Raw genomic sequence first — 57,671 nt, 5'->3', positions numbered from 1 at the left:
AACTGCTGAAAGTACATTGAGTTACCACTGGCATTAAATAGCCCATCATAATTGAAATTAACTTGTGCAAGTTTCGGTACCGGCAAACCAATACTTGTTGCCATTGTGGTACGATATTGAGTGTTTAATGAGGCTATTAAACCTGAATAATCCATTATAGAATAGAGGCCAGCACTATAGTATAAAGCATTATAATAGAGCATCGGCGTTGGTTGACGACCCGCTAACACATCAGCTTCAAAATTAGGTGGAATATACAAAATAGCGTAGATTTTTGCTTTTTCTAAATCGCGTTCTGCGCTCTCAAGCTGATTATCATAATTGAATAAATTTGCATGCGCACCCGCATTAAGATCGCGAACAATTTCACGAGATAAAGTACTTTTATCTTGATCGACATAGCCTACTGGCAGATCAAATAACACACCTCGGTAAAAGATACTACTGATGATCACAAAGATAATCAGCGGTAAAATCCACATTAACCAGTGGAAAGTAAAGCGCTTAAATATATCTGGGATTTCATCGTTAAATGCGTCTTTAAAGCGATGCCAGAAGTCTAAAATTAGTCGTCGATTTTCCATAATGTACTCATACCTGCACGTAAGCCTTCTACAGGTTTAGTTGGATAAAGTCTAATTTCAAACGTTTTTAAATCAAAATCACCCGTCGCTCGCGTTGCCCGTTTAGTCGCATAATCTCCCATTGGTGCAATAAAACGAATTTCAGCTTCAATTTCTTTATTACCAAGCGCAGGAACTTCCAGCTTAACATGATCACCTTTGTGAATATTAGGCATAATATTTTCACGCAGATTAAACACAAAATAAGCTTGTGGTAAGCGAATAACCGTTAATAGTGGACTATTAGGATTAAATAGCTCGCCAACTTCAGCAGGAATTGAACCTACTTCCCCATCTACTGGCGCTTTAACTTGCAAATCATCATATTGGATCTGTAGTTGTTTAAGCTGCTCTTCAGCTTCTTTTAATTTAGCATTATAGATTTCACGTTGTTCAACCCGATCGCCATTTTTGGCTTGATCTAAATTAGCTTGAGCTGACAACACTTGTTGATAAGCCGCATCGCGAGTTTTTAGCGCACTATCTAATATTGATTGCGAGACAAAGCCTTTGGCCGAAATCGCTTTGTTACGATTGTATTCTTTAGAAGCATTATCGTAAGCAACTTTAGCTTGTTCAAGTAATGCTTCATAATAACGAATACTCTCTTCACGAGTACCATTTTGAGAAAGTTGCACTTGTGCTTGCGCTTGCTCTCTAGCTGCTTCAGCGGCTTTAACTTGCGCTAACAATTCAGGACTATCGAGTGTAATTAAGATGTCATTTTGCTTAACATCATCACCTCGATTGACATGAATAGTCTGCACTCGCCCCTTTGCTTTTGAGGAAATGCTAACATTAGGTGCATCCACTTCACCTTGCAAAATTAGCTGGCTACTATGAGCACGAATTAAAATCGTCATTGAAATTAAAATAACAATCAATGCAACTACAATAAAAATTTTTTTATTCATATATTTTTTAGATTAATAAGTATCAGATAAGACCTAAACAACTAGGATAATTGTATGTAATAAAGAATTAGCATACTTCAATTACAAATATTATATCATGGGATATCGTGCTGAATTTAAACAATCAAAGCTATATTTTATGCTCAAATAACAATTAGAAGGAATTATTTACAACTATATTACAGATTATTCTATTTTAGCCTTAGATAAATTTCAATAATTGTAAACCATCATTTTAATAGATTTTATTTATAAATGTTATCAGTCAAAAGAAATAGATAAAAACCTACTTATTTAGTATGATATTTTTTAATTGAAATAATAAGGCTTAAAATATGCAAAAAATAATTATTATTGGCGGTGGTGCTGGCGGTTTAGAGCTTGCTACCGACCTAGGCGATAAATTAGGCAAAACGGATAAAGCTCAAATTACCTTAATTGATAAAAACAGTTATCATTTATGGAAACCACTATTACATGAAGTAGCAACTGGTGTACTTGATGAGCAAGTTGATAATATTTATTATGCATCGCAAGGACAACAGCATAATTTCGAATTTACTCAAGGTACCTTCACCAACCTTGATCGCAACCAAAAGCAAATTAGCATTATCAATCATAACGATGAAACTGTTCTTGTTGATTATGATATTTTAGTTATTGCTATTGGTAGCACCTCCAATGACTTTGGTACCCCTGGAGTGAAAGAACATTGTATCTTCTTAGATGACCAAAATGCTGCTATTCGCCTACGTGAAACCTTAATTAATAAATTTACTGGTTTTTGTTCGATCATTGATGACGATCAAACCACAAAAGAAGATAAAATTCATATTGCTATCGTTGGCGGTGGGGCGACTGGAGTCGAATTAGCTTCTGAACTACCTCATATGGTGGAAACATTTGGTGCTTGCGGTCGTAATAAAATGTGTTCCGATCTATTAGATGTTTCAGTCATTGAAGCAACCGATCGTATTTTACCGGCTTTACCAGAAAAAACCGCAGCTAGTATTACTAAAACACTTAAAAAACAAGGGATTCATGTATTAACCAATACTATGATTACTAAAGCGGAAAGCGATGGATTTTATCCGAAAGAAGGTGAAACCATTAAAGCCGATATGATGATTTGGACTGCTGGCGTTAAAGCTCCTGATTATTTAAAAGAGATCGCAGGTCTAGAATCAAGCCGATCAAATCAATTAGTGGTAAAACCAACATTACAAACATCTCGTGATGACAGTATTTTTGTTATTGGTGATTGCGCATACGCAATGCAAGACAATGGTCATGCTTCACCACCTACCGCTCAAGCAGCTCATCAAATGGCAAAAGTTTGCTATGAAAATATCGTTAGATTATTAAACAACCAATCATTAAAAACATTTAAATATACTGATAAAGGTACTGTGATTTCATTACATGATACCGCTGAAGGTGTAGTCAAATTAATTGGTAATAGTGAAATGGGAGTGAAAGGATTTTTCGCTTTAATGATCCACAAACTACTCTATCGTATGCATCAAGCAAGCTTACTTGGTATTTTTAAAACTATTCGTTTTGCCAGTGCCAGCAAATTTATGTATAAAACCAAATCAACTTCGATTTTTAGTAATCGTGATTAATTGCTAAAAAATATTTAACAGCTACTGAAAAATTTTGTTAAGTAGCTGTTTTCGCTTATACTATTATCTTAATTACAACTATTTAGATAATAGATGATGCGTTTTATTTTCATTTTTAGTTTACTTTTCGCTAGTTACACAGCTATAGCAAATTATCAGCCACACGATGGCGATATTATTTTCCAATCTTCTCAATCAAACCAAAGTAAAGCCATTGAGCAAGCAACAAATTCACCTTATAGTCATGTAGGAATAATTTTTATTAAAAATGGCAAACCTTATGTTTTTGAAGCCGCAAGTAAAGTTATTTATACCCCGTTAGATAAATGGATAAATCGTGGCAAAAATAAAACATATGTGATTAAACGATTAAAAAATCATCCATTATCTCAGCAAGAAATTACCAGTTTAAAACAAGTCGCCCATAAATTTGAAAATAAACCTTACGATATTTGGTTTGGTTGGGATGACAAATATATTTATTGTTCAGAATTAGTGTGGAAAATTTATAATCGAGCGCTTAAATTAAAAATTGGTCAATTACAAACAATTAAAGATTTTAATTTATCATCGCCGGCGGTTAAACAAAAACTAAAAGAACGTTATGGTAATAACATTCCATATCAAGAAACAGTGATATCACCGGTTGCGATATTTAATTCACCACTACTTAGCACAGTTGATAAGCGCGATTAAATTAGTAATAATCTTTTTATTGGTGCAAAGCTTTTACGATATAGATGATTCACGCCATGTTGTTCAATGGCGTTTAAATGATCTTTGGTTGGATAGCCTTTATGTTTGGCTAAACCATATTGAGGGTATAACTTATCAAGCTCAACCATTTCACGATCACGCGTCACTTTGGCTAAAATCGATGCAGCACTAATTTCAGCCACTAACAGATCGCCTTTAACCACTGCTTGGGTTCGAATACCAAAATTAGGGCAACGATTACCATCAACTAATACATAATTTGGTTTAATGTTTAAGCCTGACACCGCTCGTTGCATCGCCAGCATAGTAGCATGTAGGATATTGAGTTCATCAATCTCATCTACAGATGCCCTAGCCACACACCATGCTAATGCATTTTTTTTAATAACATCAAAGAGCGCTTCACGTTTTTTTTCTGACAATTTTTTCGAATCAGTTAATCCAACAATGGGGTTATTTGGATCTAAAATAACAGCAGCAGTAACAACATCACCACAAAGTGGACCACGACCGACTTCATCAACACCAGCAATTAACGTTGCATCTGGATAAGTAAATTTTAACAATTAGAGGGATCCTTTAATACATCTAACACCGCTTGCGCAGCTTGTTCATCAGCATTACAACGAATTTGTTTATGCAAAGCCAAAAATGTTGCTTTTAATTCGCTATTATCACTTTTTAACAAGGGAACAATATGGTTAGCAATATTTTCTGGCGTACAATCATGCTGTAGTAATTCCGGAACAATTTCCTTGCCAGCAAGAATATTCGGTAATGAAACATAAGGTGTTTTAATTAGTTTTTTCGCCAACCAAAAGGTGAAAGCCTTCATTTTATAGCCAACAACCATTGGGCATTTAGCCAGCATACACTCAAGTGCCACTGTTCCCGAAGCTAAAATTGCAGCATTACTGGCAATCATCGCTTCCCGAGCATGACCATCTAATAATTGCAGATTAAGTTTTGGTGCAATCTCTGCCTTTATTTGTTCAAATTCCGCTCTTCTTTTACCATTTACTAACGGAACTACAATATGCAGATCAGGAAATTTATCACGTAACAATTGCGCTGCTTTTAAAAAAGGTTCAGATAATAACGTTACTTCGGCATGACGACTACCGGGCAATAAGGCTAAGCATTGGCAATCAACAGGAATACCTAACTGTTGACGCATAGCTGTTTGATCGGGTTCGAGAGGAATATCATCGGCCATTTTATGACCAATAAATCGACAAGGTACATCAAATTTATCATAAAAGGCTTTTTCGAAAGGAAGAAAAGCTAAAATCAAATTAGTATTGCGTTTAATCTTAAATACCCGCTTTTGCTTCCACGCCCAAACAGAAGGACTGACATAATGGATCGTTTTAATACTAGCTTGTTTAAGCTTACCTTCTAAAGAGAGATTAAAATCCGGTGCATCAATACCAATAAAGACATCGGGTTTGAGATCAATCAAACGTTTAGTAATATCACGACGAATAGCTAAAATACGCCGTAGCCGACCTAATACCTCGACAATCCCCATCACTGATAGCTCTTCCATTTCATACCAAGCTTGGCAACCTTCAGCTTGCATTCGTGGACCAGCAATACCGACAAATTTAATATTAGGATGATGTTTTTTAAGAGTACGAATTAAACCAGCACCGAGAATATCGCCAGATGTTTCACCGGCGACCAGAGCAATTGTTAACTGCTTATCTGTCATTAACGGATAATGCCTCGGGTTGAACGATCAAAAAAGTCAATAAACAGCTGCACTTCTGGGTGCTGTTTAGCAAGCGTTGCAATTTCAACTTTAGCATCGTCAAGCGTTAACCCATTTCGATATAGAATTTTGTATGTGTTGCGGATGGCTTGTAGTGCTTCTTTACTAAAGCCTCGACGTTTCAAGCCTTCATAATTGACGCCATGTGGTGTTGCGTGATTTCCTTGAGCAATAACATAAGGAGGTACATCTTGAGCAACGCCAGAACAACCGCCAACCATAACGTGAGAACCGATTACACAAAATTGGTGTACTGCTGTCATACCGCCAATAATCACATGATTATCTAACTGAACATGACCACCAAGTGTGGCATTATTAGCTAAAATACAACGATCACCAATAATACAGTCATGCGCAACATGGGCATTAATCATCAATAAATTATCACTGCCTATACGGGTTAATTCACCGCCTTGAACGGTACCACGATGAATCGTCACACTTTCACGAATCATATTGCGATCACCTATTTCGGTGCGAGTTGGTTCACCACGATATTTCAGATCTTGGTTAACTTCACCAATTGAAGCAAATTGATAGATTTGATTATTTTGACCAATTTTGGTGTGTCCGTTAACCACTACATGTGATTTTAAAAAGGTACCATCACCTATTTCAACATTTTCACCAATATAACAAAAAGGCCCAATTTTGACATTATCACCAATCTTTGCCCCCTTTTCTACTACTGAACTTGGGTGTATTTCCGTTGCCATAGCAATTCCTTAATACGTTTGGGATATTTCAAAATCAAAATTATTTACGAGCACACATCATCTCTGCTTCGCAAACTAATTTGCCATCGACGGTTGCAACACCATGGAACAATGCAATGCCTCGACGCTCTTTAATATATTCAACATCAAGCATAATTTGATCACCTGGTACCACCGGTCGTTTAAAGCGAGCTTTATCAATTGAAGCAAAATAATAAAGTTGACCTGGTGACAATTCTTCAATACTTTTAAACGCTAAAATTCCAGTTGCTTGTGCCATCGCTTCTAAAATCAATACGCCAGGAAAAATAGGTTTATTCGGGAAGTGACCTTGGAAGAATGGTTCATTTACAGTTACATTTTTAATGGCTTTTAATGTTTTACCTTTCTCATAACTAATTACGCGATCAACCATCAAAAACGGATAACGGTGTGGAAGTAAACTGATAATTTCTTCAATATCAAGGGTATTAAGTTCGGTAGTCAAAATAGCTATCCTTATACATTATTTTCTATAAATTTTTTCTATTATAACTGAGGATACCACTTTCACTCAAGGAGTGATTTAAACTGCAGATTTTAAAATTTGTGCTGACTAAAAAATCAAATAAATGCAATAAATTATCTAAATGATATGTAAATACTATTTTATACTATATTAGATCATATATAATAAGTTTAATATTTAGCTAAAAAGATGTTTAACCTGGAGAGTAGAATGAAATCATTTATAAAAATGACATTAGTAAGTAGTGCTATCGTATTAGCATTAGCTGGCTGTGATGACAAAAAGACCACCGAAGAAAACAAAGCACCAGCAACAACCACTGCAACGGCAAATAGTGCTGAAAATACCAATGCGACAGAAAGCAAAACTGAAGCAGCTACTGCACAAAACTCAGCAGATAAAGCGACAATTTCAACTGATGCGCAAAAAGAAGCTTATGCATTAGGTTCTTCATTTGCTAACTATATGAAATCAAATTTAGAACAAAATGAAGTAACTGCTGATCAAGAATACCTAATCAGTGGCTTTAATGAAACCATGCGTGGTGCCTCACAACTTAACCAAGATGAAGTTAAAAATGTATTAGATGCATTTGGTAAACGAATTCAAGAAGAAAGCCAAGCTCGTTTTGAAAAACAAAAAACTGAAAATACTGCTGCTGGTGAAAAATACCGTGAGGATTTTGCTAAGCAAGAAGGTGTAATTAAAACTAAATCTGGTTTAATGTATAAAGTTCTTAATGAAGGAACTGGTCGTCATCCGACAGCAGAAGATACTGTTATTGTCCATTATGTTGGTACATTAACAGATGGTCGTACATTTGACAGTTCTTATGATCATAATGAACCAGCAACTTTCCCACTTAATGGGGTAATTAAAGGTTGGACAGAAGGTATCCAATTAGTTGGTGTCGGTGGTAAAATTAAACTAGTTGTGCCACCTGAATTAGCATATGGTGACCAAAGTTTCCCAGCTCAAGGTGATAAAGCGAGAATTACACCTTCATCAACTTTAGTTTTTGAAGTTGAGCTACTTGGTATTGATAACGATAAAGAAGATATTCCAGCATCAGCTCCTGCTGAAGCAGAACAAGCTAAATAAAATAACTAGCAGAAAACTAATTTGATGAAACCATTAAATTATACACTGGTTATTATGGGTCCCGCTTATGGGACCCAATCTGCTTATTGTGCCTATCAATTTGCTCAAACATTACTTTCAAATAGCAACCATTCGATTGCTAACATATTTTTCTATGCTGATGGCGTTTATAATGCTAACTGTTATAGTGATCCAGCCAATGATGAATTTGATTTAGTCAAAGCTTGGCAAAACTTAGCAAAACAATATTCGTTAAAACTAACTGTTTGTGTCGCTGCCGCGCAAAGACGTGGTATCGGTGTAAATAATCTTGCCGAACATTTTGAATTAACCGGCCTTGGCGAGTTGAGTGAAGCTGTAGCAAGTTCAGATCGAGTTCTACAATTTTAAATAATAGGCAAATAACATGAAAAAAGTAGCAATCATTATTAGCTCAGCACCACATGGCAGCGCCAAAGGTCGAGAAGCGTTAGATACTGCTTTAGCCCTTTCAACATTCAATCATATATCTGTCTTTTTTATCGGCGATGGTGTATTTCATCTATTAGCTAATCAACATCCAGAGTTGATATTGATGCGTGATTACATTGCTACTTTCAATATGTTGGAACTTTATGACATTGAAGATGTTTATGTCTGTAAAGCATCATTAGATGAACGAAACTTAAAGCAAACTCCTCTCAATATTGCAAACCAATTAATTGATGATAAACAGTTAACTCAACTATTAGCCAATCAAGACGCTGTTTTACGCTTCTAAAACCTGCTAAAAACCCCTCTCCTCAAAATTTTTATATAATCTTATCGATAATTTAGTGACCAGAAAATAGATTAATCACTTTTAAAACGATATAAAAATCCCCATGACTTTTATCATTACTGATTAAGCCACGGGGATAATTTTACTAAACCTTGCTAGATAAAATTTCGATTAAACGAGTTTTTTCATTTGATCTGCAATCTTTTCAGCTTGTTGACCAACCACGATTTGCACGCCTGTTTTACCTAATTTTATAACTGCCATTGCACCTAGCGCTTTAGCTGCTTGTTCATCAATTAGATCGGTATCATGAACATTCAAACGTAAACGAGTAATACATGAATCAATATTAGTTAAGTTATCTTTACCACCAATAACTACTAAATATTGTTCAGCAAGTTTAGATAAATCAACACCAGCTGGTGCATTTTCTTGTGCTAATGTTTCTTCAGTAACTACAGTTGCATTAGCAATATCATCTTCACGACCTGGCGTTTTAAGATTGAATTTCACAATTACAAAGCGGAATACGATATAGTAAACAAAGAAGAATACGATACCTTGTAGAATTAACATATACCAATGTACTGCTAATGGGTTACGAGATTGTAACAACATATCGATTAGACCTGCACTGAATGCAAATCCAGATATCCATTGCATTGTTGCAGCAATAAATAGTGAGATACCGGTTAAAACAGCATGTATTACATATAACACAGGCGCAACAAACATAAACGCAAACTCTAATGGTTCAGTAATACCAGTAAAGAAAGCCGCAAAAGACGCCGCTAACATGATTGAAGCTGTTTTATCTTTATTACCTTTTTTAGCAGTATGATAAATTGCCAATGCCGCACCAGGTAAACCAAACATCATAATAGGGAAGAAACCTGCTTGATAACGACCAGTTATACCTGCAATCGCTTTACCAGAATCAATAGAACCTTGTCCGCCTAAGAAGTTAGGAATATCATTAACACCAGCAACGTCAAACCAAAATACTGAGTTTAAAGCGTGGTGTAGACCAACAGGAATTAATAACCGGTTAAAGAAACCATAAATACCTGCACCTATTGAACCTAAATTTTTAATCCATTCACCAAAAGAAACTAATGCGCTAAATACCATAGGCCAAATAAAATATAGCACTACTGAAACAAGTAACATAACAATAGAAACAATGATAGGAACTAGACGTTTACCACTGAAAAAAGCTAAGGTTTTATGTAGTTCAACAGAACTAAAGCGGTTATATAGTTCAGCAGAAATAATTCCAACTAAAATACCGATAAATTGGTTATTTATCTTACTAAAAGCTGGTGATATTTGTGCATTCCAACCGTCCACACTGGTATCAACCCCTTCAAATAGAGCAATAGTATTTGGTGATAATAGTGTAGTAATGATTAAAAAGCCTACCAATCCAGATAATGCTGCTGCACCATCTTTATCTTTAGACATACCATACGCAACACCAATTGCGAAAAGGATTGGCATATTATCGATGATAGCACCACCGGATTTAATCAAAAATGCCGCAGCAATATTGTTGGTTCCCCAACCATTTGGATCAATCCAATAACCAATACCTAAAAGTATTGCAGCAGCAGGTAATACTGCCACGGGCACCATTAGCGAGCGCCCAATTCGTTGTAAATAAGCTAAAATTCCCATAGTTTTGCCTCATATTATCATTCGGGAGTTACTTAAAAATAATAAAATCTCACATCGTTAAGTAAAAGAAGTAAGTCAAATATATTTGACATTATATTATTTTACTTCGCAAATTAAATGTTTGCCTTTTGTGATTTATATCACGCTTTTTTTTTGCTTAATTAGTTTAATATAGTAAAATAACCACAACATATTTTACTTTAAAAAAAAAGATTTATTCAATTATATCAGAAGAGATTATATTTTATGAGACTTATTCCTTTAAAAAATGCGCAAGAAGTTGGCGCGTGGGTTGCTCAGCGCATCGTAAACAAAATTAATCAATTTAATCCAACTGCAGATCGTCCTTTTTTACTAGGTTTACCAACGGGAAGTTCACCATTAGTGATGTATCAACAACTAATTAAACAGTACCAAGCGGGTAAAGTAAGTTTTAAACATGTTGTGACATTTAATATGGACGAGTATGTCGGTATTCCAGAAGATCATCCACAAAGTTATCACACTTTTATGTATGAAAATTTCTTCAACCATATTGATATTGATAAAAACAACATCCATATATTAAATGGTAATGCAGCTGATATCGAAAAAGAATGTCAAGAATATGAAGAAAAAATCAAATCCTACGGCAAAATCAATATTTTCCTTGGTGGCGTAGGCCAAGATGGACATATTGCATTTAATGAGCCAGGTTCTTCACTTTGTTCACGAACTCGTATCAAAACTTTAACTGAAGATACAATTATTGCCAACTCACGCTTTTTTGATAATGATATCAAACAAGTGCCAAAACATGCATTAACCATTGGTGTTGCAACATTAATGGATGCCGAAGAGGTAATTTTATTAGTTTGTGGACACAACAAAAGTTTAGCATTACAAGCAGCGGTAGAAGGAAGTGTTAACCATTTATGGACTGTTTCCGCATTACAAATGCATCCAAAATCAATTATTGTTTGTGATGAGACAAGCACTGATGATCTAAAGGTAAAAACATTAAAATATTTTAAACAAATGGAAGCAGATAATCTTCAAGTAACCATTTTATAAAGGATAACTCAATGTACGCATTAACCAATTGTCGTATTTACACTGGTTATGAAATTCTTGATAATCACGCTGTTATTATTGACGGTGATAAAATTGCAAAAATTTGTAAACAAGAACAATTACCAGCTGATATCACCATTAAAGATTTACAAGGTGCAAATGTTGCACCAGGCTTGATTGATATTCAAGTCAATGGCTGTGGTGGTGTGCAATTTAATGAAACTCTTGATGCACTAAGTATTGAAACCTTAGAAGCTATGCAGGCAACTAACCTCGTGTATGGTTGTACTAGCTATTTACCAACCTTAATCACTTCAACTGATGAGTTTATGATCAAAGCAGTAAACGTGATGCGTGAATATTTAGCTAAGCACCCTAACCAAGCATTAGGTTTACATCTTGAAGGGCCTTATATTAATCCTGAGAAGAAAGGTATTCATAATATAAATTACATTCGTCAACCTTCACAGGAGATGATCGACTTTCTTTGTGCAAACGCCGATGTAATCAAAATCATTACCCTAGCTCCAGAAAAAGTTGATGCCAAACATATTAAACAACTATGTGATGCCGGAATTCATGTTTCAGTTGGACATTCTAACGGCCACTATGATGATTGCCGTCGTGGTTTCAATGCTGGTATCCGCCTAGGTACGCATCTATTTAATGCTATGCCTTATATTACTGGTCGCGAACCAGGTGTTGTTGGCGCAATTTATGATGAACCAGAAGTGTATGTCGGTATCATTGCTGATGGCCAGCATGTAAGTTGGGCGAACATTCGTAATAGCCACAAAATTAAACAAGATCATTTAATTTTGATTACTGATGCGATGTTATTAGCTGGCTCTAATTTAACTTCTGGTGTATTTGCTGATAAAACTATCTATTATAAAGATGGCCGTTGTGTTGATGAAAATGGCACATTAGGTGGATCAGCATTAACCATGATTGAAGCAGTAAAAAATGCAGTAGAGTATGTTGGTATTGCTTTAGATGAAGCATTAAGAATGGCAACACTTTACCCAGCCAAAGCGATTGGTGTTGATAAACAACTTGGTACAATTAGTGAAAGCAAAATTGCCAACTTAGTTATTTTTAATCGTGACTTTTCAAATGTGAAAACTATTGTTAATGGAGAGATGAGCCGTTAGAATGTCGGATAGTTAATGAAAATATTGAGATAAAATATGACCTTTAATTATCTACACCTAGTCGGCAATGCTGAACTAATCAAGCAATTAAATTATGCAATGATTTATCGTTTGATTGTTCAGCAAGCTCCCATTTCACGTATTCAACTCGCCGAAATTAGTCAATTAGCACCCGCTAGTATCACCAAAATAACTCGCCAACTCCTCAAAAAGAATATGATCAAAGAAGTTGATGCCCAACAATCAACGGGGGGACGACCTGCGGTTTCAATACAAGCAAAATTTGGTTACTATCAGACAATTGCCATACAATTGAGCCGTTCGCATGTCACGATTGAACTTTATGATTTAGGTGCCAATAGTCTAGCATTTGAAGTTTATCCACTTACTACTTTTACGGAACAGTTAGCACAAGAATATTTAATTGCACTCATTAAACAGTTCATCGAAAAAAATAATAAAAAAGTTAAACATCTTGTTGCGATCTCAGTGGTTTTACCCGGTTTAATTGATTCAGTGCGAGGGATCATTCGTTATACCCCACATATTCAAGTTAAGGCATGGCCTTTAGCGGATGTATTACGTGATCAATTTAATGTTTCGATTTTTATTGGTAATGATATTCAAAGTTTGGCATTAGCTGAGAGTTATTTTGGTTCAACTCAAGATGTCGATGATTCAATTTTAATTCGTGTACATCGTGGTGTTGGTTCAGGGGTTATCATTAATCAACAATTACTCACTAACCATAACCAAACCGCTTGTGAAGTTGGACACATCCAAATTGATGCATTAGGTGAACGTTGTCATTGTGGAAATTTTGGCTGTTTAGAAAATCGAGTAGTTCACAAGGCCATTGAAGCACGAGCAAAACAGATGATAGAACAAGGTTATCCAACTAAATTAAGTTTAGATAACATAAATATCAGCAATATTTGCAAATATGCCAATCAAGGAGATGAGTTAGCGCTTAAGTTAGTTAAAGATGCCGGTGAAAATCTGGGTAGAGCTGTCGCGATAATGGTGAATATTTTTAACCCACAACGGATTGTATTAGCTGGCGAATTAACAAAATCACCCGATGTATTATTAAATGCAGTAACTAGTGCGTTAAATGCTCAAAGTTTAGAAGAGTTAAGAAACAATCTAACTATCAATTGTTCAACACTTAATGACCGTTCAGCAATTGGTGCATTTGCCTTAGTACAACAAGCGTTATTTAACGGTTCACTGTTAATGACCTTGTTAGAAACAATCTAATAAATTGCTTTACAATAAAAATAAAAGCCCATAAACAGGGCTTTTTTTATTCATCATTAAGCTAAGATGCGTAGCATTCTTCGTAATGGTTCAGCAGCACCCCATAATAACTGATCGCCAACCGTAAAGGCTGATAGATACTCTTTACCCATATTCAATTTACGTAAACGTCCAACTGGTGTACTTAAGGTACCTGTAACCGCAGCTGGAGTAAGTTCTCGCATAGAAAGTTCACGATCATTTGGTACAACTTTAACCCAATCATTATGAGCAGCAAGTAGTTTTTCAATCTCAGGAATGCTGATATCTTTCTTCAATTTAATCGTGAATGATTGACTATGGCAACGTAATGCCCCAACTCGTACACAAAGTCCATCGACTGGAATAATCTGACTCGTTCCTAGAATTTTATTGGTTTCCGCTTGGCCTTTCCACTCTTCACGACTTTGGCCGTTATCAAGAGCTTTATCAATCCATGGGATTAAGCTACCCGCTAAAGGCACGCCAAAATTATCAGTCGGTAAACTACCATCACGCATTTTTTGCGTCACTTTGCGTTCAATATCTAAAATAGAAGAGTTAGGATCTTGTAGTTCTTTAGCAACTTCAGCGTTTAACATTCCCATTTGGGTCAGTAATTCACGCATATGACGTGCACCACCACCAGAAGCCGCTTGATAAGTTGAAACAGAAACCCAATCGATTAAGTTTTCAGCAAATAATCCACCAAGTGACATCAACATTAAACTTACTGTACAGTTACCACCAACAAAAGTTTTAATGCCTCTATCTAAGGCTGATTGAATGTTAGCTTTATTCACTGGATCAAGAACAATAATTGCATCATCTTCCATACGTAAAGTTGACGCAGCATCAATCCAGTAGCCTTGCCAACCGGTTGCACGCAATTTTGCATAAATTTCAGAGGTATAATCACCACCTTGGCAGGTGACAATAATATCTAATGCTTTTAAAGCATCAATATCATCGGCACTTTGTAATATTCCTGTTTTTCCGCCAAAAGAAGGAGCTGCTTGACCAGCTTGAGAAGTAGAAAAGAAAACAGGATTGATATAATCAAAATCATGCTCTTCAACCATACGTTGCATAAGAACAGAGCCCACCATTCCTCGCCAACCGACAAAACCAACATTTTTCATAGTTTATTTCCAAAAGTAGATGTTATATAAAGAAATATTCATTTACTATTAAAGCAAAAAATCACCATAAAACAAGTCAGATAAGAATTATTTTTCTAGTCAAGCAGATAATAACGTGGTGTTATATATAATTTTATAGGCAAAACTGAATATTATGCTAAAACTAGCACTTCATAAACTAGTCAGTCATATTCGTTTTCCACATAAAAAACACCACCATATTGACAAAATTATTAATAAAATGGCCATCTTCTTGGTTAGCTATAATAAAGACGTTTTCATTTTGAGAATGATTTATCTCACCGAGTCGAGCTGCAAATTTGGCACTCTGCCAAGGAGATACTCGCGAATCTTGTAATCCAACTGAAAGCATCACAGGTGGGTAGTTAATACCTTCACGTAGATTAAGATAAGCATCGATAGTTTGTAGATTTTTAAATTCCTGTTTATTGAAAGGCGAACCAAATTCCGCAAAATTGGCATTACCAATTGGAATTTGATCTAGGCGACTCATATTCAACATACCTGAAGTGATTGCAGCGGCGGCAAAAAGCTCTGGATGTCTTGCTAATGCTGAACCAATTACAATACCACCAGCACTTACACCACTAATAACTAACTTGGATGAATTGGTGTAACGATGATCGATAAGGTATTTTGCACATTTGATAAAATCATTGACGGAATTAATTTTATTTTTACCCTTTCCATCATAATGCCATTTAGGTCCTAACTCACCACCACCTCGAACATGAGCGATAGCAATGATACCTCCTTTTTCAAGCCAAATTAAACGAGTAGTATCATAATAGTAAGGATATTCACTTTGACCATAGGCTCCATAAGCAAATAGCCAAGTTGGATTACTTCCATCAAGTTTAACTCCTTTTCGATGGATAAGTGTAAGTGGAATAAGCTCACCATCATTGGATTTAACCCATTTTTGTTCTGATTCATAATCTGCAAATAGTGATGCATCAGTCTTTATTATTTTAGAATCTTCAATTAACTGACTATCAGGGTCATATTGCCATATTTTTGGTGGCATGTTCCAATTTTGTTGGGTAAATAAAATCTCTTTATTGTCTAAACTAGAAAAAATAGCCGTTACCTCATTCCCATCACTAATAGGAATCATTTTGATATTATGCAGATCGGAAAAAGGAATAGTAACAAATTTATACTTTCCAGAGTCATAATAAGCAAGGTAAATAGCATCTTTACTGACTGTAAACAGATCCAATTCGCCTTTTTTCCATTCAATTATTTTTTCTTCTGGAGAAGGGATATGATTAAGGTTTAGTCGAGAAATAGTATAACCTGAAAAGTTGTTATATTTAGCCAAATAAAGCCAATTATCTCGTACAAAAAAATCCTCTACATTTTGTTTTCTATCGATAATCTTTTTCCAATGTTTGTTTTCCAGATAAAGAGAGTTAGATTCTGTTAAATACAAATCTATGGCATCACCAGGTATTGAAGATTCCACTGAAGCAACTGCCCAATTAGCAGATAAAGATAAATTGATATTTTGGTCAGTATTAGCTTGATAATTCTCGATATTAGCTTTGCCAAAAATAGCCGAATCATTTTCAATATTGGAGCCTAAACGATAAAGATAGAGTTCTTCCGTTCCTAACCTTCGATTATTAGAATTAGCAAAATTATTACGATGATAGAAAAAAGATAAATTATCACTCGCCCATACTATATTTGAAGCAGTTATACCGGATAAGCTATCGGCTAGATGTGCTTTAGTTTTTACATTAATCACATTGATCGCTGAAATTTCAGAGCCATTTTCGGAAATAGCATAAGCAATATACTTACCATCATTTGATGGGTAGAAATTATATATATAACCAACTGATGGGTCGACTAATAACCTTTCTTTGCCGAATCGATCTTTAACAAACAAACGGTTATAAGGATGCTTATTTGTTCGTTTCAAGTAAAAAGTATTATCACCCTTTAGTCTAATATTATGAATTATTGGTTCAGTTCCATAATCTGTTAATTCACTGAATCGTTTTTCAATCGATGAGAACAAATCGAGTTTTTCAAGAATTTTCATTGAACGATTTGATTCAGATAATAACCAATTATTAGTTAGATCCTTTTCTGTTTCCATCCAACCATAACTGTCAACTGATGAATAAGAGTGGTTAGATACACAACTAATACAGTTCACTAATGATAAAAAGACGATCATGATAAAAAAAATTTTTTTTAACCAGAACATTATTGATCTCCTTTTATCATGCTCTATAAAAAATAAAACTAGAATAATTATCTAGTTCTATCATTTATATCTTAATGTATCAAACGATTATTATTCATTCGCTTTGGCTAACTCTTCGTCTAAAAGATAGATTATTATTGTAATTTAGATAATTGGTTTTTGATAAAACAAAGCCCGAATTATCGGGCTTATTGTAGTTTTGTGCGTTGTCAATTTTAGAAATCTTCATCACTTGGTTCATCTGCAGCCATTGCTGCAATATTATACCGCTCAATCCCTTGAGTTCCGGCTTGTATAATATCTGGTAACAATGTTACTAGATTTGCGTCAGAGCGTTGCATAAAGGTTTCTAACAACATAGGGACATTTACACCAGTGACTATTTCTATATTAGGAAAATCAGCCATCAATCTAACTAAAGTATTAAATGGTGTTCCACCTTTTAAATCAACAAAACATACAATTTCTGAGCCAAAATGCTGTAACTCTTCTAGCTTTTTTTGCAGTTGTTGTTGAAAATCATCTGTTGATTGCCCCATTGCAAACGAAACCGCTTCACACTGAGATTGTTTACCACAAATCATTTCAGTCGTTTCAATTAAGCTTTTCGCCGTTGAACCATGTGTACTGACTAATACAGAAATCATCGATTTAAGTTCCTATTTTAGTAATCTAAACAACGATAGTAACGACGGATTGACATTGGATGACGATTTAAATGTTCAACATAAGCATCGATACGATTATTAATAGCACGGAAAACAAATGGTGAAAGATTTCCACGATATTTTTCTGATATACCCGGTAATTCATAATCTTTGGTATCAATAATAGTATAATTACCACAAATTTGCGGTAAGAACTTAGCGACTCTTTCACTTAATGGGCGTTGAGTATCTTCACCGACATAAACGGTTACCGCAGTATCACGATCAATAACTTCTAATGTACCATGGAAAAATTCTGCTGACTCAATTGATTTTGAACGTAACCAATGTTGTTCTTCCCAATAACACATAGCATGAGAATAAGTTGCCCCCCATTGATTACCTGCGCCAACAAAATAGTGCATTGGATCATTATGATGTTTTTCAGCAACTTCTTGACCAAATTTATCGGCTTTTTTCGCAACGGCAACAATATTTTTAGCAAAATGTTGATCCATTTGTTGGTAGAACTCGTCATAATCAGGGAATTCTCCAGCTAAAAACATTAAACGATCAGCAGTCATAAAGAATTTTAATTGTTCATTCATTGGATAAACAACTACATGATCAGCCATATTTCCTAATGGAGTATCGGCTTTATCCATGAAAGCAAATACAGTTGAACCAACTTCTTTTTGGATTTTTTCAATAGCAGCAACCACTTCTTGTGTTGTGCCAGTTACAGATGAAATAATGATAAGCGTATCTTTAGTAATACGTTTGTTACCAGTTACTAAATATTCAGCAGCGTGTTGCACAAAAGTCTCAATCGCTGTTTTTTCTTTCATATGTACAACTGCTTGCATTGATGATGCATAAGTACCACCAATACCTAACCAACAAACGTTGCTATAACCACGCGCGTGGATTTTATCAATAAATTCATTAATTTGTGGTCTTAATGCTAATGCACCATTCATGCTGTCTAATTCTTTCTTTTCGTCATATTTTCTCATTTTTAAATCCTCTTAATTTTTGAGCTAGTTATTTCATCAAATTCTGGATAGGTTGATTTTTCAAGGTTATGACCTTTTAATCGTGAAACTTGGTAACTTAATAGATGAATTGGTATTGTCATAAATAATGATGCGTACAGTTCATCTATATCAATATTAAGACACAAATCGTCTTGTTTAACGTTGCTACTGTTATTGGCGTAAATCGTAGAAATATTTTTAACATGTTTAGTTAAAAATACTTTTAACAATTCAGCACGGTTAGATAACACGCCATGCGGCTCAAGAAAAACGATATTATCATTCTCATGTAAACCTAAATATGGGCCATGCATATACTCCTCGAGTTCTTTACCGAAAGCATTATTACGTATAGTTTCGGTGAATTTTGTTTCCCCTTCTCGAGCAATACCATAGGTTGCACCGTAGCCAATAAATATGACTCGTTGAGAATGATAAAATTTGTGTTGATATTGATTTACCCAAGCTTGGGATTGTTCGATAACTTTAGGTAGCAAACCTGCAACTTTTCTAAGTTGATCGAAATAACTGGCAAATTGTTGATCATCCATGCTGCCATTTTTTTGTGCAATGACTAAAGCAATTAATATCAAATCAAGTATCGTAACGCTATAACCAGCACTGACATAAGGCATTTCCTCAATAGGAATACCCATAGATAATACATTATTGCTAATTTTATATAATGGGCTATCAGGATTACTGGTAAGCGTATAGATAGTTTGATTATTCTTGATAAACTCTTCAACTAAATGAATCGTTGAATAGCTTTCTCCCCCTTGCGAAATAGCAAAATAGAGGGTATTAGGATCGCTGTAATGTAAATAATTAGCAGCGATTGAAGGATCTTCAATATAAACGGGAACCTTTAAGATTTTACTCATTAAAGGTCTCGCCCCATAAGCTGCGTTAGAACTTGAACCAGTAGCAAAGATAACAATTGCATTAAATTGTTTAACTTTACTTGAATCAATAGTATCAACAAACAATGTTTGATAATTGTCTAAAATACTTTGATAATATTCAGGTTCTAATGCTACATAATCAGCAATACTTTTCATTACATCGTCCCTTTTATTGACCTAGTAATCCACTCCAAGCACCAAAGATACCAATACCAGCAATCAGTAATAAGATCCAATGTGCTTTTAGTCCTTTTCTGTCTAATAAAAAGATAAATAAAGTAAATAATAACGGCAATATTTGCGGAACAATACCATCGAAAATATCCTGTAATGACGTTGCATCAGAGCCTGAGCCAATGGTTAGTGGCATATTTAATGTCACCATCGTCGCCACCATGGCCCCTACCACCGAGAGCCCCAAGATAGATGCTCCATAAGACAATTTATCCATCAAGCCAGTTTTTTGTACTTTTTCAATAAAAGATGCACCAATGTTATAACCAATAAATAGACCAAAATAACGAGCAATAATGGCTGGAATATTGAAAATTAATAAAAATAGTAGTGGCCCTAAGATATTACCTTGCATCGCCAGTGAAGTACCAATACCTGTTGCAATAACTCGTAATGTTCCCCAGAAGAATGAATCTCCCAAACCACTTAGTGGTCCCATTAATGCAATTTTGACGTCATTTATTGAACTTTCATCAAAATTTTCATTTACGGCATTTTGCTCTTCCATAGCAATAGAAATACCTAATGGGAAAGTAATTAACCATGGCGTAACATTATAAAACTCTAAATGTCGTTGATAAGCAGTAGTTAATTGTTCTGGTTTTTGGCTATAAATTTTTTCTAAAGCAGGACGAATCGCAAAAGAATAACCTAAATTCATTTGTCGTTCATAGTTCCATGACCACTCAGCAGTGAAAGAACGCCAAAATGTTCGCATTAAATCCTTTTTAGTAATTAAATTAGAATTCTTCATCTTCATAATTGATCTCCTGTCCTACTAAAGCATTGCCTGATTGATTATTAACTTCTTGATTGTCTGAGGTGGTAAGTTTTTTGCCGGTAAATGAAGAGTAACCGGTTAGAATTAACGCCATACAAGCGCCAAAAACTGCAACACCAGTGACAGGTACTTTCATATATACTGCTACAGCAAAACCAAGAATAAAGAATGTCGCATTGGTTTTTTTGATCATAATCTTCATTAACATAGCAAAACCAAATGCAGGTAATAAGCCTGTTGCAATTCCTAAACCGTTAATGACAAACTCAGGAATCACATCAAGTAAGCTTTTTATTGCTTCACTACCAAATAAGTAAGAAAAACCAACAACTAAACCAATTGGTAGGTTGATAGAAAAGAAACCGCCGAAAATATTCATGCGATCAACGCCTTTACCATTACCTTCACTAGCATACTTATCTGCTTTATGTACAAAGTAAGGTAAAATGAACAAGAAACATAAGTTTTTAACCACTAAAACCAAAGAAGCAATTGGAATCCCTAAAGTTAAGGCTACTGCCGTACTTTTACCGGCACCAATCGCAAACGCAGTTCCTAATACACTACCTGAAATAATTTCTGGAGGGATAGATGCCCCAATAGAAAAAGAACCAACAAACGCCAACTCTAATGTTGCACCGATGATAATTCCTTGTGTAACATCCCCCATTACTAGTCCAGCTAAGGTACAAGTAACTAAAGGTCTTGATAACATAGATGAACCTAAAAAGTATTCACCATTGGCTAACATAGCAATCAAGGCCAAAATAATTGCTGTAATAACAATACTCATTTTGTATTCCTTTTTGTCTATTTTTCAAATTTTTGCTTAGATTCACTTGGGATTTGTTGTATATACACTTCAACACCATCTTGTTGTAATCCAGCTAATAAGTCCGCTTCTAACTCTGTCAAATTAATTGTTTTAGAATAATTTTTGGTTCCTTCACGAGGTTTAGTTCCTCCTAAATTAAGACTAGTTATTTGTCCTTGAGTTCCTCGGATGAGTTTTTCTGCATCTTCTACCGATTCCACCACAATTAACATCTGATATTTATCTGTTACACCAGAATTAATAGCGCCAATACTGTCATCAATTGACTTCATGACTAGTTTGGCATTTTCAGGTTTAGCTAATCGGATCGCTGATTTACGAAATTCATCATTAGCAACAGCATCGTTGGCAACTAAAATAGTATTAGCTCCAACATTATCGAACCATGAAACAACAACCTGACCATGCAATAAGCGGTGATCGACACGTAACAATTTAATCATTGGTTTTCTTCCTCCTAGGTGAAATCCACCACATATTTGGTATTACTAGCGAATTTGTATTCAATAGCAATCGGTTCGCTATTTATATCAAAATAGTGATTAGACACTTTAAATAATGGTTCATCAATTTGGCAGCGTAATTGCTTAGCCAATTCGGCATTGGCAACAATTAGCTGTAAATCTTGTTCTAATTTATCGACTTTTTTCTTACCCGAATTAGTAATTTCAAGCGCTGATAGCACTTTTATTATTGAAACTTGAAAATCAGGGAAATAGTGAAGGGGTAAAAGAAAAATCTCTTTTACTACACTAGTTTTAGCAACTTCTAAAAAACTAATATAATAAATTAGTGCTGACGGTTTTATCTTTAATAACTGGCTATAGTAAGGGCCAGCTTTTCTTAAATAATTCTCTTTAAGAATTTTTTTATGATGTTGATAAGTGCCAGGTTTAATAATACCAGTCATCTCAAGAATATTTTGGGTAGACAGCATTGGTGCAACAAATAAACCAATCCCTTTTTTTCGTACAACCAGATTTTTTTCTACTAATAGGTCAATGGCTTTACGAACAGTAGTACGACTGACATCAAAATCTTTTTGTAATTGAACTTCTGGGGGAGCTCCGCACCCACACCATATTGACCCGAGTTGATCTGCCCCATTAAATGATCAGCAATTTTTTCAAACAATTTCATAATTGTTTTTCTCCATAATTGAAGATATTTTTCGCCGATAGATGATATTTAAATCGTTTTCCTGCTAGATATTGCTCGGTATGTTCAAATGGTTGAAAGTTAATATCAAAGCTATTACTCGATACTTTATAAATCGGTGTTCCTTCAATAACCCCTAAGTATTTGGCTTTATCTTCGGTTGCTGACTCATAAGTAATTTCTTCACGACCGTGACTTGGCTTGAATGGATAATGCTCTTTCAAAAATTGATAAAGAGAAACATTATTCAAATCGACTTGTTCTAAACCTTTAAATCTATTAGATGGTAAATATGTTACTTCGTAGGAAAGCGGAGTTTTGTTTAATATCCTTTGCCGAACAATTCTAATCAATTTTTCATTCGAACCAAAAAAAGATCTCAATTCAGCTGGCATATTAATAATTTGATTGGTGAGAACTTTAATATTAAGGTCAATATCGTCTTCTTTTTTAACTTCTTCACTGAAAGAAGACATTTTTAACATATTAATCTCAAAAATTTTATGCGGTTCCACATCAGTATCGTTTTGGAATACATAACCTTCCATAGCTAAATCATTTAAAGCGTTTCTTATTGTTGTACGACTTACACCAAAATGTTCTGCTAGTGCTCGTTCTGTCAATTTCTTACTGACAATAGTCGGATTAGCTTTAATCTGTTCTTCAACATAAGTTTTTGAAGCTATTTCACGATATTCCAAAAAACACACTCCATTGATGGACTTTTTTATAAAATAGATATACGTTAATATAACGTAAACATTGTTAAAAAATAAACAAAAAAATACATGTTGTCAATTTTAAGTACCAAATTTGTTGTATAGATCACAGTTTTTATAATTATTTATAATTAAATCAATACGATATATTTAAAAATGTATCTGTTTATTTGATTTACAATAAAGGAAGATTTGAAGAAAACTCAATGTAAAAACGCAATTTTATCAAGTCATAAGAAGAAACGAAGTATAAAGTGTTTGTAGAGTTAATTATAAAGAACATGGTAAAAATGCATAGTTACAGCTTAGATAATTTAGAAGGATAAAAATGTCTAGTCATTGCTAAAGCAACACTGTCTCGTGCTACTCGGCTCGAACCTCTTATCGGTTCGAATCAAATGCATCGTTGTAATAATAAAAAAGCCCACTCAAATGAGTAGGCTTTCTTATTAAATTGGTCGGCGAGAGAGGATTGACTCACATTTCATGCTCGCCCTACGGGTCGTTGCTAAAGCAACGCTGTCTCGTGCTACTCGGCTCGAACCTCTTATCGGTTCGAATCAAATGCATCGTTGTAATAATAAAAAAGCCCACTCAAATGAGTAGGCTTTCTTATTAAATTGGTCGGCGAGAGAGGATTCGAACCTCCGACCCACTGGTCCCAAACCAGTTGCGCTACCAAGCTGCGCTACTCGCCGTCAGAAATTGCTTCACATTCTAACTATAAAATGGGGTGGCTAATGGGACTCGAACCCACGACAACTGGAATCACAATCCAGGGCTCTACCAACTGAGCTATAGCCACCATAGAAGCAGGACGAAATATTACGCATAAAAAATAATATTGTCCAGCATATTTTTTAAAAATAATACCAATTGGTCATATTAAAAGCGTTAAAAGGTTATTCTTTTAGCATTTTTCAAAAAAATTAGGCTTTATGCGACATAATATCAATTATCTGAGTGTCAGTTGCTTTCATACTATTGCTAACAATCGCCCCTAAATTATTAATTGAAGTTTCAACACTATCACAAACAATACCTTCATTACCTGTAACACGAATTCGGTTTAGCGCCATTAATACAGCTTTAAATCCGGATGAAACCGAGGTTGAAACTTTCATTGCACAGCTATTTGACGCACCATCACAAATTATTCCAGACAAATCACCAATCATGTTACATATGGCCATATCAACTGCCTCATATTGGCCTTTACCCAGTAACCACGCCATACCGGCAGCCGATCCCATGGCTGCTGTTGAGGCTGCACAAAGAGCTGATAATGGCGGAAATTTACTATGAATATAAATGGCAATGGTATGCGATAAAATAAGCGCTCTCGCTAATTGTTCTGGCGTTGACTCTAAATAATCGGCAACAACAACGACTGGCATAGTTGCAGTAATACCTTGATTGCCTGAACCTGAATTACTCATAGCTGGTAACGTTGCACCACCCATGCGAGCATCTGATGCAGCAGTAGTACGAATAATCACTTTAGACAATAGATCATCAGCTAATAAGCCATTTTTAGTTTGTTCATGTAATGTCGCCGCAATACTTAAGCCATAATCTCGTCTTAAGCCTTCCTGAGATAAGGCATCATTTAATTCTGCTGAGTGTAAAATAAATTCGATATCAGCAAAATCAGCCTGCGAGGCAAATTCATATATCTGTTTTACCGACATCAATTTGATGATAGCCGCATCTTTCGAATCATCTTGCTTTTGGTTATCGGCTTTAAAAATTATTTCGTCATTTTTTTCAATCAAAATCACATTAGTATGTGAGCTTTCAATACAGACGCGGACATGATCATGATTAGTATAAATATTAGCTTCAGAATAAATAGCGGTATTATTATCGGCAATTTGCACATTAATTTTATGCTCATTGAGCATCGTTTTAGCTTGTTCGATCTGTTGCTCAGTAATATTTTTAAGGACTTCAAGGCCTGCCCCAGCATCACCACCAATGGCGCCGATGGCCGCTGCAATAGCTAATCCCACCATACCAGTGCCTGGAACCGTAACACCCATGCCATTTTTCATTAAATTGGGCGAGACATAAGCATCAATGTGGCTAATTTTATTTTTATCAATATATTGAGTTGCCGTAGCAGCAGCTAAAGCAAGTGAGATAGGTTCAGTGCAACCAAGTGCTGGCAAGACTTCATGTTTCACCAATTTGATTAATTGTTGCCACATTACTTGTTGTTCCATTTTTTATCTCCATATTACTAACCGTAATGTTAGCAAGTGAAACGTTTAGCCATGAAATTAAGTGATTATTTTATTCTATTTAACTTGAAAACTGAATGTTAAGCTCACATATTAAAGAGTAAGTGAACATAATTTATCAGTTCAATACTGATTTTATTAATACGTTAAACCACTATAAACAGATTTTTATTCAATCACTTTTTGTTTAAAACATACACGACAAAAATAGACTAAATCTGAAACATCTATACTTAACTGCATAGTAAATAAATTAATCAGGAATAGTTCAAAATATGTAATATTTTAGTAAAACCACCTGACTTTTTTTTTATTATTGCAATAATGTAACTATCAAAAATTAAATAATAATGGCGAGATATGATAAATATTTTATTAATTGATGATGATGTAGAATTATCACAAATGCTTAGCGAATATTTAACCAATGAAGGTTTTAATATTAAAAGTGTTTATTTAGGTAAGGATGGTATTGATGAAGCGCTATCAGGTAAATATCGTGCAGCAATTTTAGATGTGATGTTACCTGATATTAATGGCATTGATGTCCTAAAAAGCATTCGTCAACAATGTAATATGCCAGTTATTATGTTAACTGCCAAAGGTGATAATATTGATCGCGTATTAGGGTTAGAATTAGGTGCTGATGATTACATACCAAAACCATGTTACCCACGTGAATTATTGGCGAGATTGAGAGCGGTATTACGTCGGTTTGACGAACGTTCAGTCGAATTAGTTGATGAGAAAAAATATCATTTTAATGGCTTAACTTTAGATCTACCACAACGACTTTGTACTTGGAACGGTCAACCGATAGATCTCACCTCTACTGAATTTAACTTGTTAGTTTTACTCGTTAAACATAGTGAACGTGTGGTAACTAAAGAAGAATTGTCTGAAATAGGTCTGGGTCGTGCTCGAGAATTATATGATCGCAGCGTCGATGTTCATATCAGCAATATTCGCCAAAAACTACATCAAGTAGCACAAAATGATGTGACCATTGAAACAATAAGAGCGGTTGGCTATCGTATCCGTTAATCAAGCCATAGGTTTGCTATGAATCGTCGATTATTTTGGAAAATACTGGTTATATTTTGGATAATTTTTTATCTTACTTTCCAATTAACTTGGATTGCTTTCTCATATTATATAGAAAGTAGAAATCAACGATTCTTAAATCATATGCCGACTAAAGTGGATATGATTGCTCAATTATTGCATGTTGCCGGTGAAGATGAAACACTCAATTTTATTGCACATTTACCCGAACGTGAGCGAGTTTTATTGTCAATAAAATTGGTGTCTCCACAATATGATCAAGTCAATATCATCACAGATGAATTAGAACCTAGCTCTTATGTATATCAACGGATGGCAGTGGCACCGGATGGCACCCTCTATTCGGTATCATTTAAAGACGATAAAACCGATCACAGCAATAACAAAAATAAAACTTTATTTAATATGCCGACCCCTATTTTGTTAATGGGGATCTGTGTTGGTTTAGTATTCAGCCTATTTTTAGCATGGAACTTAACTAGACCAATGAAATTACTAAGACAAGGATTTTTCCGTGTATCGCAAGGTGATCTGTCGGTTCGGTTATTTAAAAAGTTAAAACCTCGTCGTGATGAACTGAGTGAATTAGGTAAAGATTTTGACATGATGGTTGAGCAACTCAACATCTTAATATCTGATCGTCAAGCGCTACTTCATGATGTTTCTCATGAACTCAGAACCCCTCTGGCCCGCTTACAATTGGCAATCGGTCTTGCCCAACAAAATAAACAAAATATCGATACAGCTTTAGCTAGAATTGAGTTAGAGTCGCAACGATTAGATCAATTAATTGGTGAGATTCTTAATTATTCACGTGCAGAAATGAATAATCGAACCGATGAATACTTTGACTTAAAAGAGTTAATTGGTGTAGTGGTTAATGATGCCAACTACGAAGCCAATCACCAATCTATTGAAGTAGAGTTTAACTTATCATCCATTAATCACTCTATTGTTAAAGGTAATTCTGAACAGATACGACGCGCGATTGAAAATATTATTCGTAATGCTATCCGCTTTTCTAATGCAGGCCAAACGGTTGAGGTATCATTAAAAGAAGCAGGAAAATATTTACAAATTGAAGTTAAAGATCGTGGTCCGGGTGTCGATGCCAGCAAATTATCGAGTATTTTTGAACCCTTTGTCCGGATTCAGTCAGCACAGTTAGGTAAAGGCTATGGACTAGGTCTAGCCATCGTCAGAAAGACCGTTATTATGCATAACGGCACTATTCAAGCTAATAATCGCGATGGTGGTGGTTTAGTGGTAACAATCAAACTACCTTATTGGCGAAAAAATTAATAACAATCCGGATTAACGGTTAATACATACTCTTTTACCAGACTTTCTAAGGTAATTTTATCGTAACCAGTAAAATTCAGATTTTGCATAATCATCTGTGGATTACTGTCAAGTATTGCTTTATATTCAGCAAGATATTGTTTGGCGATTGGTTTATATGACCAATGCCACTCTTCTGGCAAATAGCCCCCTTTTCGTCCCTCACTGAATGGTTGACAAAAACCATATTTTGGTAAGTTTTCACGAAGCCATTGATACAAAATAACTCCCTGTTTATCATTTTTAAAATATTCAGACGATACACTAGTAATATCAATATCTGTTCCCCAATGATGTCTTGATGTACCAGGCATTGAAGATAATTTTAAAATTTGTTCGGCAATTTTTTGTGGATTATTAAACTTAGGTAATAATGCATCCCACTTACGTTGCCAAATACCATTTTGATAGGTGTAATTACGCGTAGCACTCACTACAATAAAAGGAATATTGGAATAAGATTTTTTAAAATCATTATAAGCCTTAATCAACTGCTCAGTTGGTTCCTTCTGTAAATACATACCTTTTTTGTTTACGGGTAATATTGTTGAGTCGAGAGCAATATAATTACTATCTTTTTTTTCATCAAATTGCCCAGTAAGTTTATTTAATGGAATAGATTGTGCCATAGCAAACGTTGAACATAAGAGTAAAGTTAAAGTTGAGCTAAAATGAGTAACTGTTTTCAATGTTATTATTTTTTTCATCATTTAGATTCTAATTAATATTATATTAGCCAGACAGGGTGAAAACCAGTATAATCCTTTCCCTAAAAATTGAAATAGCCATAATGTGTAAAAACGAGGCCATATGTTAACATCAGCTACACACAAATCGTCTGATAATTGTTTGGACGTGACAAATACAACTAATCAAAACACCACCAATCCAACTAACGAAAAAATAAACTTACTTAACTTTACCAGACAACAGTTAAGAGAATTTTTTATTTCGTTAGGAGAAAAACCATTTAGAGCGGATCAAGTGATGAAATGGATCTATCATTTTGGGATAGATGATTTCGATCTTATGACCGACATTAACAAAAAATTACGTGAGCAATTAAAAAAATTAGCTGAAATTAAAGCACCTAAAATTGCCATCGAGCAACGTTCATCCGATGGCACTATAAAATGGGCTTTAGATGTAGGCAATAATCAAATGATTGAATCAGTTTATATTCCTGAACGTGATCGTGCGACCTTATGTGTTTCATCACAAGTGGGCTGTGCTTTGGAATGTAAATTCTGTTCAACAGCGCAACAAGGTTTTAACCGTAATTTAACCGTATCTGAAATTATTGGCCAAGTTTGGCGCGCATCAAATGCCATTGGCGTAACAGGTAAATTAGCCGATCGACCTATCACTAACGTTGTTATGATGGGAATGGGTGAACCTTTACTTAACTTATCCAATGTCGCACCAGCAATGGAAATTATGCTAGATGATTTTGGTTATGGTTTATCCAAAAGACGCGTGACGCTTTCTACTTCTGGTGTCGTACCCGCCTTAGATAAATTAGCTGGCATGATTGATGTAGCATTAGCTATTTCATTACATGCACCAAATGATGAAATTCGTAGCGAGATTATGCCAATTAACCAAAAATATAATATGGCAATGTTACGTGATTCAATTTTACGTTATCTTTCAACCTCGAATGCTAATCATGGTAAAGTGACCATCGAATATGTATTACTCAACCAGATCAATGATAGTGTTGAACATGCCCATGAGCTGGCTAAATTCCTGAAAAATGTACCAAGTAAAATCAATTTAATTCCATGGAATCCTTTCCCTGGTGCGCCTTATGCGCGTTGTTCAAACACCCGAATTGATCGGTTTATGAAAACATTAATGGGTTATGGATTTACGGTTATCGTTCGGAAGACTCGTGGCGATGATATTGATGCTGCTTGTGGTCAACTTGCTGGCGAAGTTGTAGATCGTACCAAACGAACGCTTTATAAAAAGCAAAATCTTGTTCAACAAACAGCCTAAAACAACCGAGGAGTTGTACATGAAAAACGTATTAATAGCATTAAGCAGTTTGGTCATGCTAATGCTAACAGGCTGTCAAATGAATGGTCGTGAGGATTTTGATCCAGAAACCGCTGCGTTAGCAAGAATGCGATTAGGCTTAGGTTATTTAGCCAAAGCCAATGAATCTGAAGATAACGTTAAAGCGGCACATTATAATCTAAAATTGGCCGCTCAATATTCACCCAATAATCCTCAAATCATGCTAGCAATGGCAATGTTTGATCAACATGTTGGTGAATATAATGAAGCAGAGATGATTTATAAACGAATCACATTAATGCAACCAGGTAATGGTTTATATCGTGTGCACTATGGTTCCTTTTTATGTGGTAGAGATCGTTACCAAGAAGCGAAACAACAATTTGCCAAAAGTCTAGAACTAGATCGGCACCGCTGGAAAGCAGATACCTATGAGCAATATGGTTATTGTGCTATCCAAAACGGCGATAAGAAAACGGCAGATCTAATGTTTAAACAACTTTTTGCATATGATGCCAGTCGTCGAAGTAATGTAGCAAAAACAGCCGAACTTTATAAAAATAAAGGCGACAACAAGATAGCTAACTATCTATTTTTAGTATCAAAAAAATAAATTATAAATACAAAATTAAAATTAACATCACTGGAAGCAAGAGTATATATCATGAGTTTTTTGGCTATTTTACTGCTAGCATTAGCCATGTCTACAGATGCCTTTGCGGTAGCGATTTGTCGTGGCGTATCACTAAAATCAACGCCGTTTTTAGGCGCATTAAAAGTGGGGATCTTATTTGGTTTTGTTGAAGCCATCACGCCATTACTAGGCTGGTTAATTGGCTATATTGCCCTACAATATATTGAAAGATGGGATCATTGGATTGTTTTTACCGTCATGCTATTGTTAGGTCTAAACATGATCTATCATAGTTTTAAAGAAGATAACGATGACAACTGTGATGCAAAACCACTTCCTTCATCGAAAAAATCATTTCTACTATTAGTTCTTACTGCGATTTCAACAAGTATTGATGCATTTGCTGTTGGTGTCGGATTAGCACTTGCCAGCGTTAATATTTATATTGCCGCCACCATGATTGGACTTGCAACCTGTATCATGGTTACATTGGGCTTATTGCTAGGTAAAAAAATTGGCTGTTTAATTGGTAAACAAGCATCATTTATCGGTGGCATCGTTCTTATTGTCATCGGTTCAATCACATTGTACCAACATCTCGCTATATAATTTTATTCTTTATTAAACAAATTTAAATATAAAAAAACCACTCACATATTGGAGTGGTTTTTTATTTTGACGGGCTAAATAGGGGAATTACATCATTCCGCCCATTCCTCCCATGCCGCCCATACCACCAGCAGCACCTAAGTCAGCTTTATCATCTTTAGGTAAATCAGTAACCATACATTCAGTTGTGATCATAAGACCTGCTACTGATGCAGCATATTGTAATGCACTACGTGTTACTTTAGTTGGATCTAAAATACCCATGGCAATCATATCACCATATTCTTCAGTTGAGGCATTGTAACCATAGTTACCTTTACCGCCTTTAACCGCATTGACCACAACAGAAGCTTCTTCACCGCAGTTAGTAACGATTTGACGTAATGGCGCTTCCATTGCACGAAGAGCAACTTTAATACCAACGTTTTGATCTTCGTTTGCACCTTTAAGGTCTAAAATTGCAGAAGCAGCACGAACTAACGCAACACCACCACCAGCAACAACACCTTCTTCAACTGCTGCACGAGTCGCATGTAATGCATCTTCAACACGTGCTTTTTTCTCTTTCATTTCAACTTCAGTTGCTGCACCAACTTTAATTACTGCAACACCGCCAGCTAATTTAGCCACACGCTCTTGAAGTTTTTCTTTATCGTAATCAGAAGTTGATTCTTCGATTTGTTTACGAATTTGTTCAACACGTGCATTAATTAATGATTCTTCACCAACACCGTCGATGATTGTTGTGTTATCTTTATTGATAACCACACGTTTAGCTTGACCTAAATCTTCAAGTGTTGCTTTTTCAAGCTCTAAACCAATTTCTTCAGAAATTACAGTACCAGCAGTTAAGATTGCGATATCTTGTAACATTGCTTTACGACGGTCACCAAAACCAGGTGCTTTAACCGCTGCAACTTTAACAATACCACGCATAGTATTCACAACTAATGTTGCTAATGCTTCGCCTTCAACATCTTCAGCAATGATTAATAAAGATTTACCTGCTTTAGCAACAGCTTCTAATACTGGTAATAATTCACGGATATTAGAGATTTTTTTATCCGCTAATAAAATATACGGGCTATCTAATTCAACAGTCGCAGTTTCTGGTTTGTTGATGAAATATGGAGATAAATAACCACGGTCAAACTGCATACCTTCAACAACATCAAGTTCATCTTGTAAACCAGTACCATCTTCAACAGTGATAACACCTTCTTTACCTACTTTTTCCATTGCTTGAGCAATTAAAGTACCAACTGTTTCATCAGAGTTTGCTGAAATAGTACCAACTTGTGCGATCGCTTTAGAATCAGCACATGGTGAAGATAATTTTTTAAGCTCTTCAACTGCTGCAACTACTGCTTTATCAATACCACGTTTTAAATCCATTGGATTCATACCAGCAGCAACTGCTTTTAAACCTTCGTTAACGATAGCTTGCGCAAGTACAGTTGCAGTAGTAGTACCATCACCTGCTGCATCGTTTGCTTTTGAAGCTACTTCTTTAACCATTTGCGCACCCATGTTTTCGAATTTATCTTCTAATTCGATTTCACGAGCAACTGATACACCATCTTTAGTGATAGTTGGCGCACCAAATGATTTATCTAATACAACATTACGTCCTTTTGGACCTAAAGTTACTTTAACTGCATCAGCTAATACATTAACGCCTTTAAGCATTTTAGCACGAGCGTCATTTCCAAATTTTACATCTTTAGCTGCCATCTTCGTATTTCTCCTAAATTCTGTATATAAGTTAAATTATCTGCCAGTTATTCTTGAACAATGGCTAAAATATCGCTTTCTGATAAGATAAGCACTTCTTCGTTATCAATTTTTTCTGTTTTAACGCCATATCCTTCATTGAAAATTACGATATCACCAACTTTAACATCTAATGGTTGAACTTGACCATTTTCTAAAATGCGACCATTACCAACAGCTAAAACTTCACCACGTGTTGATTTACCTGCTGCTGAGCCAGTTAACACAATACCGCCAGCTGATTTTGATTCTACTTCTTTGCGTTTAATGATCACACGATCATGCAATGGACGAATTTTCATTAGTTATCTCCTAGCACTAATTTTTACTTAAGTAATTATTAACAATAAATCATAAAATTATGATATGTATCATATAGTGCATAATAGATGGGGATTAATTTATATTCTTCAAGAGAATAAAATAAAAAAATTTTCTAATTGATTAATTATTCATCATCCTTCCGTTCAAATTCTCCTTCTATCACATCATTATTTACTTGTACATTGCGACTAGAAGAAAATGAATAAACTTTAGTAGGAAGTTTTTTAACAATAAAGCGCACAATATATTCCTGAACATATGGAATTAATAAAATCCCCCCTAAGATATCCGTTAGAAAACCTGGAATAAATAAGAAAAAACCAGCAAATAATAGCGAAACACTGTTAATAATTTCTTCTTTTGGGTTTTGTTGATTAGCAATCTTTTGTTGCATAAGGCTTAAATTTTTTAACCCTTGCTTTTTAATTAATGAAAAACCAATAATCGAGGTAGCAATAATTCCGATTAATGCAAGCAATACCCCCACTGAATTAGCAATTGCGATAAAAAAACTAATCTCACAATAAACATAAATAAAAAATATAATAAAACCAATAACTCGCATACAAAAATTCCTCTAAATATAGAGCGACATTATTTTCAATTAGTTATTAAAATGGTGACAATTAGCTAAATTTCAACCAAACAGTATATATTTTTAAAAATATCTTACAAAAAGGATTGACGAATAATCTCTAATCGTGTTTAATACAGCTCCATTGTTGCCCGGATAGCTCAGTCGGTAGAGCAGGGGATTGAAAATCCCCGTGTCCGTGGTTCGATTCCGCGTCCGGGCACCAATCACCAAATTTTAAGACCTGCTTATAGCAGGTTTTTTTATGTCTAAAGCCTTTTCAAATCAGCCTTTCAAGGGATTTTGTTTGTCAACCGGCATCAACTGAGATTACCCCATATCAAGTGCAAAATCGGATACAAACCCGGATATATTTGGTTCGATAATGGCGAGTATCCATAAAATGGCTTTAAAGCCTTTATTTGTAATGCTTAAGAGAAATTGCTTGAGCGCTACCATTTATGATTAATATTTTTTCACACCAACTCAAAATTTTGTGAGGTAGATCACAAAAAGAATGTGATATTTGTAATATTTTTCTACTTATTACCTTTATTTTGAGTATTGATGGATATTAAACAATTACAACAACAAATTACCGATATCACTATTTGGAAAAAAGGCGATCAACGAGCTCCACATAAACCTTTATTGCTACTTTATGTATTAGCACAATATAAGCAAGGTCATGATCGCTTGTTTGATTATGAAAAAGAAATTGAAAAACCTTTACACGATTTACTCGCTCGCTTTGGCCCTCAACGTAAACACTATTATCCCAATATGCCTTTTTGGCGTCTGAAAAATGATGGTTTTTGGCAACTGATTAATTTTGAAAACTGCACTAATCCAATTTTGCCAAGTAAAGAACCAACTAGCAAAACCCTTGCTTCTCACCAAGTACTCGGTGGCTTTGATGAACAAACGTATCGACTGATAAAAACAAATCCTACCATTATTGATCAATTAGCAGGACAAATTTTAAGCCAGCATTTTACTGAAAGTGTGCAAGAAAACTTAATTAACCGATTGGGTTTCAATCTAATGGAATCCAATAAATACCGAGATCCTAAATTCAGACAAATCGTATTACGAGCATACAACTATCAATGTGCCATCTGCGGTTACGATTTAAGGCATGACTCAGTATCAATCGGCCTTGAAGCTGCTCACGTAAAATGGAAACAACACGGCGGACCATGCATTGTAAATAATGGCTTAGCACTATGTTCATTACATCATTCCGCCTTCGATATGGGCGCTATCGGGCTTGATTGTAATCTAAAAATCAAAGTATCAAGCGGCGTAAATGGAAACCACATAGTTGAAAAACTATTTTGGGATTTCGACGGCAAAAACATCTTACTACCCAGAATGAAAAACGATTATTTACATGACAGATTTATTGAATGGCATGTTAGAGAAGTGTTTAGAACGTAAGTATTATAGAGTGGAAAAATATGAAAATAAGAATTCTTTCGGCATATTGTGTTCAACTTGGACATGAAGTGTCAATTGATCAAGCTCGGCTTGAATATTTATCTGAAGATCATCCATCAAGGTATCATTTCTATTGTTCAAGTCCTGATTGCTTTGCTAATAAGGTTAGAGTTATTGGGGTTAACTATCACTATAGTGCAGAAGAATCTAAAAAATATAAGATCCCGCATTTTCGCAAACAAGATGAACACTTACCTAATTGTGCTTGGGTTATTGATACTTTAAAAGAAAATCAACAAGGTCGACTACCTAATGAAACAGAGGAAGAAGCTAAATTAAGGCAAATTCGTCAAAAGTTATCTGACCTGATTGATGTTTTTGACCCAACGGAAGATTCTGATGATATAAAAAATGAAGATTCTTTCATTTCATCAACTCCTCGATTTCCCGAACAACAAAATACTATTTTGAACAATAATACAAAAAATGATTCCTCAAAATCAGGTTGTAGAAGAACTAACCAACTTAGTCGTTTAATTGAGACTTGGAGGGAAGCAAAGAATAAGTTACCCAAAAAAGAATTCGAACAATTAAAACTTAATGTTGTAGGAATAGGAAAATTAAAATTATGTAACTATTTTAAACGTTTTAATTATGCTTGGAATACTGAGCATTTTGGTGTTATGTATGGTGGTGTCAAACCTGATTTTAAGCGTTATGGACTAGGTTTTCGTATGACCTTTTACGATAAAATTAATGACTGTGATGTTATTTTGTATATCTCAAAAGAGAAAATGGAAAAATATCGTTATCGTCGTTACTTTGATATGGAACTTAGCAGAGATGATATTCGTTATATTACGGTCTATTTTATTCCTGACAAAATTGAATTATATGAGAATGGGAAAGGTTATAAGAGTTATCAGATTGAAATTAATCAGTTGAAGAATTTCTTTTTGATTGTTGAACCTAAAACATAATTAATTATAAAAAAAATATAAAAACCAATGATCTTTTAGGAATAAGGAATAAAATCCAGTTCAAAAATGAGTCTTGGAAAAAATATTCATATTGATAAACAATAACATTCCAAGTTGTAAACAAATACAAAATTAAACTATTTTTCTTGCTTAAACCAAGCCATTGTTAAATTAATTGGACATACAACTCAGAAATCTGAAGGATTTGATTTCGGTAAGTTAGAGGATGAGTATGTTACAAAATCACTTGAATTTTCGTCAAATAATTCATTTCTAACTAGTAGAAATGAAAGTTCTGAATTATGTTTGAAAAGGGTAAAATTTTATTGCTCATAATTCAGAATATGTTTTTTATATTATGCAGATTTAAACTGCTAAAATGATAGTATTAACTCATTTTTCGAGTAATCTTAATAACTCAGTAACAGATTTTCCTAACGCCAAACCAAGTAGTGGAGGGACAGCATTTCCTACTTGAGTATATTGGGGCACCTCAAATTTTCGCATCTGTCCACCAGTTGTAATTTTAGAGCGAAACACAAAGTTATCTGGAAATGATTGTATTCTTGCCATTTCTCTAACAGTCAAAACTCGCAATTCTTTTTCATCATAATGACAAGCATCATCTGGAATAGAAAGTGCGGCTGGAGCAGGACAATCTTTATTTAAAGCTTTTTGGGTTTGCTTTTTGGTTGGATGTAATTTTAAAAATTCTTCAAACTCAATTTTGTGTTCAAATACTTTCATCTGGTTATCGTCTTGTAGATATTCAAATTTTTTCAGTACATTCCAAATATCTTCAGGCAACCTATCTTCTTTACCTTTTAAAATATCAAATACAGCATTTGTAATATCACGCCTATCACATTGCTGTAATATCTGGTAAATACGAAATCGGCATTTTACGAGCTGACTATTATTACGTAAGTCATGATTATAAATTTCTTTTCTTGTTGCTAAAATATTTTTAAATTTATCATTTAAATTCCTAACAAAAAGGGAAGGATACGATGGATTATTTATTTTAAGATCATCAATAGCTGATTTCACATTAACTTCCTTTTGATTAACCAAGTGTTTTAAAAAAGAATTTTTAAATAAATTAAAATGTTCTTCAATTGATACATCAAAATATGGGAGAGAACCCCAAGCTACTTTTTTGACGTTTTTTTGAACTAAAGTATAAAAATTAAGAGAAGGTGCAAATAATGTTTCTTCTGCACTTCCTTTTTTAAAAAATGGTGTCAATTTTAGGAAAACATCATGACGTATAGCTAACATGATAAAGCGTGGTCGGTTTTGTGGTACACCTGCAAATCTTGCATTTACATGTAGGCAAAGTGGAATGTATTTTTGGGTAGCGAATACTTTAGCGACTTCAAACCAAGCGTGATATAGAGAACCATCTTTATCCTTAAATGCACGTAAAATACCTGTGACATTTTCAAGTAAAACAATTTTAGGTTGAATTTTGGCAACAAAGTTAGCAAATTCCCAAGGAAGGGTATTTTTGTCACTATCTTTCTCACGTAAACCAGCCATACTAAAGCTTTGGCATGGAGGACCACCAGAGATTAAATCAACCTCAGTATTATTAAATGCTGATTTTAATGCGAGTAAAAGCTCGTTATCTTGTTCAATCAAATGATTTAATTCAATGATATTACCAATGATAAGGGAGTTTTCTAATTGCTTTTTATTATTTGGGATGTCACTGAACCCTTTATGAAGAGAGGGATAATTAAAAGGATTCTCTCTCAAGCGTTCAGTTAAGGTATCAAATTGACTTGAAAGCCAGAAGGCTTTTTTAGGCTTTTTATTTTTTTTTGCTAGTTGTTCAAAGTTTTCATTAAAAAAGTTATAAGCAAATGTTTCTGCTGCCATTGGCGATAGCTCATTAGCCAGCGTGAGTTTAAACCCAGCTTTATCTAAGCCTAATGATAGACCTCCGCATCCGGCAAATAATTCAATATGATTAAACTTTTTTTGAGACTTCAATTGCAATACCTAGATAAAAATATATTAGGGGTGAATTCTAAACTAGAAAAGAACAAAAGTCCAGGGCTTAACAATATAGAATTTGACTTTTGCGAGTTATCTCGATATTCTTAAAAACAAGGCTTAGAGAGAAGCCGCCAGCCCACGCTCGTAAAGACTCATTCGTCCTCTCTGTAATAAAAATTTTTTCGTTTGCACTTTTAACTTATTTGTGGGCAGTAAGTTTAGTGCATGTATTTCTTTGAAAATTTTTATTACAGAGGGGAAAACATGCCTAAAGAACATCCTTATATTGCTCGCTTAAAAAAACAAGCCAAGATACTTAAAAAACAAAAAAATATTATTAGTGCAAGAGCATTAGATGAAATAGCAAAACAAGAAGGCCACTCCAATTGGACCGCTTTACTTAGAGAGTTCGATAAAACTCAAAAGATAAAAACGCCAACAGCTAAAGTTTCAACAACTTTTGTTGAAAGTGATGATATTGAGCTTGATGAAGACGATTATGAATTATTAGCTGAAGAGCGTAAAGATGAACTTTCATCAGAGATCAAACTTAATGTATTACAGAACAAAAAAACATTGGCTTTCCATTCTATTGATTATTCTATTTTTGAACCAACAAAAACAGGATTGAAAAAATCAATTCTTGATGCAACACAACCAGTGAGAACCCATTTTGAACTCGCAAAGTTTCATGACTACTCTAAACAGCAACAAGGAATAGATTATAAGAAAATATCTACAGCGTTCTTTTTATCTTCCTCGACTGTTCGTGAAACCAAAATGAGTTTATATCGACCAGTGACGAAAAAAGGTGACCCAAGAATGTGGTTTACTGCTTTAGGTACTTTTGCTGAGGCCGGTGATCAAATTGCTATCATTATTTTTAATCAAGTTCCTTACTTACTAAACCTAAGTAAAATTAATCTAGATAATGAATTACAAGAATTTAAAAGTAAAATTAATGGCTTTATTTGTGAATATACAAAACAGACAAATACCATTGCAGATGAATTATTAGCTAAGTTAAAGGAACTCGCGAAAAAGCCTATAAAAGCGATCGGACATGGTGATACTACTATAGGAATGTCAATTGAATGTGCGCTTGGCATCCCACCTAACTCAAGTAAACAACCTGATTATAAAGGTATTGAACTAAAATCCGGTAGAGGAAATAAAAATAAAACTCGTACTACACTTTTTGCTCAAGTGGCTAATTGGTCAAATAGTCATTGTAAAAGCAGTGCCGAAATCTTAGATAAATATGGCTACCAAAGGGAAAAAGATTTTAAACTATACTGCACATTAAGTACTCAGCAAAAAAATAGTCAAGGTTTAAAATTTGAAATACGAGATGATTTATTATGCGAAATACACGAATATATTTCTCCAAAAGGTTGTGAAATAAAAAAACAAGATGTAGCGATTTGGAATGGTTCAACATTACGTTCTAGATTACATGAAAAACATTCAGAAACATTCTGGATTGAAGCCGAGAGCACTTTTATAAATGGTGAAGAGTATTTTAATCTCAAATCAGTAATTCATACTAAAATGCCATTATTAAATCAATTAATGCCTTTAATTGAGAATGGAGTAATTACAATGGATCACCTAATTAAAAGAAATGCCAAAAATAATCGTGTTTCAGAAAAAGGACCATTGTTTAAAATAGATAAACGCAATTTAGAGTTACTATTTCCAAAACCTATAAAGTATGATTTAAATTAACTTTAGCAATATTATTGTTCTATTAATTAATAAAAACTATTGTTCAAATTATTATTTGACTTTAGTTTTTATACTATTATTTTTGTGTTAGTTTCTCTGTCTATACAAACTTGTATCAGTTATTCTCTCCATTATAGTTAATTATCGTTATCCACACTTTTTAGTAACAATAAAGTTTATTCTTGCATTTCAAAATAAATATATTAATAACTACTAAGTAAACTATTTAACTTATTACTTTAAATTTATAAATAACGCCATAAATAATGAAACATATATAATAAAAGCATATTTGGTTATTTTTAACGTAACTTGAGATTGATTAAGTATTTTTAATAATTTAATTAAATATGATTTTTTAATTATATTTAATTGTAAAAATAATCTTATATTTATACTTTTTAAAAATTATTTTAGAATTTGAAGGCTTGTACTAACAGATAATCTAAGGAATAATCTCTGTTCTAATTTTATTTGAAACCGATAATATAATGGATAATATTTTACCAAAGCTGGATAACACTCAAACCAAAGATCGAATAGCAAAGATATTGCGGCAGGAGATCATATCTGGTAGGTTCAAAAATGGTGAACAGCTCACTCAAGAACAGATAGCCCAATATCTTAATACATCTAGGATTCCCGTTAGAGAAGCGTTTCTTATATTAGAATTAGAAGGATTTTTATCGCGATTACCTAATCGACACGTATTAGTAGTAGGTCCGAAGATTGATTTGTTAAAAGATATTTTTGAATTAATCGCATCGGTTGAGATCCAAATTATCAAAATATTGTTAAATTCAAAAAAAGATATAAGAAATATACTTGTTGCAGATGCCAAACAATTTCGACAAGTTTTATTAATCGAAATCGACAATTATTTTATTAAAGAAAATTATTCAAGATTATTAGTGGGTTATCCACAATATGTTTGGGATAATATTGAAAAAAAATCTAGTGATGAAGATTTACATAATAGTTTAATAACATCAATTCAGACACATGAATTAAAAGCAATAGCCAAATTTGTATACAAATATTATTTTTCATTAGCTGATAGTTTAACAAAAAAGTTAAATAGGAGTTAACCTAGATGAATCAATTGCAACCACTGAAGTTACTACCAATGAGAGAACGAATAGCTTCGGTTTTACGCAAAGCCATTTTAACCAGAGAGATACAAGAAGGCACAATTGTGACGCTTGATGGTGTTGCATCGCAATTGGAAGTTTCAAATACCCCAGTCAGAGAAGCTTTTCAGATTTTGGCTAGAGATGGTTTTATTAAATTGCGCCATAATAAAGGGGCAGAAGTTTTAGGAATTACTAAGAAATTTATCAAAGATCACTATGTGACTCGCGCAGTTTTAGAACGCGAAGCTGTCGCTGAAGTTTGCCAAAATAAAGCCGATCTATCTGAAATTATTGATGCTTATCAATGTGGAAAAAATGCTATTGAAAATGATAATTACGTTGATTATACCAATTATAATCAAGCGTTTCATATGGCAATTTGGGCCGCATGTGGCAATAATAAAATTAATTCTATCTTATCGGAAATGTGGAATGGATTATCATTAGGTTCGAATATTTCTGAACAAGAATACGCTATTCTTTCATCTAAAGAACACGGTAATATTTTGAATGCAATGATTGAATATGATGCAGAATTGGCAAAAAATCTTATGTATCAGCATATCATTCGCAGCATGGAAGATATGCTAACACGTTTTTAAGTTTTAATTTTTTACATAAGTAAGGAAAAACAGAAGTTTAGGTTAACAGTCCAAAATTTTATTTTTTAATTTACCAATTTGACTAATTTCAACTTCAATAATATCTCCTTCTTTCATAAACAGTGGGGGGGTTCTTTTTTTGCCAACGCCTCCTGGTGAACCAGTTATGATAACATCACCGGCTTCAAGTTTACTGAATCTTGAGATGTACTCAATTAAATAAGAAATAGAGTAGATCATATTTCCTGTAGATTCACTTTGAACTTGGAGTCCATTTAATGAAGTTGTAATGTGCAGTTTTTGCGGATCAGTAATTTCATCAGATGTGACTAGCCAAGGCCCAAACCCCCCCGTTTTTGGCCAATTTTTACCTGAAGTAAACCAAGTATATTGCATATCTCTGACGGAACCATCCATAAAACAGCTATAACCAGCAACATGCTCTAGAGCTATTTCTTTTGAAACGTTACTGGTCGTTTTACCAATAATTACTGCTAATTCACCTTCATAATCAAATTCATTTGTTGAATTGGGTTTATGCATGAATTCATTATGTGCAACAAGCGAATCAGGGAATCGAATAAAAAGTGTTGGGGCATTGGTAGATTGTTCAAATTCCTTTCTTTTTTCTGGATAATTCATCCCCACACAAATTATTTTATTTGGATTATCAATAACAGGTAAAAAATGAATTTCATTCAGCGGATAATCTGGATACTCCAATTTTAATTGTTTTAATTCACTTAAAATATTGTTAGAAATGGCTGATTTTAGATCTGGATAGTTGTCACCTAACTGTTTTTTCAAGTCATATACATTGTCATTTTTAACACAACCCCATGTTTTTTCATGTGTTAGTGGTGACAAAAAGCTTAATAGCTTCATAATAAATTCCTTTTTCAAATTTAATTGCCACTTCTGACTAAAGTGGCATTTTTATTTAAATTCATATAACAATTTTGTTATTGAGCTTGTCGTTTTTTATTATTGATACCAATAATTAACGTTAAAAAGGCTGAAATCATTAACATTCCGGCAACAAAATAAAGTGCATAAGAAAAATCACCAGTCACCTGTTTTAACCAACCAATTAATGCCGGTCCAGCAAATCCGCCTAAATTACCTATGGCATTTATCGCCGCTAATCCGGCAGCAATAGCTGGTCCATTTAAAAATTGAGATGGAATACTCCACAATGGTGGTTTGCAAGATGATATACCAATATTAGCCATAACTAAGGCAAAGGTTGCAATAATTAACGCTGTAGCGAGGCCGGCAATAATGAAACCAACGCAGGCAAGTAAACACGCACAAATAACATGCCAGGTTCGTTCATTTGTTTTATCCGAATGTTTCGCCCACAGGATCATCGTGATTGCAGCTAATGCCGGTGGTATGGAATTAATATAACCGACTTGAATTGTGGATAAGCCAAAAGATTTAAAAAACATTGGAGACCAAATATTGATCGAATAAAGTCCAGCAGAAGTACCAAAATAAACAATCGCTAAGGTTAATACCCTAATATCAGTTAATCCTTTCCATATACTGGTTTTTATTACTGCTTTTTCCCCTTGTTTCTCTTTTGCAAGAGTATCGACTAACCATTTAGTTTCGTCTTCTGTTAGCCAGCTATTTTTTTCTGGTTTGTCATTAACATAAAATAATGTAAATATCCCCATTACCGTGGCAGCAATCGTACACATTAAAAACATTAATTGCCATCCTTTAAATCCAAATGCGCCGTGTAAACTCATAATAATTCCGGCTAAAGGTGAACCAATCATGGCTGAAATTGGTGCCGCAGCCATAAAGAATGCTATCATTTGAGCGCGTTTCTTTATTGGAAACCATGTGGATAAATACAATATGATTCCAGAAAAAGAGCCTGCCTCAGCTACTCCCAATAAAAAACGAATAATATAAAAACCAGTAACTGTTTCAACATAAATCATACATGCTGTGATTACAGCCCAACTTAGCAATATTCTAGCTAACCAAATACGAGGCCCCACCTTTTGCAAAATAATATTAGATGGGACATCAGTAATAAAATAACCAAGAAAAAAAAGTCCAGCCCCAAGTCCAAAAACGGCATCAGAAAATCCCAACTCCTGATTCATCGTTAAAGCAGCAAAACCAATATTTATTCTATCGAAAAAACCAATGAAATAGACTAGCATGACATAAGGAACTATTCGTAATGTGATTTTTCTTAATGCTGTTTGCTCTAAATTTTGTTTCATTACATTTCATCCTTCTCACTAAAGACAAATTTTTTGTCTTTTATTAAAACTTCCAACATAACGTTAACCTTCATAATTTTGATGTTACTTATGGATAGTTACCGTTATTTAATAAACCTGACTTGCGGAATAATTTCTTGATAAACTTCTTCCTTGCGTTGATTGAAAATGATTTTGTTATTTTCAAATAAGTTATTCCCTTCGGTATCAATTGATACAATCAAAGGACCTAATTCTTTTACTTTACATACCCACAATGTTTCAGGCATACCAAGATCTCGCCATTTAGCATCAACTATTTTTTCAACTTGTGTTGCAGCAACAACAGCACATCCAGCCGGGAAAACGACATGAATTGCTTTATATTTTTTACAACCCTCTTCAGTATTTGGCCCCATTCCACCTTTACCAACTATTAATTTCACGCCTGTTTGTTCAATAAATTCTTTTTCAAATTTTTCCATTCTCATGGAGGTTGTTGGTCCAATAGATATCATTTGAAATTCATTATCAGATAATGCTTTAACTATTGGTCCTGCATGAAAAATTGCACCACCATTTATATCAACCGGTAAATCTAATCCTTGTTCAATTAATCGACGGTGAGCCACATCACGACAAGTTACAATATAGCCAGTTAGGTAAACGATATCCCCAGCTTTAATTCCTTCTAAATCCTCAGATTTTATTGGGGTGGTTAATATTTTCTTTTGGCTCATAGTGTTACTCCTTTGTGACTTATCGTTTGGTAATTCAACTCTTTATCAAATACAATTGTTCCTCTACGGTGAGACCAACAACCAACATTTACTGCCACACCAATCGCCGATGGATGACGTGCACCATTTTCAACATGGACTCCCATAACTGAATATTTACCAGACATACCTTGAGGACCTAATCCTATTTTATTTATGCCATCTTCAAGCAGCTGTTCAAATTTAGCGGCTTTTTCATTGGCATTTCGAGAACCGATTGGGCGCATAAGCGCTTTTTTGGAAAAAAGTGCTGCTGTTTCTACTGAAGTAGCCACACCAACACCAACAAGTAGCGGAGGACAAGCATTTAATCCATAGCTGGTCATTACATCTAAAACAAATTTAGTTACCCCTTCATAACCAGCACCAGGCATGAGTACCATTGCTTTACCTGGCAAAGTACATCCGCCTCCAGCCATGTAAGTATCAATTTCAACGACATCACTATCAGGAATAATATCCCAAAAAATATAAGGCGCATTTGTACCTATATTTTTGCCAGTATTTTTTTCATCAAATGTTTCAACACAGTTGTGTCTAAGAGGGGCGGTAATTGTGGCTTGAAATACTGCATTAGTTAAAATGTTTTCTAATTCACCAATAAGAGGAAAATTCGTACCACATCTTACCGAAAACTGTAAAACGCCCGTATCTTGGCAACACGGCCGATTCAATTTCATCGCAAGATTTTGATTTTCCTGCATAGTGCTATAGATGACTTTTGCTAATTGACTTGTCTCCTTTTTGCTTAGATCTTGAAGTTTATTTTCAACATCGTCAGGTAATTTCTTACCTACAAGGGCTACAAACTTGCTCATTATTTCGGTCATATTAGTCACAAGTTTATCTTTATCTGACATAAATTATCTCCTAGTTGATGGTGATAGATTTAGATATTTAGAAAAATATATTCTGAGAAATTTAATTGCCTATCTATGAGGTGTTTTCCTAAAAGAACATGCTTCCATCTAATATTTTTAATCTCCTAACACTAAGTAATATGAGAATTATTGACCCAATTACTTAGTCATTATTAAATTATATAAATTTTATTTTTAATTCAATGTATTTAATAATGTATCCAATTATTTGTGAGCAAGTTCTCACCAAATTAGTTTACGATGGAGTTTCAGTTATTAATTTCCAATGCTTAATTTGAGTTTACTTTATTGAATTTATTGGATTTATTATGAAGATAACATAGCCATAAAACTAAAATTGACAGATTTTGCTATGAGTGATTTTTTATTAAATGAGGTTATTTTATTGAATTTTAGGTTTAAAGTGCACTTAACTTAACAGTCAATACTGTTAAGTTAATTTTAGTATTTATAACAATTCTCTTGTCATACTAAAAATCAAAAGTTATGACCAAAAAATACGTTGGTCTTTAGTAGGGAAACAAGAACCAGTATTAACCAGCTGTGAATTAATTATAGAAACTAACTCATTTCCAAAGGTACTTTCAGATCCTAAACTGGCTAATCATTGTTTTAGTGCTACTTATTCAGATCAATATATAGACTCAGTATATAATGATCCTCTTTATCAAATTTTGAATAATATTAATTCTAACTTAAAAAAATAAGGATCTAATCAATGTAGATATAAGGAATGTATTATCAAATAGTAAAAAAATATTGTTGATACCTATCTATTGAATGTAATTAACCCACATCACTCAATAGAGGTACAACAATGTCAACATTCTTACCCCCTTTGGATGCACAAATACATCCTGATTACCTAGTTGATATGAAATATATCACCACACTTACAGGCATGACTGATAAATGGTTTTATGCTTTGATAAAGCAGAATAAATTTCCACTCCCTATAAAACTAGGAAGATCCTCGCGTTGGCGCCTAAAAGAAGTTGAAGCATGGATAAAGACTAAAACTAATTAACAGTTAAATTTCTATCACCCAAGCCACATAGTCAAATATGTGGCTTTTTTTATATCTAAATTTTTATAATTGAGGAATTCGTTATGTCCTTGACAGATTTAAAAATCAAATCCGCCAAACCATACAATAAACAATATAAACTTTCTGATGGTGATGGTTTATTCTTACTTGTTCATTCAAATGGTTCTAAATATTGGCGTTTTCGCTATTATTTCAATGGTAAAGAAAAATTAATGTCTATAGGCCAATATCCTAATGTTTTATTAAGCGAAGCTAGAAAGATACGAAATGAAGCCAAATCATTACTAGCTAGAAATATTGACCCGCAGGTAGAAAAGAAAGCAAAACAGTTTGAAGATGAAATACAAGTTACTTTTGAGCAAGTTGCACGTAAATGGTGTAGCAATAACAAAACTTGGTCTGAGCCACATAGAGCAAAAGTACTACGAACATTAGAATTGTATTTATTTCCTAAAATTGGAGCTTATTCTATTTCAGCATTAACTACCCGTCAGTTAATTGTTCCAATTAAAGCTGTTGAAGAAAATGGTCGGTTTGAAGTCGCTAGCCGATTACAGCAACGTACTTCAGCAATAATGCGCTATGCAGTGCAAAATGGTTACATCTCTTATAATCCTGCTCAAGATCTAAAAGGGGTAGTGAGTAAAGTAAAAGTGAATCATCGGCCTGCACTTGAACTCGAAAAAATACCTGAACTTTTAGAACGCATTGATAATTTTAAAGGACGAGAGTTAACCAAATTAGCAATAAAACTCTCTCTACTTATATTTATTCGTTCTAGTGAGCTACGGTTTGCTCGTTGGTTAGAAATTGATTTCGATAAAAAGATTTGGACTATTCCTGCTGAAAGGGAAGAAATTGATGGTGTACCTCATTCTCAACGAGGTTCCAAAATGAGAACACCTCATTTAATTCCACTAAGTGATCAAGCAATTGAAATCTTAAAACAGATTCATGAAATTAGTGGCATGTACGAACTAGTATTTATTGGGGATCACTCAGCAAGAAAGCCAATGAGCGAAAACACAATAAACAAAGCATTACGTTCTATTGGCTATGATACCAAAACAGAACTTTGTGGGCATGGGTTTAGAACAATGGCCTGTAGTGCTTTGGTTGAATCTAATCTCTGGTCACGAGATGCTGTGGAACGCCAGATGAGTCATCAAGAACGTAATGGTGTAAGGGCTGCTTATATTCATAAAGCACAGCACATTATTGAACGAACAAAAATGGTTCAGTGGTGGGCTGATTACTTAGATTCAATCCGAACTGAATATGTCATGCCTTATGAATTCAAAACTGCTTAAAAAGCACTCTACTATTTAATTCTCTTTTCAAAAATCAATTATTTTAATATCTAAAAATTTAAGGAGATGTTTATGCAAACATTACCGAATGTATCGTCATACCCTGAATCCACTGCGGTGGGTTCGGGTACGATCTCAGTATTTGTAACCAATTTAGGAAAATATAACGAAGGTGAGTTAGTGGGCGAATGGCTTGCCTTGCCAACAACATCTGAACAAGTAAAACAATGCTTTCAAAGAATTGGAATTGATGGTATTAACTATGATGAGTATTTCTTAACAGATTATGAATCGACTGTCTATGGTGTATCAAATTATATATCAGAACATAGTAATCTTGATGAATTAAACTATTTAGCCTGTAAACTTGACGAATTAAGTCATGATGAAATGGAAATTTATGAAGCAGTTATTGATGTTGGAGACTATGTTAATTCTATTACTGACTTAATTAATTTATCTGATAACTTAGATTGCTTTCAATCCTTGTCCAATATTTCTGATGAATATGATTTAGGTTTTTATTGGATTGCAGAAAGTGGCTGTTATAGTTTAAAAGAGCTAGGCAATTTAAGTAACTACTTTGATTATGAACGCTACGGTCATGATATTACGCTCGAACAAAATGGCACATTTTATTCTGGTAATTACATCTATTATACAGGTGAAACTTTTAGTTCCGATTACGATGGTGAAAGTATTCCTGAAGAGTATTGTGTTTTGACAGAACCAAATGATTTTGATGATTAGTTAATACCCTAATAAAGCTTATTTAAAGCTTTATTAGGGTAATTATTAATGATTATATTTTTGAGTTTAGCTTTAATTTATAACAAGTATATAAAACTGGAAAAATTGTCACCACAAACTAACGTAGATAATGAAAAGAAATTGGACTTTTTCCTTTAGTTGACATATTAAACAATGGAAGTATATCAAAACTTTTATCATTTATTCTGCCCAAATTATGTTAATGATCCCCCATGAAACATATAGGGAATATTATTTTGATCCTAATAAAAATAAAGTTAGATATTTTATTACATAAAATAATTAATTAAATATTAATTCCCATATTTATAAATATAGAAATTGATGCTTCCTATCTATTTAAAAATAAAATAAACTTTAGATGAGTTTCCATAGAATGAAAATAGCTGAAAAATTTTTTTAGTATTTTTCTAAATACGAGATCTTTTATGCCTAAAATACCATTTAATGTAAGTGCAAAAACAGCAAGACTAATTGGTCGAGAAAATATATCTAATCTAGAAGGTGCCATCAGTGAATTAGTTAAAAATTCATATGATGCTGATGCACCAATTTGCATAATTTACTATGAAGAGTCTACTCAAAGTTTATGGATAATGGATAATGGGGTTGGAATGACACCACAAATTTTAACTGCTCATTGGATGACAATAGGTTACTCATCAAAAATTACTAATTATGTTACTAATTGTGGTCGAATTCAAACAGGCGAAAAAGGAATCGGACGTTTTGCTCTTGATAGGATAGCAAGTAGTTGCACTATGCATAGTATAGGTGATTCTAGCAACTTTATTTGGTCAATTAATTGGGATCTTTTTTCTTCTATTGATAAGATAACTGATGTTTATGCTGATATCGAATATGTTAAAACATCTCACTTTGAATTTTGCTCTTCAATATTAAATAAAAATGTCATTGACTTAATTAAGGAAAAATTATCTGGCAAAGGAACTTGTTTTAAATTAACACAACTTAGAGATAATTGGTCCAATGCACTAATTGATAAAATTATTCTTTCCCTTTCTAAACTTTTACCACCAAATACCCATGGATTTCAAATATACTTATTTAAGGAAGATACAATTAAAGAAAAAGCCAAAATAGATTCAGCTTTTATTGATTCATATGATTATAAGGTGTTTTTCGAACTTGAAACAAATGGAAATTGTGACATTACACTTTACCGTAATGAATTTGATTTTGGTGCAAATTTAAAAGAAATTAGTGATGAAGCTAAATTCAATAAAGATGATTTAAATTATTTCAAGGGTATACCTAAATTAATTAACACTAATATAAAAGAGTTACTTCCCAGAACACAGAAAAATTATGATTTGGGAAAAATAACAGGTGAAATATATTTTTATAAAATAGTTACGCAAGATAAAAACGAAGCAAAATATTTTTATAAGGACTTTTCTAGAAGAAAAGGAGATCTAAAAGATATTACAGGAATAAAAATATATAGAGATAATTTTATTGTTCGACCTTATGGATTCAAAGGTTCCCCTGAATTCGATTGGTTAGATTTATCAGCTCGTAGAGCTCGCTCACCGGCATCACCATCGCATAAATCAGGTTCATGGAAAGTTCACAATAATCAAATTAGTGGTCAAATTTACCTTTCAAGAGAAAATAAAAATTTACCTGATAAATCTAGTAGAGAAGGGATAATTGAAACACCTGAATTTATAATCTTCAAAGAGTTCATTATTTCTATAATTAAATTTATTGAAGAAGATAGACAATATGTTATTAGAAAACTCAATATTCGTGATGAAAATATTAATGAGCGTGGAAAAAAATTAAATAGATTAAAAGATGAAATAGAACAAACTTTTCAAAATAAATCACAAAATGAATCACCGAAAATAGATGCAAAACAGGTAAAAGAAGCCTTAGATTATCAATCTGAAAAAATAATAGAACTTGAAGAAGAAATGGGGCTCCTAAGAGCTCTGGCTACAACAGGAATAGTGGTAAATACATATATTCATGAAATAAAAACTTTGACAATGAAACTTAATTTGGGAGTAAAAGAAGCTTATGAATTATTAAAAGAAGACAATGATGTTGAGAATGCTTTAAAAGAATTAGCCAAAATAAGACCATTACATGAAAGTTTTAACTCTTGGTTTAGCGTTTCATTAGAATCTATAAAAAAAGACAAAAGAAAAATGAAATTACTAAAGCTAAGCCAAATTATTAATTCGTCGATTACAACATGGAAAAATATCAATAAGAATATTGAATTTATATTTGATCCAAATCAAGAAATTGAGATTAGATGTTTTTCATATGATTTCGAGAGTATTATAAATAATCTAATCACTAATAGTGTATTTATGTTTAAAACAAATAATATTAGTAACAAAGAAATCAATATTAAAATAGGTAATAATGGTGAATATAATTTCATTAAATACAAAGATAATGGTTCTGGATTACTTGAAAGTTTTAAAAAAAATCCTGATAAAATTTTGGAATATGGAGTAACAGATAAAAGAGATGCTAATGATGAAATTATAGGAACTGGCTTAGGATTGTGGATAGTAAAAAATATAATTTCCGAATATAAAGGGTACGTTGATCTATCGAAAAACAAAACAAGCAACGATGGTTTTATAATTGAGATTTATTTTAAAGGAAGAGAAATATGATAAAGCTGGGTTTCTTGGATGATGATTATAGTGATATTCAACAAAATATGCATAGAAGTTTTAAGAAAAATAATATTGAACTTATTACATTAGAAGATATTAACAATATAACTAATATTGAAATAGTAATTAATTTTATTCTATCAAAACAATTATTATGTTTATTAGTCGATTATGATCTTATGAATTTCCCTTCTAAAAATTTAGGCACCAAAATTATTAAAGAATTAAACGAAATCCTACCATCTTTTCCTTGTATTTTATTTACCAATTATGTTGAAAATGGAATTAGTGAAAAGCTTGTTCCAAGCATATATATTAGAGATAAAAATATTATTCTTAAAGAAAGTGACTCACAAGAATTTATAGAATTCGTAAAATTTATAGAAAATGGTGCAGAATGTTTTATAAAACGATTAACACTATCCTTAGAAGAATATAACATTTTATATTCGAAATATTCAAAAAATGAAATAACAGCTGATGAAGAATTTAGATTTTACTCATTATATAGAGTTTTAAGAGCTTATAATTACGTTGATGACATTCCAGATATATTGTTATACAAAGATACAAAAAGAAATATACAAGATATGCTATTTATTCTAAGCAAAATCGAAAAAAATCTGATAAAAAAATAAATTATGGCAAGAGTTCATGGAAATAGAATAATAACAAGAAGAACTAATTATTCTTTACTGAAAGATTATAGAAATTATAGATCTATATTAATTGAAGACTTTAAAAATATTTGTGGGTATTGTGGTAAGAACTTCGAATATATATCTTGCCAAAGCCAAATAGATCATTTTATACCTCTATCTTTCTGTAAAGAAAATGGTAAAGATGAGTTAACCTATAAATATGAAAATCTAGTTTATTCTTGTTCAGTTTGTAACAGAAACAAATCGAATGATTGGCCATCAAAATCATTCACATCGCATCACAATAATATACAAGGATATGTAGATCCAGCATCGTCTGATTATGATGTTCATTTATCCAGAGATGAAAATGGAAGTATTATCGCTAATACTGAAGTTGGTAATTATATGGTTTCACATTTTAAATTTAATGTACGGCCGATAGATATAATATGGTTAGTAGAACAATTACAGGAAAAACTAATTGTCTTAGAAAAAAAAATAGAACAACAAATGGATAATGAATCCTTTAAGGAATTCTATATTATATCAAAGAAACTTAATAAAAGCTTTTCTACTTTAAAAGAACACAAAGAACAACTATAAATGGATACAATAATTGCGATAAACTATTATTTAGTACATAGATAACTTATGAAAATTTTTTGAAAAAAAGTTATTGTTTTATAACATACTAGTAATATTTTATTTCATAAATATATTTTAATTATTAATTTACTCATGAAAAATAAAGTAATCACATATTTCAAACATAATAAAATAACGAAACCTTTTGAGGTTGATCAACTAATCATCTCAGCATTCATTTATAAAAATAATATTTCACTAAAAAATAATAAATTAATAAAATCCTATTTAATTACATCAATGAAAAAAACAAATAATAAATTATTTAATACTTTCCTAGATTTAATTAATAATGAAATTCATGAATTTAATTTTGAAGAACTAATCAAGCTTTTTGAATATGTCATATCTCCTTCAGATAGAATTGTTAACGGTGCAGTATATACACCCAAAAATATTCGAACATACATTACCAATACAGTCCTTAAAAAAAGAAAAGATATTTCCACTATAAAAATAGCTGATATATCTTGTGGTTGTGGAGGTTTTTTGTTTAATGCAGCACAAAATTTAAAAAAATTAACTAATGAAACCTATAAAAATATTTTTGAAAAAAATATTTTTGGTTTAGATATTCAAGAATATTCAATACAAAGAACAAAATTATTACTTTCTCTTTTAGCATTAATAAATGGTGAAGATATACCTGAATTCAAATTTAATTTATTTGTTGGTGATGCATTAATATTTAATTGGAATGACTATATTAGTGATTTTTCTGGTTTTAATATTATTTTAGGAAATCCCCCCTATGTTTGTGCCCGTAACTTAAATATTGAAACTAAAAAATTATTAAAAAACTGGTCAGTAAGCTCCACAGGAAATTCTGATTTATATATACCTTTCTTTCAAATTGCGATCGAAAATTTAGCATCAGAAGGCATTCTTGGTTATATAACAATGAATACTTTTTTCAAAAGTTTGAATGGGCGTGCATTACGTGAATATTTCCAAAATAAACAATTGAACTTTCAAATTATTGATTTTGGCTGTGAACAAATTTTTCGATCTAGAAATACTTATACATGTATATGTTTTATTAAAAATAAAATTTCTAGCTATTTAGAATATTACAAATCAGAAAGTAATAATTTAAATGATAAAAAACAATTCAATAAAATAAAATACTCTCTCTTAAATTCTAAAAAAGGATGGAATTTGAAAGATACAGATATAATCTCTAAGATTGAAGAAATAGGAAGCCCTTTTGGTGAAAAATATAAAACTAGTCATGGTTTAGCAACATTAAAAAATGATATATATATATTTAAACCAATTTATGAAGATGAAAAATATTATTATTTTAATAAAGATAAAGATTACAAAATAGAAAAAGAATTATGTAAAAGTATTATTAATTCAAATAAATTAAGTAGCTCATATTCATTAAAAGACTTAGAAGAAAAAATAATATTTCCCTATAATAGAGATACACACTCTAGTGCAAAATTAATTAAAGAAAGTATATTGAAGACAAAATATCCAGAAGCTTATCGATACCTTTTGAGTAAAAAAGATATTCTTGCTAAAAGAGATAAAGGTTCAGGTAAATATGAGGATTGGTTTGCGTTTGGTAGAACACAGTCACTAAATGTAATTGGTAATAAATTATTCCTCCCTAAAATGTCTAATAAGACACCAAGCAGTATTATCTCAACCGATAAAGATCTTTTATTCTATAATGGAATAGCAATAGTCGGACATACTAAAAAAGAACTGTTACTTATAAAACGTATTATCGAATCAAGACTATTTTGGTACTATATCAAAACAACAAGTAAACCCTATTCTTCTGATTATTATTCATTAAATGGAAACTATATTAATAATTTTGGAATCTACAATTTCTCAGATGAAGAAATTAATTATATTTTAAAAGAAAAGAATCAAAAAAAGTTAGATCTATTTATTGAAAATAAATACGGTATTCAACTCTAATAATTAAATTAGTTAAGAATAAGACAAAAACTAGTAAATAATTCCTGAAGACTAAGCTGTGTTATATGGCATGCTATGGTACTAAATCTGTGCCAATTATAAGCATTAACTTGTGCTAATAAACAAATTTACATTATATTTTATATCAAAAAGTATGTACCCTTAGAATATAACTGACATTATAATTAGTAACTATTTAATAATCATAAAAGTGATGGATGAAGTGTGAATTAAAGCAAATAAGTATAATCATGGATAAAAACACGGATACATCCCCCAACCCAATAATACCAATACTTTAAGCTGTATCTTCGATTCCGCGTCCGGGCACCAATCACCAAATTTTAAGACCTGCTTCTAGCAGTTTTTTTTATGTCTAAAGCCTTTTCCAAGCTACCTTTCAAGCGATTTTCTTTGTCAACCGATGTCAACTGAGATTACCCCATATCAAGTGCAAAATCGGATACAACCCCGGATACATTTGGTTCGATAATGACGTGTATCTATAAATATTGTTAACCAATTTAATCAGTTAAAACTTTATCAAGACGCTTATAATCTTGACGATAAGCATTGAGGTTTCTAACTGACTAAATAATCAACAATAGTGATTATTTAACACTATTAACTAAAAAGTTAAATCCAATAAGATTGTAGTGATATAAATAATAGGCAATATTGATGCATATGTAGTTAATTCTATTACTCTGTTTTCATTGTCGAGACGTTAAGGATTCAAACGGTATCATAAGTAACATGACATCAAAATTTTAGGGATTTTGACTATAATTTGTTGTATTTACCACAGCCTTTTATCATCAAATAAGCGGTTAAAACTTGTTGTATTTGAGATTGGATAAGTGACATAAATCGCTTTGCTAGATTTTTTAGAAGCAAAGTTCATAATTTTAAGATTTTCATAAAACTGATACCCTAAAACATATCCCAATAGATAACCGATAAAGACTTTTTTGCCATCATCTGTTGTTACTTTGTCATTGATAAAAATTCTGGTGTATATATCTAAAGACGAATTTATTTCGGCATCGATTATTTCACTGTCTGATTTTTGTGACATAGAAATAATATTATTTTTAATCCAAGCTAAATAATCGCAAGTGTTATGAATAATATCACCATTTTTTCTATTGAACTTAGGATATTTAAATAGATCTAGTTGTCTAAGACGATTAATTAATGCTTGATGAGAAGTATATTTTCGTAAATTACAACTTTTTGATAAATAGATATTATTAGGGATCTTTGATGACTTTATCTCTACCAAATAAACGTTATTTGCTCGGCAAAACTCAATAGTATCATCAGTTAACATACCATAATGGCTGGCAAGAATTGTTTCCGTTATTTTTTGCTTAACAAGTGCGATATTGGGATTATTTTTTTCATAGATAAGACCATCAAAAGGAGCATGTTTTTTAAATAAATCAGTCCTAAATTGGTCATAAGCCGTATATGATAATTGTCTCATATTATCATTTTGACAATTTTGGTACTCAATCAAATCAATAAATAACTCCTCAACAATTTTCCCTTGTAGGGTATTTTTATCTATCTCTTTTTGATTTCTGTTTGGTTGCCAAGTATTTTGCGTGTTTTTAGCAATTTTCTCTAAATTTAAGTTTAATTTTTCTAAATCATCCTGATAAGTAAAAATAACAATATTTTCATCAACATTAAAAAATTTAAATCGATTGGTTTCTATTATATTAACCATTGCAAATTTACTTAGTTAGTTCATGGGGTTAACCTTACTTTCAATAAAGTTAATTTCGTTTTCAGCTAAACTATATTTAATATAAAGTTGCTGATCGACATCTGAAATAGATCTACTCCAATCTATATCTGAATTTTTAGTAAAATTTTGCAGCGGAACTTTTGACCATGTGATCTTTGATTGATTATTCTGGGTTGTTTTCATAATACCTAGCATTGAACGAGCAAATTTTGACTTAAGGTATTTAAGTAATGCTTCAGCTTCAAACTCAGTATCAAATTCTCCTAGACTGACAAATGTTTGGTTATGTCCGATTGCGGGAGATCCAACAACTGGTGTACTCAATATCTCTCCAAACGCCCCTGTTCCATTAGCACCTGGCACAAAAACTTTCCATTTATCTAAATTAGCATGATTAGCAATATATTTTCTTTTCAACCAATAATATATACGGGCACCTTTTGTGCGACCGTAGATTTGAATATAATCCTCGCCATCATCTGGCTTGGTGGTAAAAAATATTTCTGGATAGCGACTAAATACACTAGAGGCGACAGCTTTTGCATGAGCCTTATCCGTTCGGCCAATCAAATAAGGATTTTCAATAAACAAACAATCTGTAAATCGATAACTATCGGGGCTATACACAAAATTACTCATATTTTCTTTAGTTATTGATTTAACTTTATGAAATATAGATCGCAATTCCTTGAAAGGAATAAAAGTATCAATTTCACCAAAAATTTTATTTTTATCTTTAAAAATAATTACGATACCGCCTTTAATATCAACATTTGGGAAAACTTCATCACTTTTAGCATTGAAATATTCAATATTGATATGTTTGTCAGTCAGCATTTTCTGATTCCACTTTTTCGGTGTTGCCCCTTGATTTGCCAAGAATCGAGCCGGCGAAATCAACGTGTATTTACTTGCGACCTTTTCAGCTAAATCATA

General features: G+C 33.1%; 54 protein-coding genes, 3 tRNA genes, 1 other RNA gene and 1 pseudogene (2 of these 59 only partly in view). 26 read left to right on the top strand and 33 right to left on the bottom strand.

Features of this window, described 5'->3' with window-relative positions; translation table 11 throughout:
* Positions 1-584, bottom strand: the 5' portion of a protein-coding gene (locus RAM17_RS01955; RefSeq protein ID WP_110448746.1) for an ABC transporter permease. Its footprint begins 556 nt before the window's first position; 584 of the gene's 1,140 nt are visible here — the first part of the coding sequence; its start codon is at positions 582-584; its stop codon lies beyond the left edge, outside the window.
* A complete protein-coding gene (locus RAM17_RS01950; RefSeq protein WP_065579101.1) occupies positions 566-1,537 on the bottom strand; it encodes an HlyD family secretion protein in 972 nt (323 codons plus the stop codon). The genes RAM17_RS01955 and RAM17_RS01950 overlap by 19 nt, the downstream gene beginning before the upstream one ends.
* A 335-nt stretch (positions 1,538-1,872) precedes the next feature.
* Here RAM17_RS01950 and RAM17_RS01945 point away from each other — a divergent pair, with 335 nt between their 5' ends.
* Together RAM17_RS01945 and RAM17_RS01940 are read left to right on the top strand one after the other, a co-directional pair.
* Positions 1,873-3,162 (top strand): NAD(P)/FAD-dependent oxidoreductase, encoded by a 1,290-nt coding sequence (locus tag RAM17_RS01945; RefSeq protein ID WP_110448747.1) that lies wholly within the window; start codon positions 1,873-1,875, stop codon positions 3,160-3,162.
* 96 nt (positions 3,163-3,258) lie between these two features.
* Positions 3,259-3,858: a YiiX family permuted papain-like enzyme gene (locus RAM17_RS01940; protein ID WP_370527384.1), complete on the top strand. Its 600-nt coding sequence runs from the start codon at positions 3,259-3,261 to the stop codon at positions 3,856-3,858.
* On the opposite strand, the gene rnhB is transcribed toward RAM17_RS01940, so the two are convergent.
* The 4 genes from rnhB to fabZ are packed head-to-tail and all read right to left on the bottom strand — an operon-like array spanning position 3,855 to position 6,859.
* On the bottom strand, positions 3,855-4,445 hold the full coding sequence (gene rnhB, locus RAM17_RS01935; RefSeq protein WP_110448749.1) for a ribonuclease HII: 591 nt from the start codon (positions 4,443-4,445) through the stop codon (positions 3,855-3,857). The two genes, RAM17_RS01940 and rnhB, sit on opposite strands and share 4 nt — an antisense overlap.
* Positions 4,439-5,593, bottom strand: a complete 1,155-nt coding sequence (lpxB, locus tag RAM17_RS01930; RefSeq protein WP_110448750.1) for a lipid-A-disaccharide synthase — start codon at positions 5,591-5,593, stop codon at positions 4,439-4,441. The genes rnhB and lpxB overlap by 7 nt, the downstream gene beginning before the upstream one ends.
* Entirely contained in the window at positions 5,593-6,372 is a 780-nt protein-coding gene (lpxA, locus tag RAM17_RS01925) for an acyl-ACP--UDP-N-acetylglucosamine O-acyltransferase (RefSeq protein WP_110448751.1), read from the bottom strand. The genes lpxB and lpxA overlap by 1 nt, the downstream gene beginning before the upstream one ends.
* Positions 6,373-6,412: 40 nt before the next feature.
* Complete coding sequence (fabZ, locus tag RAM17_RS01920; protein ID WP_110448752.1) at positions 6,413-6,859, bottom strand: 3-hydroxyacyl-ACP dehydratase FabZ; 447 nt, start codon at positions 6,857-6,859, stop codon at positions 6,413-6,415.
* A 231-nt stretch (positions 6,860-7,090) separates the two neighbouring features.
* Between fabZ and fkpA the strand changes: the two genes are divergently transcribed.
* From fkpA to tusC, 3 genes are read left to right on the top strand one after another with little or no spacing between them, the layout of a single operon-like run.
* A complete protein-coding gene (fkpA, locus tag RAM17_RS01915) occupies positions 7,091-7,981 on the top strand; it encodes an FKBP-type peptidyl-prolyl cis-trans isomerase (protein ID WP_181414710.1) in 891 nt (296 codons plus the stop codon).
* A 24-nt stretch (positions 7,982-8,005) separates the two neighbouring features.
* Positions 8,006-8,371 carry a sulfurtransferase complex subunit TusD gene (gene tusD / locus RAM17_RS01910; RefSeq protein ID WP_110448754.1) on the top strand — a complete coding sequence of 122 codons (366 nt, stop codon included), beginning with the start codon at positions 8,006-8,008 and terminating at the stop codon, positions 8,369-8,371.
* 16 nt (positions 8,372-8,387) lie between these two features.
* Positions 8,388-8,741 (top strand): sulfurtransferase complex subunit TusC, encoded by a 354-nt coding sequence (gene tusC / locus RAM17_RS01905; RefSeq protein ID WP_110448755.1) that lies wholly within the window; start codon positions 8,388-8,390, stop codon positions 8,739-8,741.
* A gap of 171 nt (positions 8,742-8,912) precedes the next feature.
* Here tusC and nagE read toward each other — a convergent pair whose 3' ends face one another.
* Positions 8,913-10,418 carry an N-acetylglucosamine-specific PTS transporter subunit IIBC gene (nagE, locus tag RAM17_RS01900; protein WP_110448756.1) on the bottom strand — a complete coding sequence of 502 codons (1,506 nt, stop codon included), beginning with the start codon at positions 10,416-10,418 and terminating at the stop codon, positions 8,913-8,915.
* 246 nt (positions 10,419-10,664) lie between these two features.
* Here nagE and nagB point away from each other — a divergent pair, with 246 nt between their 5' ends.
* Genes nagB through RAM17_RS01885 form a run of 3 tightly spaced genes read left to right on the top strand, consistent with a single transcriptional unit; the run spans position 10,665 to position 13,885 of the window.
* Positions 10,665-11,471 (top strand): glucosamine-6-phosphate deaminase, encoded by an 807-nt coding sequence (gene nagB / locus RAM17_RS01895; protein ID WP_110448757.1) that lies wholly within the window; start codon positions 10,665-10,667, stop codon positions 11,469-11,471.
* A gap of 11 nt (positions 11,472-11,482) precedes the next feature.
* Complete coding sequence (nagA, locus tag RAM17_RS01890; RefSeq protein ID WP_034903256.1) at positions 11,483-12,625, top strand: N-acetylglucosamine-6-phosphate deacetylase; 1,143 nt, start codon at positions 11,483-11,485, stop codon at positions 12,623-12,625.
* A gap of 36 nt (positions 12,626-12,661) precedes the next feature.
* A complete protein-coding gene (locus RAM17_RS01885; protein ID WP_110448758.1) occupies positions 12,662-13,885 on the top strand; it encodes an ROK family protein in 1,224 nt (407 codons plus the stop codon).
* A 56-nt stretch (positions 13,886-13,941) separates the two neighbouring features.
* Here RAM17_RS01885 and asd read toward each other — a convergent pair whose 3' ends face one another.
* From asd to RAM17_RS01815, 15 genes and pseudogenes are all read right to left on the bottom strand, one after another.
* Positions 13,942-15,045 carry an aspartate-semialdehyde dehydrogenase gene (gene asd, locus RAM17_RS01880; protein ID WP_110448759.1) on the bottom strand — a complete coding sequence of 368 codons (1,104 nt, stop codon included), beginning with the start codon at positions 15,043-15,045 and terminating at the stop codon, positions 13,942-13,944.
* A gap of 178 nt (positions 15,046-15,223) precedes the next feature.
* Positions 15,224-17,287 carry a prolyl oligopeptidase family serine peptidase gene (locus tag RAM17_RS01875; protein WP_110448760.1) on the bottom strand — a complete coding sequence of 688 codons (2,064 nt, stop codon included), beginning with the start codon at positions 17,285-17,287 and terminating at the stop codon, positions 15,224-15,226.
* Between the two features lie 215 nt (positions 17,288-17,502).
* The gene (locus RAM17_RS01870) at positions 17,503-17,934 is read right to left on the bottom strand and encodes a PTS sugar transporter subunit IIA (RefSeq protein WP_110448761.1); all 432 of its coding nucleotides are present in this window, start codon (positions 17,932-17,934) and stop codon (positions 17,503-17,505) included.
* A gap of 17 nt (positions 17,935-17,951) precedes the next feature.
* On the bottom strand, positions 17,952-18,950 hold the full coding sequence (locus RAM17_RS01865) for an SIS domain-containing protein (protein WP_065613650.1): 999 nt from the start codon (positions 18,948-18,950) through the stop codon (positions 17,952-17,954).
* A gap of 2 nt (positions 18,951-18,952) precedes the next feature.
* On the bottom strand, positions 18,953-20,032 hold the full coding sequence (locus RAM17_RS01860) for an SIS domain-containing protein (RefSeq protein ID WP_110448762.1): 1,080 nt from the start codon (positions 20,030-20,032) through the stop codon (positions 18,953-18,955).
* A gap of 13 nt (positions 20,033-20,045) precedes the next feature.
* On the bottom strand, positions 20,046-20,870 hold the full coding sequence (locus RAM17_RS01855) for a PTS system mannose/fructose/sorbose family transporter subunit IID (protein ID WP_110448763.1): 825 nt from the start codon (positions 20,868-20,870) through the stop codon (positions 20,046-20,048).
* Positions 20,851-21,684 (bottom strand): PTS mannose/fructose/sorbose/N-acetylgalactosamine transporter subunit IIC, encoded by an 834-nt coding sequence (locus RAM17_RS01850; protein WP_110448764.1) that lies wholly within the window; start codon positions 21,682-21,684, stop codon positions 20,851-20,853. Before RAM17_RS01850 ends, RAM17_RS01855 begins: the two co-directional genes overlap by 20 nt.
* Before the next feature lie 17 nt (positions 21,685-21,701).
* Positions 21,702-22,169 (bottom strand): PTS sugar transporter subunit IIB, encoded by a 468-nt coding sequence (locus tag RAM17_RS01845; RefSeq protein WP_065613642.1) that lies wholly within the window; start codon positions 22,167-22,169, stop codon positions 21,702-21,704.
* A gap of 14 nt (positions 22,170-22,183) precedes the next feature.
* The gene (locus RAM17_RS01840) at positions 22,184-22,663 is read right to left on the bottom strand and encodes a UTRA domain-containing protein (RefSeq protein ID WP_306240552.1); all 480 of its coding nucleotides are present in this window, start codon (positions 22,661-22,663) and stop codon (positions 22,184-22,186) included.
* Positions 22,664-22,726: 63 nt separating this feature from the next.
* Positions 22,727-22,810: pseudogene (locus RAM17_RS12490) on the bottom strand (hypothetical protein); the annotation flags it as partial.
* Positions 22,811-22,862: 52 nt separating this feature from the next.
* The gene (locus RAM17_RS01835; protein WP_146208350.1) at positions 22,863-23,585 is read right to left on the bottom strand and encodes a GntR family transcriptional regulator; all 723 of its coding nucleotides are present in this window, start codon (positions 23,583-23,585) and stop codon (positions 22,863-22,865) included.
* Between the two features lie 474 nt (positions 23,586-24,059).
* Positions 24,060-24,190: non-coding RNA, RtT sRNA (locus RAM17_RS01830), on the bottom strand.
* A 34-nt stretch (positions 24,191-24,224) separates the two neighbouring features.
* Positions 24,225-24,301 (bottom strand) — tRNA-Pro (locus tag RAM17_RS01825).
* A gap of 31 nt (positions 24,302-24,332) precedes the next feature.
* A tRNA-His gene (locus RAM17_RS01820) sits at positions 24,333-24,408 on the bottom strand.
* A 124-nt stretch (positions 24,409-24,532) separates the two neighbouring features.
* A complete protein-coding gene (locus tag RAM17_RS01815) occupies positions 24,533-25,828 on the bottom strand; it encodes an L-cysteine desulfidase family protein (RefSeq protein ID WP_110448767.1) in 1,296 nt (431 codons plus the stop codon).
* 381 nt (positions 25,829-26,209) lie between these two features.
* Here RAM17_RS01815 and RAM17_RS01810 point away from each other — a divergent pair, with 381 nt between their 5' ends.
* Both RAM17_RS01810 and RAM17_RS01805 read left to right on the top strand, forming a co-directional pair.
* On the top strand, positions 26,210-26,890 hold the full coding sequence (locus RAM17_RS01810; RefSeq protein WP_034901087.1) for a response regulator transcription factor: 681 nt from the start codon (positions 26,210-26,212) through the stop codon (positions 26,888-26,890).
* 18 nt (positions 26,891-26,908) lie between these two features.
* Positions 26,909-28,213: an ATP-binding protein gene (locus RAM17_RS01805; RefSeq protein ID WP_110448768.1), complete on the top strand. Its 1,305-nt coding sequence runs from the start codon at positions 26,909-26,911 to the stop codon at positions 28,211-28,213.
* Here RAM17_RS01805 and RAM17_RS01800 read toward each other — a convergent pair.
* The gene (locus RAM17_RS01800; RefSeq protein ID WP_181414711.1) at positions 28,210-28,959 is read right to left on the bottom strand and encodes a M15 family metallopeptidase; all 750 of its coding nucleotides are present in this window, start codon (positions 28,957-28,959) and stop codon (positions 28,210-28,212) included. The genes RAM17_RS01805 and RAM17_RS01800 overlap by 4 nt on opposite strands.
* Before the next feature lie 103 nt (positions 28,960-29,062).
* Here RAM17_RS01800 and RAM17_RS01795 point away from each other — a divergent pair, with 103 nt between their 5' ends.
* From RAM17_RS01795 to RAM17_RS01785, 3 genes are read left to right on the top strand one after another with little or no spacing between them, the layout of a single operon-like run.
* A complete protein-coding gene (locus tag RAM17_RS01795) occupies positions 29,063-30,253 on the top strand; it encodes a bifunctional tRNA (adenosine(37)-C2)-methyltransferase TrmG/ribosomal RNA large subunit methyltransferase RlmN (protein WP_065579081.1) in 1,191 nt (396 codons plus the stop codon).
* A 19-nt stretch (positions 30,254-30,272) separates the two neighbouring features.
* The gene (locus RAM17_RS01790; protein WP_110448770.1) at positions 30,273-30,887 is read left to right on the top strand and encodes a hypothetical protein; all 615 of its coding nucleotides are present in this window, start codon (positions 30,273-30,275) and stop codon (positions 30,885-30,887) included.
* Positions 30,888-30,938: 51 nt separating this feature from the next.
* On the top strand, positions 30,939-31,517 hold the full coding sequence (locus RAM17_RS01785; RefSeq protein ID WP_110448771.1) for a manganese efflux pump MntP: 579 nt from the start codon (positions 30,939-30,941) through the stop codon (positions 31,515-31,517).
* Positions 31,518-31,604: 87 nt separating this feature from the next.
* On the opposite strand, the gene groL is transcribed toward RAM17_RS01785, so the two are convergent.
* The 3 genes from groL to RAM17_RS01770 all read right to left on the bottom strand — a co-directional run bounded on the left by groL (position 31,605) and on the right by RAM17_RS01770 (position 34,179).
* The gene (gene groL, locus RAM17_RS01780; protein WP_065613631.1) at positions 31,605-33,251 is read right to left on the bottom strand and encodes a chaperonin GroEL; all 1,647 of its coding nucleotides are present in this window, start codon (positions 33,249-33,251) and stop codon (positions 31,605-31,607) included.
* A 47-nt stretch (positions 33,252-33,298) separates the two neighbouring features.
* Positions 33,299-33,592 carry a co-chaperone GroES gene (locus tag RAM17_RS01775; RefSeq protein WP_034901049.1) on the bottom strand — a complete coding sequence of 98 codons (294 nt, stop codon included), beginning with the start codon at positions 33,590-33,592 and terminating at the stop codon, positions 33,299-33,301.
* 146 nt (positions 33,593-33,738) lie between these two features.
* On the bottom strand, positions 33,739-34,179 hold the full coding sequence (locus RAM17_RS01770; RefSeq protein ID WP_110448772.1) for an FxsA family protein: 441 nt from the start codon (positions 34,177-34,179) through the stop codon (positions 33,739-33,741).
* 159 nt (positions 34,180-34,338) lie between these two features.
* On the opposite strand from RAM17_RS01770, the gene RAM17_RS01765 reads away from it, so the two are divergent.
* The 3 genes from RAM17_RS01765 to RAM17_RS01755 all read left to right on the top strand — a co-directional run bounded on the left by RAM17_RS01765 (position 34,339) and on the right by RAM17_RS01755 (position 36,608).
* Positions 34,339-34,414 (top strand) — tRNA-Phe (locus RAM17_RS01765).
* Between the two features lie 341 nt (positions 34,415-34,755).
* Positions 34,756-35,628 (top strand): phosphorothioated DNA-binding restriction endonuclease, encoded by an 873-nt coding sequence (locus RAM17_RS01760; RefSeq protein WP_110448773.1) that lies wholly within the window; start codon positions 34,756-34,758, stop codon positions 35,626-35,628.
* A 20-nt stretch (positions 35,629-35,648) separates the two neighbouring features.
* Positions 35,649-36,608 (top strand): hypothetical protein, encoded by a 960-nt coding sequence (locus RAM17_RS01755; protein WP_110448774.1) that lies wholly within the window; start codon positions 35,649-35,651, stop codon positions 36,606-36,608.
* Positions 36,609-37,001: 393 nt separating this feature from the next.
* On the opposite strand, the gene RAM17_RS01750 is transcribed toward RAM17_RS01755, so the two are convergent.
* Positions 37,002-38,606, bottom strand: a complete 1,605-nt coding sequence (locus RAM17_RS01750; protein WP_110448775.1) for a DNA cytosine methyltransferase — start codon at positions 38,604-38,606, stop codon at positions 37,002-37,004.
* Positions 38,607-38,876: 270 nt separating this feature from the next.
* Here RAM17_RS01750 and RAM17_RS01745 point away from each other — a divergent pair, with 270 nt between their 5' ends.
* The 3 genes from RAM17_RS01745 to RAM17_RS01735 all read left to right on the top strand — a co-directional run bounded on the left by RAM17_RS01745 (position 38,877) and on the right by RAM17_RS01735 (position 42,075).
* On the top strand, positions 38,877-40,340 hold the full coding sequence (locus tag RAM17_RS01745; protein ID WP_110448776.1) for an MvaI/BcnI family restriction endonuclease: 1,464 nt from the start codon (positions 38,877-38,879) through the stop codon (positions 40,338-40,340).
* 491 nt (positions 40,341-40,831) lie between these two features.
* Positions 40,832-41,428: a GntR family transcriptional regulator gene (locus RAM17_RS01740; RefSeq protein ID WP_110448777.1), complete on the top strand. Its 597-nt coding sequence runs from the start codon at positions 40,832-40,834 to the stop codon at positions 41,426-41,428.
* Between the two features lie 5 nt (positions 41,429-41,433).
* Positions 41,434-42,075 (top strand): GntR family transcriptional regulator, encoded by a 642-nt coding sequence (locus RAM17_RS01735; protein ID WP_086326590.1) that lies wholly within the window; start codon positions 41,434-41,436, stop codon positions 42,073-42,075.
* 42 nt (positions 42,076-42,117) lie between these two features.
* Here the strand turns inward: RAM17_RS01735 and RAM17_RS01730 are convergent, their stop codons facing one another.
* From RAM17_RS01730 to ttdA, 4 genes are all read right to left on the bottom strand, one after another.
* Entirely contained in the window at positions 42,118-42,960 is an 843-nt protein-coding gene (locus RAM17_RS01730; RefSeq protein WP_110448778.1) for a fumarylacetoacetate hydrolase family protein, read from the bottom strand.
* A 77-nt stretch (positions 42,961-43,037) separates the two neighbouring features.
* On the bottom strand, positions 43,038-44,321 hold the full coding sequence (locus tag RAM17_RS01725; protein ID WP_110448779.1) for an MFS transporter: 1,284 nt from the start codon (positions 44,319-44,321) through the stop codon (positions 43,038-43,040).
* A gap of 104 nt (positions 44,322-44,425) precedes the next feature.
* Entirely contained in the window at positions 44,426-45,040 is a 615-nt protein-coding gene (gene ttdB / locus RAM17_RS01720; RefSeq protein ID WP_034884698.1) for a L(+)-tartrate dehydratase subunit beta, read from the bottom strand.
* A complete protein-coding gene (gene ttdA / locus RAM17_RS01715; RefSeq protein WP_086326586.1) occupies positions 45,037-45,939 on the bottom strand; it encodes a L(+)-tartrate dehydratase subunit alpha in 903 nt (300 codons plus the stop codon). Before ttdA ends, ttdB begins: the two co-directional genes overlap by 4 nt.
* An 838-nt stretch (positions 45,940-46,777) precedes the next feature.
* Here ttdA and RAM17_RS01710 point away from each other — a divergent pair.
* The 7 genes from RAM17_RS01710 (at position 46,778) to RAM17_RS01680 (ending at position 54,979) form a co-directional block, all read left to right on the top strand.
* Positions 46,778-46,987, top strand: coding sequence for a helix-turn-helix transcriptional regulator (locus RAM17_RS01710; RefSeq protein ID WP_110424538.1), 210 nt, complete (start codon positions 46,778-46,780; stop codon positions 46,985-46,987).
* Positions 46,988-47,070: 83 nt separating this feature from the next.
* The gene (locus RAM17_RS01705; RefSeq protein WP_110448780.1) at positions 47,071-48,318 is read left to right on the top strand and encodes a tyrosine-type recombinase/integrase; all 1,248 of its coding nucleotides are present in this window, start codon (positions 47,071-47,073) and stop codon (positions 48,316-48,318) included.
* Between the two features lie 72 nt (positions 48,319-48,390).
* Entirely contained in the window at positions 48,391-49,068 is a 678-nt protein-coding gene (locus tag RAM17_RS01700; protein ID WP_110448781.1) for an antirestriction protein ArdA, read from the top strand.
* Between the two features lie 449 nt (positions 49,069-49,517).
* On the top strand, positions 49,518-51,749 hold the full coding sequence (locus RAM17_RS01695; protein ID WP_306240536.1) for a sensor histidine kinase: 2,232 nt from the start codon (positions 49,518-49,520) through the stop codon (positions 51,747-51,749).
* Entirely contained in the window at positions 51,746-52,390 is a 645-nt protein-coding gene (locus RAM17_RS01690; protein WP_110448783.1) for a hypothetical protein, read from the top strand. Before RAM17_RS01695 ends, RAM17_RS01690 begins: the two co-directional genes overlap by 4 nt.
* A gap of 3 nt (positions 52,391-52,393) precedes the next feature.
* A complete protein-coding gene (locus RAM17_RS01685) occupies positions 52,394-52,999 on the top strand; it encodes an HNH endonuclease (protein WP_110448784.1) in 606 nt (201 codons plus the stop codon).
* Positions 53,000-53,134: 135 nt separating this feature from the next.
* Entirely contained in the window at positions 53,135-54,979 is a 1,845-nt protein-coding gene (locus RAM17_RS01680; protein WP_110448785.1) for an Eco57I restriction-modification methylase domain-containing protein, read from the top strand.
* 799 nt (positions 54,980-55,778) lie between these two features.
* On the opposite strand, the gene RAM17_RS01675 is transcribed toward RAM17_RS01680, so the two are convergent.
* Both RAM17_RS01675 and RAM17_RS01670 read right to left on the bottom strand, forming a co-directional pair.
* Complete coding sequence (locus RAM17_RS01675; RefSeq protein ID WP_110448786.1) at positions 55,779-56,714, bottom strand: hypothetical protein; 936 nt, start codon at positions 56,712-56,714, stop codon at positions 55,779-55,781.
* 15 nt (positions 56,715-56,729) lie between these two features.
* Positions 56,730-57,671, bottom strand: the 3' portion of a protein-coding gene (locus RAM17_RS01670; protein ID WP_110448787.1) for an Eco57I restriction-modification methylase domain-containing protein. 90 nt of this gene lie beyond the right edge of the window; 942 of the gene's 1,032 nt are visible here — the last part of the coding sequence; the start codon falls outside the window, past its right edge; its stop codon occupies positions 56,730-56,732.

Origin of the sequence: Gilliamella apis, from assembly GCF_030758615.1 — a bacterium.
Classification (GTDB): Bacteria; Pseudomonadota; Gammaproteobacteria; order Enterobacterales; family Orbaceae; genus Gilliamella; species Gilliamella apis_A.
This window is presented reverse-complemented; position numbering and strand designations above follow the sequence as displayed.

What these genes read in the sequence shown, in the direction of transcription:
- RAM17_RS01950 (WP_065579101.1), bottom strand. Translation starts at nt 1,537, where the DNA reads ATGAATAAAAAAATTTTTATTGTAGTTGCATTGATTGTTATTTTAATT.
- RAM17_RS01945 (WP_110448747.1), top strand. Translation starts at nt 1,873, where the DNA reads ATGCAAAAAATAATTATTATTGGCGGTGGTGCTGGCGGTTTAGAGCTT.
- RAM17_RS01940 (WP_370527384.1), top strand. Translation starts at nt 3,259, where the DNA reads ATGCGTTTTATTTTCATTTTTAGTTTACTTTTCGCTAGTTACACAGCT.
- lpxB (WP_110448750.1), bottom strand. Translation starts at nt 5,593, where the DNA reads ATGACAGATAAGCAGTTAACAATTGCTCTGGTCGCCGGTGAAACATCT.
- lpxA (WP_110448751.1), bottom strand. Translation starts at nt 6,372, where the DNA reads ATGGCAACGGAAATACACCCAAGTTCAGTAGTAGAAAAGGGGGCAAAG.
- fkpA (WP_181414710.1), top strand. Translation starts at nt 7,091, where the DNA reads ATGAAATCATTTATAAAAATGACATTAGTAAGTAGTGCTATCGTATTA.
- tusD (WP_110448754.1), top strand. Translation starts at nt 8,006, where the DNA reads ATGAAACCATTAAATTATACACTGGTTATTATGGGTCCCGCTTATGGG.
- tusC (WP_110448755.1), top strand. Translation starts at nt 8,388, where the DNA reads ATGAAAAAAGTAGCAATCATTATTAGCTCAGCACCACATGGCAGCGCC.
- nagE (WP_110448756.1), bottom strand. Translation starts at nt 10,418, where the DNA reads ATGGGAATTTTAGCTTATTTACAACGAATTGGGCGCTCGCTAATGGTG.
- nagB (WP_110448757.1), top strand. Translation starts at nt 10,665, where the DNA reads ATGAGACTTATTCCTTTAAAAAATGCGCAAGAAGTTGGCGCGTGGGTT.
- nagA (WP_034903256.1), top strand. Translation starts at nt 11,483, where the DNA reads ATGTACGCATTAACCAATTGTCGTATTTACACTGGTTATGAAATTCTT.
- RAM17_RS01885 (WP_110448758.1), top strand. Translation starts at nt 12,662, where the DNA reads ATGACCTTTAATTATCTACACCTAGTCGGCAATGCTGAACTAATCAAG.
- asd (WP_110448759.1), bottom strand. Translation starts at nt 15,045, where the DNA reads ATGAAAAATGTTGGTTTTGTCGGTTGGCGAGGAATGGTGGGCTCTGTT.
- RAM17_RS01875 (WP_110448760.1), bottom strand. Translation starts at nt 17,287, where the DNA reads ATGTTCTGGTTAAAAAAAATTTTTTTTATCATGATCGTCTTTTTATCA.
- RAM17_RS01870 (WP_110448761.1), bottom strand. Translation starts at nt 17,934, where the DNA reads ATGATTTCTGTATTAGTCAGTACACATGGTTCAACGGCGAAAAGCTTA.
- RAM17_RS01865 (WP_065613650.1), bottom strand. Translation starts at nt 18,950, where the DNA reads ATGAGAAAATATGACGAAAAGAAAGAATTAGACAGCATGAATGGTGCA.
- RAM17_RS01860 (WP_110448762.1), bottom strand. Translation starts at nt 20,032, where the DNA reads ATGAAAAGTATTGCTGATTATGTAGCATTAGAACCTGAATATTATCAA.
- RAM17_RS01855 (WP_110448763.1), bottom strand. Translation starts at nt 20,870, where the DNA reads ATGAAGATGAAGAATTCTAATTTAATTACTAAAAAGGATTTAATGCGA.
- RAM17_RS01850 (WP_110448764.1), bottom strand. Translation starts at nt 21,684, where the DNA reads ATGAGTATTGTTATTACAGCAATTATTTTGGCCTTGATTGCTATGTTA.
- RAM17_RS01845 (WP_065613642.1), bottom strand. Translation starts at nt 22,169, where the DNA reads ATGATTAAATTGTTACGTGTCGATCACCGCTTATTGCATGGTCAGGTT.
- RAM17_RS01840 (WP_306240552.1), bottom strand. Translation starts at nt 22,663, where the DNA reads ATGCTGTCTACCCAAAATATTCTTGAGATGACTGGTATTATTAAACCT.
- RAM17_RS01815 (WP_110448767.1), bottom strand. Translation starts at nt 25,828, where the DNA reads ATGGAACAACAAGTAATGTGGCAACAATTAATCAAATTGGTGAAACAT.
- RAM17_RS01805 (WP_110448768.1), top strand. Translation starts at nt 26,909, where the DNA reads ATGAATCGTCGATTATTTTGGAAAATACTGGTTATATTTTGGATAATT.
- RAM17_RS01800 (WP_181414711.1), bottom strand. Translation starts at nt 28,959, where the DNA reads ATGAAAAAAATAATAACATTGAAAACAGTTACTCATTTTAGCTCAACT.
- RAM17_RS01795 (WP_065579081.1), top strand. Translation starts at nt 29,063, where the DNA reads ATGTTAACATCAGCTACACACAAATCGTCTGATAATTGTTTGGACGTG.
- RAM17_RS01790 (WP_110448770.1), top strand. Translation starts at nt 30,273, where the DNA reads ATGAAAAACGTATTAATAGCATTAAGCAGTTTGGTCATGCTAATGCTA.
- RAM17_RS01785 (WP_110448771.1), top strand. Translation starts at nt 30,939, where the DNA reads ATGAGTTTTTTGGCTATTTTACTGCTAGCATTAGCCATGTCTACAGAT.
- groL (WP_065613631.1), bottom strand. Translation starts at nt 33,251, where the DNA reads ATGGCAGCTAAAGATGTAAAATTTGGAAATGACGCTCGTGCTAAAATG.
- RAM17_RS01775 (WP_034901049.1), bottom strand. Translation starts at nt 33,592, where the DNA reads ATGAAAATTCGTCCATTGCATGATCGTGTGATCATTAAACGCAAAGAA.
- RAM17_RS01770 (WP_110448772.1), bottom strand. Translation starts at nt 34,179, where the DNA reads ATGCGAGTTATTGGTTTTATTATATTTTTTATTTATGTTTATTGTGAG.
- RAM17_RS01760 (WP_110448773.1), top strand. Translation starts at nt 34,756, where the DNA reads ATGGATATTAAACAATTACAACAACAAATTACCGATATCACTATTTGG.
- RAM17_RS01755 (WP_110448774.1), top strand. Translation starts at nt 35,649, where the DNA reads ATGAAAATAAGAATTCTTTCGGCATATTGTGTTCAACTTGGACATGAA.
- RAM17_RS01745 (WP_110448776.1), top strand. Translation starts at nt 38,877, where the DNA reads ATGCCTAAAGAACATCCTTATATTGCTCGCTTAAAAAAACAAGCCAAG.
- RAM17_RS01740 (WP_110448777.1), top strand. Translation starts at nt 40,832, where the DNA reads ATGGATAATATTTTACCAAAGCTGGATAACACTCAAACCAAAGATCGA.
- RAM17_RS01735 (WP_086326590.1), top strand. Translation starts at nt 41,434, where the DNA reads ATGAATCAATTGCAACCACTGAAGTTACTACCAATGAGAGAACGAATA.
- RAM17_RS01730 (WP_110448778.1), bottom strand. Translation starts at nt 42,960, where the DNA reads ATGAAGCTATTAAGCTTTTTGTCACCACTAACACATGAAAAAACATGG.
- RAM17_RS01725 (WP_110448779.1), bottom strand. Translation starts at nt 44,321, where the DNA reads ATGAAACAAAATTTAGAGCAAACAGCATTAAGAAAAATCACATTACGA.
- ttdB (WP_034884698.1), bottom strand. Translation starts at nt 45,040, where the DNA reads ATGAGCCAAAAGAAAATATTAACCACCCCAATAAAATCTGAGGATTTA.
- ttdA (WP_086326586.1), bottom strand. Translation starts at nt 45,939, where the DNA reads ATGTCAGATAAAGATAAACTTGTGACTAATATGACCGAAATAATGAGC.
- RAM17_RS01710 (WP_110424538.1), top strand. Translation starts at nt 46,778, where the DNA reads ATGTCAACATTCTTACCCCCTTTGGATGCACAAATACATCCTGATTAC.
- RAM17_RS01705 (WP_110448780.1), top strand. Translation starts at nt 47,071, where the DNA reads ATGTCCTTGACAGATTTAAAAATCAAATCCGCCAAACCATACAATAAA.
- RAM17_RS01700 (WP_110448781.1), top strand. Translation starts at nt 48,391, where the DNA reads ATGCAAACATTACCGAATGTATCGTCATACCCTGAATCCACTGCGGTG.
- RAM17_RS01695 (WP_306240536.1), top strand. Translation starts at nt 49,518, where the DNA reads ATGCCTAAAATACCATTTAATGTAAGTGCAAAAACAGCAAGACTAATT.
- RAM17_RS01690 (WP_110448783.1), top strand. Translation starts at nt 51,746, where the DNA reads ATGATAAAGCTGGGTTTCTTGGATGATGATTATAGTGATATTCAACAA.
- RAM17_RS01685 (WP_110448784.1), top strand. Translation starts at nt 52,394, where the DNA reads ATGGCAAGAGTTCATGGAAATAGAATAATAACAAGAAGAACTAATTAT.
- RAM17_RS01680 (WP_110448785.1), top strand. Translation starts at nt 53,135, where the DNA reads ATGAAAAATAAAGTAATCACATATTTCAAACATAATAAAATAACGAAA.
- RAM17_RS01675 (WP_110448786.1), bottom strand. Translation starts at nt 56,714, where the DNA reads ATGGTTAATATAATAGAAACCAATCGATTTAAATTTTTTAATGTTGAT.